Here is a 57671-nt window from a genome sequence, read left to right on the forward strand (position 1 = left end):
ATCACGAAGGCGGTGCACGACGAGGGCGGCAAGATCGCCCTGCAGATCCTGCACGCCGGCCGGTACAGCTACCAGCCCTTCAGCGTCTCCGCCTCGTCGATCAAGGCCCCGATCAACCCGTTCCGGCCCCGCAAACTCACGGGCCGGGGCGTGCGCTGGCAGATCCGCAACTTCGTCCGCTGCGCCCGGCTCGCGCAGCGGGCGAACTACGACGGCGTCGAGATCATGGGCGGCGAGGGCTACTTCATCAACCAGTTCCTGTGCGAGCGCACCAACAAGCGCACCGACGAGTGGGGCGGCACTCCCGAGAACCGCAGGCGGATGGCCGTCGAGATCGTCCGCCGCACTCGCAAGGCGGTGGGCCCCAACTTCATCATCATCTTCCGCCTGTCGATGGCCGACCTCGTCGAGGGCGGTCAGACGTGGGACGAGATCGTCGCGCTGGCACAGGAAGTGGAGGCCGCGGGCGCGACCATCATCAACACCGACATCGGCTGGCACGAATCCCGTGTTCCGACGATCGTGACGTCGGTGCCGCGGGCCGCGTTCGCCGACATCACCGGCAAGCTCGAGAAGCACGTGAGCATCCCCGTGGCCGCGTCGAACCGGATCAACATGCCGGAGGTCGCCGAGGAAATCCTGACCCGCGGTGACGCGCAGCTCATCTCGATGGCGCGCCCGATGCTCGCCGATCCCGACTGGGTGCGCAAAGCCGAAGCGGGCACCCCCGACGAGATCAACACGTGCATCGCGTGCAACCAGGCCTGCCTCGACCACGCCTTCGTCCGCAAGCACGTGTCGTGCCTGCTGAATCCCCGTGCAGGCCGGGAAACGGAACTGACACTTTCCCCCACCCGGGCCGCGAAGCGTGTCGCCGTCGTCGGCGCCGGACCCGCGGGCCTGTCGGCAGCACTGGGCCTGGCACAGCGCGGCCACTCGGTGACCCTGTTCGAGGCGGATTCGGAGATCGGCGGACAGTTCGGCATCGCCCGCAAGATCCCCGGCAAGGAGGAGTTCGCGGAGACGATCCGGTACTACAACCGCCAGCTTCCGCTCGCCGGTGTCGACGTCCGGCTCGACAGCCGCGTCACCGCGACCGAGCTGGTCGGCGAGTACGACGAGGTGATCGTCGCGACCGGGGTGACGCCGCGGGTTCCGTCCATTCCGGGTATCGACCACCCGAAGGTGCTCACGTATCCGGAGGTCGTGCGGGGCGGCAAGCCCGTCGGGCAGTCGGTCGCGGTGATCGGGGCCGGTGGGATCGGCGTCGACGTCAGCGAGTTCCTCACCCACGAGCACTCCCCGACGCTCGACCTGAAGGAGTGGAAGCAGGAGTGGGGTGTCACCGAACCCGAAGCGGCGGCGGGCGCCCTCACCACACCCATTCCCGAACCGTCGCCGCGCGAGGTGTACCTGCTGCAGCGCAAGAGCGGCCGGATCGGCGCCGGACTCGCGAAGACCACGGGCTGGGTTCACCGGGCAGCGCTGAAGAACAAGGGCGTGCAGGAACTGTCCGGGGTCAACTACGAGCGCATCGACGACGACGGCCTGCACATCACGTTCGGCGCCAAACGCGAGAGGCCCCGCACCCTCGCCGTCGACAACGTCGTGATCTGCGCAGGTCAGGAATCGGTGCGTGACCTCGTCGACGAACTGACCGTCGCCGGCGTCACCACCCACGTCATCGGCGGCGCCGACGTCGCAGCCGAACTCGACGCCAAACGCGCGATCGAGCAGGGCACCCGGCTCGCCGCGCGCATCTGACGCACTACGCTGCTGACCGTGAGCTTGCCGAACCCCACCCCCAGTGCCCGCGCCGTCGTGACGGGCGCCTCGTCCGGAATCGGCGAGGCGCTGGCCACCGACCTGGCCTCCCGGGGCCACTCCCTGATCCTCGTCGCGCGCCGCGGCGAGGTGATGGATTCACTCGCTGCGGCCCTGCGTGACAAGCACGGCGTCGAGGTCGACGTGCGCGCGTGCGATCTGTCGGATCGCGACGCGCGGGCCACCCTCGTCACCGAACTGTCCGGACGTGAGATCAGCATCCTGTGCAACAACGCGGGCATCGCCACGTTCGGCCCGGTCGCCGGACTCGATCCCGCGTACGAGCGGGCCCAGGTGGAACTCAACGCCGTTGCGGTGCACGACCTCACCCTCGCGGTGTTGCCCGGGATGCTCGAACGCAAGTCCGGCGCCATCCTCATGGTCGGCTCCGCGGCAGGCAACATGCCCATCCCCCACAACGCCACCTACGCGGCCAGCAAGGCGTTCGTCAACACCTTCTCGGAGTCGCTGCGCGGCGAACTCAAGGGAACGGGAGTGAACGTCACGCTGCTCGCACCCGGCCCGGTCCGCACCGAGGAGCCCGATCCGGCGGACGCGTCGATCGTGGACAGGCTGGTGCCCGACTTTTTGTGGATCTCCAGCGAATACACCGCCAAGGTGTCGCTCGACGGTCTGGCCGACAACAAGATGCGCGTGGTGCCCGGCATCATCAGCAAGGCGATGTCCGTTGCCGGGCAGTACAGCCCGCGCGCGGTGGTCGCCCCGATCGTCGGAACGTTCTACAAGAAGCTGGGCGGATGACCCCCGGGTGAATGTACCGGTCACCCCTGCCGAGGCGCTGAAAGGTACATTCGCCCAGCGTTTCTAGCGCCTGCGACGTTTGCCCGTCCCGAAGATGCTGCGGGAGATCTCGCGGCCGGCGGCCGACGCGGCCGAGCGGAGGAAGCTCTTCACCGCGGAGTTCCCGAGAATCTGTTCGGCCATGTTCGGACCCTCCCGCTGTACGGGCGGCGGGGGCGGCAGGTCGGGAAGCGGGGGCAGGTCGAGGCCCGGTTCCGTGGCCGGTGCCCCGGCGACCTTGGCCGTCAGCTTCTCGTACGCCGATTCGCGGTCGACGGTCTGCCGGTACTTCGCCGACAGCGGACTCGACGACGCCGCGGCGGTGATCGCGTCGTTGCCGATGGTGTCCATCAGCGAGCGGGGAGGCCGAATCCTCGTCCACGCCACCGGCGTCGGTGCACCCCGTTCCGACAGGACCGTGACGATCGCCTCACCGATGCCCAGTGAGGTGAGAGCCTTCTCGAGGTCGTAGTTCTCGGTGGTCGGGTACGTCCGTACCGTTTTCGTGAGCGCCTTCTGATCGTCGGGAGTGAAAGCGCGCAGCGCGTGCTGGATCCGCGCGCCGAGCTGCGACAGCACCGCATTCGGGACGTCCGTCGGCAACTGGGTGCAGAAGAAGACCCCCACACCCTTCGAGCGGATGAGCTTCACGGTCTGTTCCACCTGCTGCAGGAACGCCTTCGACGCGTCCGCGAAGAGCAGGTGCGCCTCGTCGAAGATGAAGACGAGTTTGGGTTTGTCGAGATCGCCTTCCTCGGGCAACGTCTGGAACAGATCGGCCAGCACCCACATCAGGAAGGTGGAGAACAATGCCGGGCGCGCGGACTGGGCGCCCAACTCGAACAACGTGATCACGCCCCTGCCGTCGATCACCCGGAGCAGGTCCTCGGTCTCGAGCTCGGGCTCCCCGAAGAACGTGTCGCCGCCGTCGGCTTCGAGATTGACGAGGGCCCTGAGGATCACACCCGCCGTGGCCGGGGACACGCCGCCGATCCCCTTCAGATCGGCCCTGCCCTCGTCGCTGGTGAGATGCGCGATGACCGATCGCAGATCCAACAGGTCGAGCAGCGCAAGCCCCTGAACGTCGGCCCAATGGAAGATCAGCCCCAGCGTGGACTCCTGAGTCTCGTTGAGCCCGAGAACCTTGGCGAGCAGGATCGGCCCGAACGCCGTGATGGTCGCGCGGACGGGAATCCCCAAGCCTTCCGTTCCCAGCGAGAGGAATTCGACCGGGGATCCCGCCGGCCGCCACTCGTCGTCACCCGTCTCGGACGCTCGGGCGGTGATCTTGTCGCCCGCCTCACCCGGCTGCGACAGGCCCGACAGGTCGCCCTTCACGTCGGCCATCACCACGGGAACCCCTGCAGCCGACAACTGCTCGGCAATACCCTGCAGCGTCTTCGTCTTTCCCGTCCCGGTGGCGCCGGCGACGAGTCCGTGCCGGTTGACCGTCGCGAGCGGGATACGCACCCGGGCCGCCGGATCCACGGCGCCGTCGAGCACCACCGTTCCCAGCTCCAGAGCCGCACCCTCCGAGGAGTATCCGGCCGCGATGTCCGCGGCGGCACCGGAGGAGGCGACGTCTGCGGGAGCACGGTTCTCCGCGGTCTCCGCGTCCCGGGCTTCCTGCTCCGCCGCCTCTGCCGCTGCCGCAGCCTCTGCCGCGATCCTGGCCGCTTCGGCGGCCGCCGCCCTCGCCGCCGCCGCCCTTTCCGCCGGGGTCGAGGTCGCGTCGCCGTCCTGCGATTGCTGGGTCATCCAAGCCCTCCTCGAATCACGCACGTCGGGAGAAAGTGTCCACCGCAAACCTTATCCCGTCACTCACGTGACTACTGTGTTCCTGGTGCAGGACAAACTTGTGTGGATCGACTGTGAAATGACCGGGCTCCGACTCGGCACCGACAAACTGATCGAGATCGCAGCTCTGGTCACGGACAGCGAGCTGAACGTGCTCGGTGAGGGTGTCGACATCGTCATCCACGCCGACGACGACGCGCTCGCGGACATGCCCGCCGTGGTGACCAAGATGCACGAGAACTCGGGGCTGACCGACGAGGTCCGGAAGTCCACGGTCACGCTCGCCGAGGCCGAGCAGCAGGTGCTCGCCTACATCCGCGAGCACGTGCCGGTCGCCGGGACGGCGCCGCTCGCAGGCAACTCGATCGCGACCGACCGCGGATTCATCGCCCGCGACATGCCGGACCTCGACACCTACCTGCACTACCGGATGATCGACGTCAGCTCCATCAAGGAACTGTCCCGGCGCTGGTACCCGCGGATCTACTTCGGTCAGCCCGAAAAGGGTCTCGCCCACCGCGCCCTGGCCGACATCAAGGAGTCGATCCGGGAACTGAAGTACTACCGGAAGACGGCGTTCGTGCCCGAGCCCGGACCGTCTACCAGCGACATCGCCGCAGTTGTCGAGGAACTCGGGCCCGCCTGAGATACCGATTGGCTTCTCGGGCACCGGACGCGCTAGTATCTTCCTCGCCGAAGTTACTGCCCCCGGGCGGTGCCTGAAGCACATGGTGAGTGTAGTTCAGTTGGTAGAGCACCAGGTTGTGATCCTGGCTGTCGCGGGTTCGAGTCCCGTCACTCACCCCACACGGAAAGCCCCCGGCCTCGGCCGGGGGCTTTCCTCTTTGCGATTGGTCTGACGCCCGCCGTCAGGCGTTGGCGTTGCCCGCCTTCCAGACATCCCACGGGATGTTCCAGTCGCCGAGGCCGTCCGTGCCCGACAGCGTGCCGCCCAGCGTGTTCTTGACGATCACGATGTCGCCGCGCTTCGTGTTGTCGTACACCCACTTCGCGTTGGACGGGCTCAGGTTCAGGCAGCCGTGGCTCGCGTTCGAGTACCCCTGCTGCCCCACCGACCACGGCGCCGAGTGGAAGAAGATGCCGCTGTAGGACATTCGCGTCGCCCAATCGACGGGCGTCTTGTATCCCTGCGGGGAGTTGACCGGCACACCGTAGGTGGACGAGTCCATGACGAGGTTCGCGAACCGGTCGCCGATGATGTACACGCCGTTGTCGGTGGGCGTGTCGTCCTTACCCATCGACGTGGGCATCGTCATGATCACTTCGCCGTTGCGCTCGAACGTCACCTGCTTGGTGTTGTCGTCCGCCGTCGCGACCAGGGCGTCGCCGATGGTGAACGCCGTGTGGACGTCCTCCTGGCCGAACAGTCCGTCACCGAGATCACGGCCGTACACGGCGACCTTGACGTCCACGGCGGTGCCGGGGGCCCAGTAGCTCTGCGGACGCCACCGCACCTCACGGTTGTTCACCCAGTAGAACGCGCCCTCGACGGGTGGATTCGTCGTGACGGTGATGCCGGCCTCCGCGGCCTTGCGGTCGGGGATGTTCTCGTCGAACTGGACCGCGATCGGCTGACCGATGCCCACCACGTCACCCTCCGACGGCATCACGTACGGCTTGGTGACGTTGCCGGGCGCGCTGGTCGTGAACGCCGACGTCGAGGTGGTGCCGCCGCCGAGTCCGTTCGCCTTCACCTCGAGCCGGTACTCCTTGTCGTAGCCCAGCGGCTCCGTGTTGACCCAGGACAACCCGTCGGGGGCGATGGCGCCGTCGACCGGCTCGCCCTCCGGGTTGAGCATGGTGACCGCCGCCAGCGTGCCGTCGGTCACCGTCACCGTCACCGGCTGTCCGGGCGAGAATCCCACCGCACCATCGACGGCCGACGCCGTCAGCTTCGGCTTGATGAGTTCGGTGACCGGATTGGAATCGATCGGCGCCTCACCTTCCGACGTGACGCTGTCGGCACCGGAGACGGTGCACCCTGCGATCGACACTGCGAATACGAGTGATGCCGCCACAATCGTCGCCGTCTTCGAGACGGATCTCACCGATTGCGCACACACGCGCCCGCCACGCCCCACACCCATGGATAACCCCACTTCACGTCCTCGCTCCGAATTCACGTTCAAGCCGGCACGTCCCTCGCCTTCGCAAGACGAATCAGCACGTCGAGACCGTGTGGTCTCCAATGATGCCAGCCACTGGAGACCGGTTCCAACCAAGCGCCGAGCCGCTCAATAACGTTCGAATATCAATCGTGACCAGCGGCGCTGTTGTTACGCGCTACCGTCCGAATCGGGTCGCCACGGGCAGTCGCCACCAGGCGATTTGCATTCCCGAGAAGCGACCCGCTAATGTTCTGTCTCGCAAGAGCGAGCGCCTATAGCTCAGTTGGTAGAGCAAGTGACTCTTAATCACTGGGTCCGGGGTTCGAGTCCCTGTGGGCGCACTTGCACGAAGGCCCCCATCCTCTCACGAGGATGGGGGCCTTTCTCGTGTCACGATCTCACCGCACCGAGTGGGCGGTCGGATGACGAACGGGCCGCCGGAACGTGAAGTCACTGCGAACTTCACATCCGACGGCCCGTCAGTGACGAGGGTCGTTCAGCGCAACGCTTTGCGGAGCACCAGGAGCCCTGCCACCGCACCCACGGCGATCAGTCCGTACTTGACCGCCGGCTCGTTCAGCTTCGCGATCAGCGTCCGCTTCGTGTTCTCCATGAGACGCTTCGGGTTGGTGCGGACCGTCAATTCGTCGAGAGTGCTCGCGAGCTGATTACGCGCGTTCTCGATCTCACGCTCGATGCTCTCGGTGTCCCTGGGCACGTGTCCTCCAACTTGTTCGACTGGTTCGATCAGCGAGAGCGACGCTACCGCGACGATCCCACACTTGCGTCAACCGTAGACGAGAACACGCGACCAGCGACTCTGTCTCCCCCGATCGCGCCGCGGCCCAGGGTCAGACCGTCCCGGTAGCCTGACTTCTCGTGACCGACAACAACAGACTCGCCCCCGGAGACACCGCACCCGCCTTCACGCTGCCCGACGCCGACGGCAACGACGTGTCGCTCGCCGACTACCGCGGCCGCAAGGTCGTCGTGTACTTCTACCCGGCGGCGAGCACGCCGGGCTGCACCAAACAGGCCTGCGACTTCCGCGACAACCTCGCCGACCTGAACGGCGCAGGCCTCGACGTGATCGGCATCTCACCCGACAAGCCGGCGAAGCTGGCCAAGTTCCGTGACAACGAGGAACTGACGTTCCCTCTGCTGTCCGATCCCGACAAGGCCACGCTCGAGGCGTGGGGCGCGTTCGGCGAGAAGAAGATGTACGGCAAGACCGTGCAGGGTGTCATCCGCTCCACGTTCCTCGTCGACGAGGACGGGAAGATCGAAGTGGCCCAGTACAACGTCCGCGCCACCGGCCACGTCGCGAAACTGCGGCGGGACCTGTCCGTCTGATCGACGCGACGGGCGGCTGCATGTTGTCGGCCGCCCGTCACCGGCGTTGTGGTGGGTCGGTAACGCAGCGGTCGGCAACTTGTGGGCGATCACATCGTTCACACCCGAAACGGCTCGAGCAGTCTCCTCGCCCAGGTGAAACCCGACGCGTCACCGGGAGGGATCTTCGGAATCCGGACGAAAGACGGATAGCCTGGGGCGGTGGAGTCTTCAGTCAGCAAGCAAGCGCCGCGCCGAGTGGACCCGGCGTTGGAGCTGCAGTCGGACCCGCAGGAACTCCTGCCCCGCAGACGTCCGACCCAGGAACGTAGTCGCCGGAAGTTCGACGCGCTGCTCACGGCATCGCGGGAGTTGCTGGTGGACGTGGGATTCGAATCGTTCACGTGCGAGGAGGTCGCCGCACGCGCGGACGTCCCGATCGGCACCCTCTACCAGTTCTTCGCGAACAAGTACGTGATCGTCTGCGAACTCAACCGGCAGGACCTCGTCGGCGTCCAGCACGAGATCGCCCAGTTCAACGGTGAGGTCCCGTCCCTCGACTGGCTGCGGTTCCTCAATTCCTTCGTCGACCACATGGCAGGCCTGTGGACATCCGACCCGTCGAGGCGCGAGGTGTGGCTGGCGATGCAGTCGACGCCCTCGACCCGCGCCACCGGCGCCATCCACGAGAAGGCGTTCGCGGAGCAGGTGTCACGGATGCTCGCGCCCCTCACCCCGCGGACGTCGCGGGAGCGGCGGACGATGATGGCCGAGGTGCTCGTCCACGTCGTGTACTCGATGCTCAACTTCTCCGTGCAGGACAATCAGAGCCACGCGGACGCCGTCGCCGAACTCAAACGGCTGATGGTGGCATACCTGCTGGTCGCCGAGAAGGAATCGCGCTCCACCTAGCCGCTACGCGCCTGTGCGCCCTTCCGGTTGCCGGAGCTACCAGAAAGGCGCACGGGCGCCGGAGGCGCCTACAGGGACTCGATGACGGCGAACGCGCCCGCCATGTCTCCGTCGTGTGTGAGGGAGATGTGAATCCGCACGTCGGTCAGATGCTTGGCGACGTCCCCGCGTAAGCGGATACTCGGCCGTCCCCACGCATCCGTCACCACCTCGATCAGGTGGTGGATCATCTCGGGCAGCACCGGCGGGCTGGCGAAGAGAGACGTGGACCAGGCCTTGATCACTGCCTCCTTCGCAGCCCACCGGGCGGCGAAATGTCTAGCCGGATCGGAGCTCCGGGTCACGGCGTCCCGACGCTCGCCCGGTGTGAAGTTGTCGAGCATTGCCGTCCCTGGCCGGTCCAGCTGCTCGGCGAACTCCGACACCGTCACGAGATCGAAGCCGATCCCCAGAACTCCCATCCGTCGTTCCTACTTGCAGCCGGGCAGACCCGAGCTGTACACGTCGTCCGCTCCGAGGCGCGCGGCCTCGGTGAGCAGGACGTCCGCCTCGAGCTGACGGGACGCTGCGGCCGGGACGCTGTCGCCGCCGAAGCGACGATCCGCCGGACGCTCGTACAGGCTGCCGCCACCGACCATTGCCTTCGCCAGACGACGCTGACCCTCGACGGTGCGCTTGCGTGCCTGCTCGAGGTACGCCTCACGCTTGTCGGCCGGGATGGCCTCGACGAACGCCTGCGAGTGCACGACCGCGACCATGCCGGACACGTGCCCGAAGCCGAGGCTGGTCAGCAGACCGGCCTTCAGCGGGAACTGCTCGCCGAAGCGGAGCGGCTCCCGAGCCCACACGAGGTGTTCGAACTCGGCCATCTTCTCGTCGACGCAGTCGAGGCTGCGGTTCGGCGGCACGATGCCCTGGTCCAGCACCTGGCAGAGACCGATCAGCTGGAATGCTGCGGCACCACCCTTGGCGTGTCCGGTGAGGCTCTTCTGCGAGACCACGAACAGCGGCGCACCTTCGCTGCGGCCGAGGGCCCCGGCGAGGCGCTCGTGCAGCTCCGCCTCGTTGGGATCGTTGGCCGCGGTGGACGTGTCGTGCTTGGAGATCACCGAGATGTCGTCGGCACTGACACCGAGCTTGCCGAGGGACTGGGCGAGCTGCGAATCCGCTCCCCCACGTCCCGCGCCGAGCGCACCGATTCCGGGAGCCGGGATCGACGTGTGGACACCGTCCGCGAACGAGCCGGCGTAGGCGACCACACCGAGGACGGGCAGGCCCATCTCCAGTGCCAGGTCACCGCGGGCCAGCAGGATCGTGCCACCACCCTGCGACTCGACGAACCCGCCGCGACGACGGTCGTTGGCCCGGGAGAATCGACGGTCGTCGATGCCCTTGGCCCGCATGTCGTCGGTCTTGGCCGTGGCGGACATGTCACCGAATCCGATGATGCCCTCCGCGCTGAGGTCGTCGAACCCGCCGGCGACCACGAGCTGGGCCTTGCCGAGCTTGATCTTGTCGACGCCCTCTTCGACGGACACCGCGGCCGTGGCGCACGCCGCAACCGGGTGGACCATGGCGCCGTAACCGCCGACGTAGGACTGGACCACGTGCGCCGCAATCACATTCGGCAGGGCTTCCTGCAGGATGTCGTTCGGCCGGTTCTCGCCGAGCAGCGTGTCGATGTACAGCGACCTCATGGAGGTCATGCCGCCCATGCCGGTGCCCTGGGTGTTGGCGACCAGCGAGGGGTGCACCCACCGCAGCAGTTCGCTGGGCGTGAATCCACCGGTGAGGAACGCGTCCACCGTGGCGACGATGTTCCACAGGCCCACGCGGTCGACGGAGTCGGCCATGTCGGCGGGGATGCCCCACTTGGTGACGTCGAATCCGGTCGGGATCTGACCACCCACGCTGCGCGTGAGCTTCATCTTGCGGGGGACGCGGATCTCGGTGCCCGCACGGCGGGTGACCTGCCAGTCACCGCTGTCCGGAACCGGCGTCGCGACCGTGTTCTCCGGGTCGGCCTCGACGAAGGCCAGTGCTTCCGCCTCGGTGCTGACCACGAAGCTCAGGTCCTTGTCGAGGAAGACCGACGTGAGGAGCGGTGCGGTGTTCTCGACCATCGCGCCGTCGTCCGCGTAGCGGCGGATGCCGCAGCGCTCGACGACTGCGTCGTGGTACTTGTCCGCGATCTCGGCCTCCGGAACCAGTTCCCCGGTCTCGGCGTCGTACCAGCCTGCGGACGGCGTGGTCTCCCACACGACGAGTCCGGTGTTCCAGGCGAGTTCGAGAACGCCTGCCGCCGAAAGCTCTTCGTCGACCTCCATCTCGAAGCGGGTACGCGAGGAACCGAACGGTCCGAGCTCACCGGCGCCGACGATGACGACGAGGTCTTCCGGAGCCGCCGTGACGCCGGCCCAAGCCGGTGCCACCGACTCGGAGACCCGCGGCGGGGCGGGCAGAGCCGCGATGGTGTCGAGCTCGTCCGCATCCGCGTCGGCCTCGGCAGCAGCGGTCGCAGCTTCCTGAGCCTGCTTCGCCAGCGCGGGCAGGTCCAGGTTCGCCTGGGCGAGCCCACCGGTCAGATCGGCCGCGAGCGGCTCGGTGGAGGCGAGGCGACGTGCCTCGGGCTCGCACCACTGCAGCAGCTCGGTGGCCATTTCCTGGGTGGACCAGGTACGGACTCCGGCACCTTCGACGGCCTCGACCAGCGGGTCGTTGCCGCCCATGAGGCCGGTTCCGCGGACCCAGCCGATGAGAGCGTGCACCAGGGTGACGCGCTCGGCCCAGTTGCGCTCGGCCTTCCAGCGGCCGACCACAGCGTCCAGCGCGGCCTTGGCCTCGCCGTACGCACCGTCGCCACCGAACAGGCCGCGGTTCGGGGAACCGGGCAGGACGACGTGCAGGTGGGTGTCGACGTCACGGTCGTAACCGATCTTCGACAGTCCGCCGATCAGACGCTCCACCGACCACAGGAGAACGCGCATCTCCATTTCGGCGCGGGCGCCGGCGTCGGCGAGGTCGCCTGCCACGCGGGGCGCGGCGAACGGGAACAGCAGCGTCGGGGTGACCGCTTCCTTGACGAGCTTCTTCGATCCACCGGCCGTCTCGTACTGGGCTTCACCGATCCACTCGATGAGCGCGTCGATGTCCGTGTAGGACGCCATGTTCGCGGGGACCACCCACAGGGCGGCACCGGCGCGAGCATTGCGGCGGTAGAGGTCGCGGTAGAAGCCGAGACGCTTGTCGTCGAGACGCGAGGTGGTCACGAAGACCGTCGCGCCGCCGGCGAGGAGCTTGCCTGCGACCGAGGCCGCGATGGAACCCTTGCTGGCACCGGTGACGACGGCGACCTGGTCTGCCCATTCCGGGGTCTCGTCGGTGACGACGACTGCCGCCTCCGCGATGCGTCCGTACTTCTCGGCCAGAGCCGTGCGACCCTCGTCGGTTGCGCGGGCCTGCCACCATGCGGCCTGCGCCGCAACGGACTTGCCTGCACCGGCGAACCCTTCGATCTCGAGAGACTCCACGCCTGCCGCGTCGATCCACAGACGAGCCAGATCCTCACGTGCGCTGGCCCAGCGGTCGTCGAGCAGCACCGCCCGCTTGGCGTCGAACGCGGGAGCGACCAGTCGCGGCCAGTCGGAACCGAGTTCCGCCGACACGAGGTCGACGAGTTCGGTGTCGGTCGGCTGCGCTGCCGTCGCCGTGTCGCCTGCGAAGCCGAGCTGCTCGAGCACGAGGCGGGCGGCCGAGGCCAGCACGCCGTCGCGGCCCGTGATGTGCTCGGTGAACTCGCCCAGCGCCGCGGCGTCGACGGTGCCACCGGCTCCGCCACCCGAGGACGGGAGGGAGACGCTGATCCCACGGCGCGAGGCCACTGCGGCCACTGCGCTGTCGATGACGGCGTCCACTGCGGCGCCGTCGGCGAGACCGCCGCCGGCCAGGCCACCGAGGTCACCACCACGGATGCTGGAACCGTCGCGGGTTCCGAGCGCCACCTCGGCGGTGACGTGGTACGCCCAGCCGTCGCCGAGTTCCCAGACCTTCTTCACGCGGTCTGCGATGGCCGCCGGCCGACGACCCGAGGGGCCGAAGACCTTGCGGAGGTGATCGTTGATCGAGTCGGACAGCACCGGGCCGAACGGCTTGTACGTACGGGCCAGGGAGTCGACCGTGCCGGCGAGCGAACCCATGTCGGCGTCCGCCGCACCGTCGATCGCGCCGAGCGAGAGCTCGGAGCCGAGGTCGACGAGCAGCTGGTTACGCCGTGAGGACACGCCGTCGCACAGCGCCTCGATCGTGTCGACGGGGCCGACCTGATCGGGACGGAGCTTGGTCCACAGGCTGATCAGGACCTTGGTGGCGTCTGCGGCCTTGAACGCGATGTCGTCGGGACGCGGTCCACCGGACGGTGCAGCGGCCGGGGCCGGAGCCGCGGCGGGTGCGGCCGATGCGGCGGGCGCCTCGGCTGCGGGTGCTGCGGGCTCGTCGTCCTCGACCGGCGCCGGATCGACGTCGGTGGAGTACACGATGGACGCTTCACGCTCGATGTTGAGGACCTCGACCGGGTAGCCGAAGCGGCCGGGCAGCTTCAGGGTCTGCGATGCGAGGTTCGCGACGGTCGGGACGGAGCCCAGACCGATCTCCACGAACCGCTCGACACCCAGTCCACCCTCGGACTCGTCGGCGAACAGCAGGTCCTGCGTCTCGATCCAGCGCACCGGGCTGGCGAACTGCCAGGCCAGGAGCTCGGTGAGGACCACGCGGGTGAGCTGAACCGGCCTCTTCGCCCAGGAGTCGAAGTCCTTCAGCACCTTGTCGAGGGGCTTCGACGGCACCAGGTCGGCGATCTCCTGCACGAACTCCTTCTTCAGGGAGAACGGCTTGGGGACCAGGTTCGGGATGTAGCGCCCGATCAGGATGGCCGGGTCGATGTCCTGCGGAAGCAGTTCCTCGAGACGTCCACGGAAGTCGTCGACGCCGCCACGCAGCACCGTCGAGTGGAACGGGACGTCGATGCCCGGGACCATGATGTACGCGCGCTTGCCACCGAAAGCCTCACGGCGGATGTCGATTTCGACCTCCAGCGCGTTGAGTCCGGCGACCGTACCGGCGATGGCGTACTGCGAGCCACGCAGGTTCAGGTTCACGATCTGCAGGAACTCACCGGTCGCCTCGGCGACACCGGCGACGAACGCCTCGACGTCGTCGTCGGCCAGACCGATCTGCGACGGGCGGATGGCAGCCATCCGGTAGTCGGAACGGCCGGCCTCGTCGCGGGGAACGAGTGCGTGCATCGCGGAGCCACGCTGGAAGACCACCTCGAGAACAGCTTCGAGAGGCAGCACACCGGCGACGGCGGCGAGAGCGTTGTACTCACCGACCGAGTGGCCTGCGAGCAGGGCGCCCTCGACGAAGGCACCGGATTCGCGGAGCTCGGCGACCTGAGCCACACCGAGCGTCGCCATCGCGACCTGGGTGAACTGGGTCAGGTGCAGGACACCGTCCGGGTGCTTGTGCTCGACACCACGGGCCTTGACGACCGTCGGGTTGTCGCGGACCACGGCGAGGATCGAGAAGCCGAGGGCCTTGCGGGTGTGCTTGTCGGCGCGGTCCCAGATCTCACGGGCGGCCTTGGAGCGGGCGCGGGCGTCGAGGCCCATGCCGGGACGCTGGATGCCCTGTCCGGGGAACGCGTAGACGGTCTTCGGGGCGGCGGTGCGACCCGTTGCGACCATCACCAGTTCACCGTCGATGCGGCAGCCGACCTCGACGATCTCGGCGCCCCGGTCCACGGCGATGCGGTCGACGCGGACGTCGATCTCGGCGCCCGGGCGAACCATGCCCAGGAAGCGTGCGGTCCAGGCGGTGAGACGACGCGGCGGCGTCTTGGTCTCGGCCGGATCCACGGCGGTGACGACCTGCTGGGCGGCGGCGGAGAGCCACATGCCGTGCACGATCGGGCTGCCGAGGCCGGCGAGCAGTGCCGCGTTGTCGGAGGTGTGGATCGGGTTGTGGTCGCCCGACACCTGGGCGAAGGAGCCCATATTGCGGGGAGCGACGATCGTGGTGTCGCGGCGACGACGACGCGGGGTGTCGACGGCCTCGTCACTCAGCGAGCCACCGGCGCGGGCCGGGTCGGACAGTTCGCCCTTGCCGGTGCGGCCGCGGATCGCGAAGCGCTCCGACAGGGTGACGACGGCAGGCGCGTCCAGGCCCTCGCCGAGCATGGCGCCGACCTCGACCTTGACCTCGACGACGCGGCCCAGGTCGGTGTCGAGAACCGAGGCGACCTCGGCCTTGACGACGAGAATGCTGGTCTCCGACGGCAGTTCGCCGACGAAATCGACGCTGTGGTCCAGGTGGACCAGGTCGAGCATGCCTTCGATGACGGACAGCGAGTCTTCGGTCTTGGCAGCACCGAGCACGGCGAACACGGCCGGCCAGCAAGCGCCGACGACCACGTCCGGGACGGCCTTGCCGCTGACGCTCAGCGTCGTGGGCAGACCCGAGCCGGTGACACCGGCGTGGTCGGCGACCAGGTCGGGCGTCCAGGCGAGGTTGAGGCGTGCGACACCGTTCTTGACGGCGGGCAGTTCCTGACCGGCCGCGACCGCGAGGAGTGCGGTCATCGACTTCTCGGCGTCGGCCTCGGTGACCACGGGAGCGCCACCGTCCGCGACGGACGCGGGGACGGTGATGGTGATCTGGACGGACTTGGCTGCCACCAGCGGGACGGTGAGGAGCACCTGCTGGTCGTCGATGACGGACAGCTCGGCACCGGTGGTCTCGTGCACCGCGAGGGTGTCGGACTCGATCGACCACTTGTCGAGGTCACCGAGCCGGCGAACCGGGTTCAGCGTCAGGCGCGAGGCCCACTGGATGTCGGGAGCCGACAGCACGGTGTCGAGGAGGCCGCGGGCAATGTCCGCGTGACGGCGTGCGGGCAGCGACAGCGGCGCGACACCGGCGGTGACCAGCTCGTCGTACGTGGCCTTCTCGAAGCGGTCCAGCAGCTCGCCGACAGGCTCGTCGACGCGCGTGATGCCGGCGACGGCGACGGTGCCGGGGATGACGCAAACCTGGTCGGCCGTGTAGCGAGGATCGTGTGCCTGCCACAGCGAGTCGGAACGCCACCAGCGGCGGACGTCACCGTCGACGACGGGCACGAAGTTGACCGGCTTGCCGGGGGTCTTGCACAGCGAGACGAAGAAGGAGACGTCCGCGGGGTGCAGAACCGTGGTGGCGTAGTCGGGGTACTGCGCCTGCAGGGCGCAGACGGCCGCCTCGGGACGCTCGAGAATCGCGTCGTCGGCGAACAGGGTGGGGATGGGGCCACGGTCGACCGGGTGCAGACGCGACTCGGTGCGCTGCAGCATCTCACCGAAGCGCGCACGCCAGGTGATGTCGAGCCACGGGCTCGCGGTGGCCTCGGTGATGGCGTCCTGGAGGTCGGTGCCGCAGTCGAATGCCTTCGCCGCGTCGATGCCGACGGCCAGCTCGAGGTAGCGGCGCAGCCACTGCTCGTACGTCATGGTCGCGACGTCGCCGAAGTACGGCTTCGCCGTGATGTTCAGTGCCTCGATGATCTCGTCGCGACGCTCGGCGACGGCGTCAGCGTCACCGGCGACCTCGTCGAGCAGACGGCCGGTGCGGGACGCTGCGTTGTCGATCTCATGGATGTCGGCGCCGAGCTGGCTGCGGCCGGAGGCCATGCCGCCCTCGGCGGTGCCTGCTCCGACCCAGTCCGGAGTACCGGGGGTGTCGACGAGGAGCTGCTTCACCTCGGCAGAGGTGGTCGCCTCGAGGGTGGCCATGGCGGCGGTGCCGACCAGGATGCCGTCCAGCGGCATGGCCGGGAAGCCGTGTGCAACGGACCAGCGGCCGGTCAGGTAGTCGGCAGCCCGCTCGGGCGTGCCGATGCCGCCACCGACGCACAGGACCAGGTTCGGCCGGGTGCGCAGCTCGGCGTAGGTGTCGAGGAGGAGGTCGTCCAGGTCTTCCCACGAGTGGTGGCCACCGGCGCGGCCGCCCTCGATGTGGGCGATGACGGGGAACGAGGGAACCTCGTTGGCGATGCGGATGACCGAGCGGATCTGCGCGACCGTGCCCGGCTTGAACGCGACGTAGCTGAAGCCGGCGTCGGTGAGGTCTCCGATGATCGAGACGGCGTCCTCGAGCTCGGGGATACCGGCGGTGACGACGACACCGTCGAACGGGGCACCCGCGGCACGGGCCTTCGGCACGAGGCGCTTGCCACCGACGTGGAGCTTCCACAGGTAGGGGTCGAGGAACATCGAGTTGAACTGCACGGCGCGGCCCGGCTCGAGCAGCCCGGTGAGCTTCTCGACGTTGTCGGCGAAGATCTGCTCGGTGACCTGGCCACCGCCGGCGAGCTCGGCCCAGTGGCCTGCGTTGGCTGCTGCGGCGACGATCTTCGGGTCGACCGTGGTCGGGGTCATGCCGGCGAGCAGGATCGGCGAACGACCGGTCAGCTTCGTGAACGCGGTCTCGACGCCGATGCGGCCGCCCGGCAGCGACACCGGCTTCGGGAGGAATTCGGTCCACGCGGCGGGAACCTCGGGGGTTGCGCCGGGGGTGAGGAGGTTGCGGTGACCGCCACGGGTCGCGGCGGCAACGATGCCGACGCCCTGGCCGCGGACACTGGCCGACGTCATGCGGGTGAGGAGGTCACCGGGTCCGAGGTCGAGGATCCACGCGGCACCGGCTTCGAGGGTGCTGTCGACGGCGGCGACCCAGTCGACGGGATCGACGAGGCAGGCGCTCGTGAGAGCGCGGGCCTTCTCCTCGTCGAGACCGCAGCGCACGGCCCACTGGCCGACGATGTCGATCGTCTCCGCGAGTGCGGGGTGGTGGAAGCCGATCTCGACCGCGAGGGGCTCGAAGACGGGCGCGAAGATGGAGCCGCCACGCTTCTTGGCGTCGCGCTCACGGGCCTCGTCGGCCTCGATCTGCTCGCACCGCTGCTGAACGCGTGCCAGCTGGGCGGGCGGGCCGGACAGTACGACGCGGCGACGGGCGTTACGGATGCCGAGGACGGCTGCGCGCTCGGGCTCGAGGCCTTCGGCGAGCTCCTCGACGATCTGACGGAGTCGTTCCGGGTCGACGTTGGAGACAGCGAGCATCGGGGTGGAGTCGGCGGCGGCGATCACTCCGCGACGACGGCCGACGAGGCCGGCAGCCGCACCGATGAGCTGAGCGAGGGCGAGGAGTTCGCCGTCCTTCTGACCCGAGGAGGCAACGGCCTCCGCGGCGAGGAGTCCCTGGGAGTGGCCGATCACCGACACGGGAGCCGTAACCGCGGGATCGAGGCCCTGAGCTGCCAGCGCACGCAGCGCTGCGATCTGGGTGAGGAAGACGCCGGGGAGAGACACCGCCGCCGAGGTGAGCGCTGCCGCGGAGGGTCCGGCCGCCTGGGCGCCGTCCTCTTCGTCGGCGAGTTCCTGCTCGAGGATCCAGGCGATGGGGTCGAATCCGACCGGGCGCACGACGAGGAGTTCCTGCGCCACGGGGGCCAGGTGGTCGGCCGCGTCGTTGACGATGGTGGTGAGTGCCGGCTCGAGTCCGTTGTCGCGGCTCAGTTCCTCCAGCGAGCTCAGCCAGGGCGCGCCCTGACCACCGAAGGCGAGCGCGTACGGCTCACCTCCGAGCAGACGATCCACGAGGGTGCCCTTGCTCGACGACCGAGTGTCGTCCCGGTCTACGCCGATGCGCCGCGAACCCTTCGAGTTTTTTCCGTTTCCTGCGGGTGTCGTGTCGTCAATCGTCACGCGTATGTCCTCTCCTGGTCCCCTCTAGGGGGAGGTGGGGATAGTGTCTGCCGCCCTCGGCATCGTGTGCCAGCTGTATCGGCTCTGATCAGCTCTTCCGGGCTGTTCAAGGTTGACACAGAATCATGAGGATTTCCTCACGTTCAAATACCGCCGGGGTGTCACAGGCGTGCATCGGAGAAATATCGCGTGATGTCTCTCACAGCCCTCCCGTGAAGTGACCGGTGAGTAGATCGCGTCCGTGCTGGACGAGGGCGGTGCGAGGACGTCCAAGAACCTGAGGAAAGCCTCATATTAATCGTTATCAATCTGTTACCACCTTGACGAAGTCCCAGGTTCATGCAGGTCCGCGCCCCCGAACCCGGGTCCGCGACCAGCGAAACCGAACCTGTCGGACCCTCGCACTAATGTTCGAATCCAGGAACAGCCGACAGCCATTCTCCGGGGGGAAGAAATGAGCACAGCCCACGTCCGCGCCCTACTCGATCATGTCGACGCGAAGCTGCCACGAGAGTCGTGGCCGCACTGGACGGAGGGCTGGCCGCACGAGATCGAAGCCGGTCTGCTCGATGCCGCGTTCTCCGCCCGCGCCACGTACGGCACGCCCACCACGGGGGTCCGCGCCGTCATCACCCGCTGGCGCGATCACCGGGCCGCACCTCTCGACGACCTCACGGCGCTCGCCGCGCACGCCGACGAACCCGAAGGCCTCCTGGCCGTCCTGAACAACCGGCAGCGAGTACCGGGGAACTACACCACCAAGGCCGAGGCCGTCGCCTCGGCGGCACGCTCGCTCACCGAGCTGGGCTGCACCACCTCGGCGGATCTCCGCGACGACGAGGCCCAGCGGAACGCGATCGTCGGGGTGCCCGGGTTCGGTGCCGCCACCTGGGAGTGCCTCGCCATGCAACTCGGCATCCGCACCGCCGAATCTCACCGCCTGGTGTGCGAGTTCCTCCGCGAGGCGCTCGATCTCGAAGCACCCCCATCGACGGCAGACGCCGAACACCTCGTCGCCTCCGCAGCAGTGCGGCTCGAGATCACGCCCGCCACCTTCACCCACGCCGTCTGGCGGCACCAGCGCGCGCAGCGGCGGGTGGCAAGTGCGAGATGAAGTACACGCGAGAAGCGCTCGAGCAGGCGGTCGCGGAATCGACGAGCGTGGCCGGCGTCATGCGCTACCTCGGCCTGAAACCCGCGGGTGGGACACACGCTCACCTGAGTCGACAGATCAAGAGGTTCGGAATCGATACGACGCACTTCACCGGGAGCGCACACACCAAGGGCAAGCCGGCTCGCAATCGCATGTCGTGGGAGGAGATTCTCGTGGAACGACCACCAGGTAGCGCACGAGTGAAACCACATCTGTTGCGCCGGGCCCTGATCGAGGCCGGGGTCGAATACAAATGTGTTCTCTGCGGCCTCGGCGACGACTGGTGCGGAAGCCCCTTGACTCTGCACGTCGACCACATTGACGGTGATCCCCTCGACTCACGTTTGCATCAGATCCGGTTCCTCTGCCCCAATTGTCACAGTCAGACACCGACGTGGGCCGGCCGAAATCGCTGGACACAGGGTGGTGAGCACACAGGCTGATCCGAGGATGGGCTCCTGTCGAGGTGTGGCGTAGTCTGTCCTCGCGCGCGAGTGGCGGAATGGCAGACGCGCCACACTTAGGATGTGGTGTCCAACGGACGTGGGGGTTCAAGTCCCCCCTCGCGCACTTCTCGGGTTTCCCTGCCGATTCGGCGGCCCTGTTTCGCTTGGATCGACGGCTCGTCGTGCGCCTCCGGCGGCTGTGACCGCCGCCATAGCGGCAACCTCTCCTAGCAGCGCATTCAGCGATTCAGGTACCGTCGTTACGTGTCCGGTAACCGTAAGCAACGCCGCCCCGCGCTGATCCTGTTGGTGGTCGTCGGGGCTGTCGGATGCCTCGCACTCGGCTGGTGGCAGTGGACACGTTTCGAAGCGGTGGGCGGGACCGGCCAAAATCTCGGCTACGCATTCCAGTGGCCCCTGTTCGCGGCGTTCCTCGTCTACGCCTATCGGCGATTCGTGCAGCTCGAGGACGCCGAACCGGCCGACCCCGCCGACGTCCCGGATGCTCCCACCGAACTGCGGGAGATCCCGGCCGACGTCTTGCCCCCTCGCCCCTCGGTGGCCGAGGACGACGACCCGGACGACCTCGAGAGCCGGCAGATTTCGCAGTACAACCAGTACCTCGCCGAGCTGTCTGCTCGCGAGACCGATAGGAGCACCACGTGAGCACGGGCCAAGACGAAACGACTGCCGGTTCGGTCGCAGACACCGCGAAGCAGAAGAAGATCGCCCCCGCGCTCCTGCGCTACCGCGTCCTCGCCTACGCCACCGGTGTGTGGCTGCTGGTCCTCACCGCAGAGATGGTGGCCAAGTACATCTTCAAGGTCGACGACCTGCCCAGCTGGATCGCCGTGGTCCACGGCTGGGTGTACTTCGTCTACCTGCTGGTGACGCTCGACCTGGCGGTCAAGGTGCGCTGGCCCGCGGGCCGGACGGTCGGAACGCTACTCGCGGGCACCATTCCGTTCCTGTCGTTCTACGTGGAGCACCAGCGGACCAAGCAGGTCCGCCGCGACTTCGGTCTCTGACCGAACCGGTCGGCTCTCTCACATGATGACCGGCTGCCCGGTGATCATCGCGATCACGTAGGTCAGCCAGCCGAGCGGTGTCTGAGGCACCATCATCGGCGACATGTGAACCTCCTCCCGTGAAACGTAGCGACTGTCAGTGCCCGGCGAGCGCCGCCAGGTCGGGGACGAGCTGAACGAGCGCCCGCCCTCGGTGCGAGGACGCGTCCTTCTCCTCGGGTGACAGCTGGGCGGCCGAGCGGGTATCTCCATCCGGCACGAAGACCGGGTCGTAACCGAATCCGCCGTCGCCGACGGGCTCACGGGCGATGCTTCCCCGCCATTCGCCGCGGACCACCGATTCCTCGCCGCCGGGCACCACGAGCGCGCACGCCGAGACGAACGCCGCTCCCCTGCGGTCGTCGGGCACGTCACCGAGCTGAGCCAAGACCAGGGCGGTGTTCGCGGGATCGTTTCCGTGCGTGCCCGACCACCGGGCGGACAGGACTCCGGGCATGCCGTTCAGCGCATCCACCTCGATTCCGGAATCGTCTGCCACACAGGGCATTCCGGTTGCGGCGGCACCGTCGCGCGCTTTCGCCAGGGCGTTCTCCTCGAACGTCGCACCCGTTTCGGGGGCCTCGGGGTACTCGGGTACGGCCTCGAGCCCGACCAGTTCGATTCCGTCGACACCGGCCGCCGCGAGCACCCGATGCAGTTCCCGGAGTTTCTTCGCGTTGCGGCTGGCCACCAGCACCCGTGTGGTTTCCGGCACCGATCTAGCCCCCGAACTTCTTCTTCGACGTCTCCGGGACCTTCGGCTCCGGAAGCGCACCGGGGTAGGGCAGTTCGAGTGCGGCCTTCTGGATCTCGAACAACTGCTCGCACCCTGCGAGCGCGGAGTCCAGCAGTTTGTCGAGCGTGCTCCGCGGGAACGTCGCGCCTTCGCCGGTGCCCTGGATCTCGACGAGGGTGCCCGTGTCGGTGGCCACGACGTTCATGTCGACCTCGGCGCGCGAGTCCTCCTCGTACGGCAGGTCGAGGCGCACACGGCCGTCGACGACGCCCACGCTCACCGCGGCGATGCCACAGGAGATCGGCTGGGGGTCGGCGAGGCGGCCGGCGGCGCGGAGGTAGGTCACCGCGTCGACGAGGGCCACATAGGCGCCGGTGATGGCGGCAGTGCGGGTTCCGCCGTCGGCCTGCAGCACGTCGCAGTCGAGGGCGATGGTGTTCTCACCGATGGCGGCGAGGTCGATGCAGGCACGGAGGGAGCGTCCGACCAGCCGGCTGATCTCCTGGGTTCGTCCACCGACCTTGCCCTTGACGGACTCTCGGCCGCTGCGGGTGTGGGTGGCGGCGGGCAGCATGGCGTATTCGGCCGTCAGCCAGCCGAGTCCGGAGCCCTGACGCCAACGGGGAACACCGTCCTCGACGCTGGCTGTGCACATCACCCTGGTGTTTCCGAATTCCACCAGCACCGATCCCGCGGGATGAGTGGTGAAGCCCCGGGTGATCTTGACCTCGCGGAGTTCGTCGTCCGCCCTACCGTCTTCTCGTGTGGTCACGGCAGAGAGCCTAGTCGCCCCCGCCCGGGGCGCGGGCACACGGCTTCAGACGGTGTAGACGCCGCCCGCGGACACCGCGTGCACGGGGCCGGAGAATTCGGCCTTGGCCTCGGCGATGACGTCTTCGCGGGACGTCCACGGCGGTATGTGGGTGAGCAGCAGTTCGGCGACACCGGCGCGGTGTGCGACCTGACCGGCCTCGGTCCCCGAGAGGTGGATCCCTTCGGGCCGGTCCGGGCTGTGCGTCCACGACGCCTCGGCGAGCAGGACGTCGGCCGCGCGGGCGAGGTCGATCACTTCGTCACACATGCCGGTGTCGCCGGTGTAGACGAGGGTGCGCCCGGCGCCGTTGGTCAGGCGGAACCCGTACGCCTCGGGCGGGTGGTTGACCCTGCGCGCGGTGATGGTGAGGTCGCCGAACGTGACCGGTTCGCCGTCGGTCCAGTGGTGCAGGTCGATCGTGTCGGAGATGTCGTCGATGTCGCCGCCGCACTCCGCGGACGCGACGCCGATCCGGCGGGCGGTGTCGGACGGGCCGTAGACGAGTGCGCGCCCCTTCGGCGGGTGCGGATGATAGCGACGCCAGACGAGCAGTCCTGGGAGGTCCAGGCAGTGGTCCGCGTGCAGGTGGCTGAGGAGGACGGAGACCTCGCCGGGATCGGCGAACCGCTGGAGCGCACCGAGGACACCGGGTCCGAAGTCGAGTACCAGCGGCGGTGTGTCCGGCGCGGTCAACAGATAACCCGATGCAGGTGAGTCTGGTCCGGAGACGCTCCCTGAACACCCCAGGACGGTAATGCGCATACCCGCCATGCTGCCACGACGACCCGTTTCGGAAAAAGCTTCCGACGGAATTGGCGCGTCGACCTCACAACCGATGGGGAACTGTGACCTGACCATGGCGATCTACCGCGGATCCGCCGCCGTTACCGTTCCCATGCCTCTTCGAGGACTTGGACCTGTGGGTCGTAGGTGCCGGTCGAGAGGTACTTCCATCCGGCGTCGGCGACCACGAACGCGATGTCGGCCCGCTGTCCCGTCTCGACGGCGTACCGCGCCACGTCGAGTGCAGCATGGAGATTGGCGCCGGTGGAGGTGCCGGCGAAGATTCCCTCGACGTCGATCAGTTCGCGGGTGCGCTGGATCGCCTCGGTGTGGCGTACCCGGAATCGCCGGGTGAGTACCGATTCGTCGTACAGTTCCGGAACGAATCCCTCTTCGATGTTGCGGAGGCCACACACCATTTCGCCGAAGCGTGGTTCCGCGGCCACGATCTCGATGCCGTCGACGTGCTCGCGGAGAAACCGGCCCGTACCCATCAGTGTCCCGGTGGTGCCGAGCCCGGCCACGAAGTGGGTGATCTCGGGAAGATCCCTCAGGATCTCCGGCCCCGTGGTCTCGTAGTGCGCCATCGCGTTGGCCGGGTTGCCGTACTGGTAGAGCAGCACCCAGTCCGGATTCTCGTCCGACAGTCGCCTCGCGACGGCGACGGCCTCGTTGGAACCACCGGCGGCGGGAGAGTCGATGATCCGGGCGCCGAACATCGTTAACAGCTGGCGGCGCTCCATCGACGTGTTCTCGGGCATCACGCAGATCAGCTGGTAGCCCTTCAGTTTGGCGGTCATCGCCAGAGAGATACCGGTGTTGCCGCTGGTCGATTCGAGTATCGTCGCACCGGGAGTGAGACGGCCGTCCCGTTCTGCTTGCTCGATCATGCGTAGCGCCGGGCGATCCTTGATCGAACCGGTGGGATTGTGATCCTCGAGTTTGGCCCACAACCGCACCGGGCTGCTGCCGTTCCAGCGTGGCGACAGCCGGGGCAGGCCGACCAGAGGTGTGTTCCCGAGAGTGTCGATGTACGAATCGAACCTTGCCACGGCAGCGATCAGCCTCCCGTGACTACACAGCGAACGGACGGACACTCACCGTCGACGTCGGGGGTCGAAACTGTGACAGCCATGATCAACTCCTGAGGGTGCGGTGGGGTGCGGCGACGGAGATCCGCCGCTGGGGACGCCCGGACCTCGGCGGCACGGCGTGTGCGCGAACCGCGAGTTCGACCACCTCCACCGGCCCTCCGTGACGACACTGTCGACAGCTCTGAACTACGCAGTACCTGGGTGCCCGAATCTCGGGTGGAGCCTACCAGCAGGCCCTACTCGCAGCGGTCGGATGCGCGGTACACGCCGGTGCATCGCACGCGCCTCACCCCGGGGGGATCACCCGAACGATTGTGGCCCCACTGCTTTCCGTGCCCGCTGCTTCCTGGCGTCCGCGGAGAGCAGCCAGGCTGCGACGACACCGCCGACGGCGCCGAACAGATGGCCCTGCCAGGACACACCGGGAGCGCTGGGGAGCACACCCCACAGCAGGCTGCCGTAGACGACGAACACCACCACACCCACGAGGATCTGGCCGAGGCTGCGGGCGAAGATTCCCCGGACCAGCAGGTAGGCGAGCCAGCCGAAGATCAGGACGGAGGCGCCGATGTGGTTGGAATAGGATCCGCCGGTCAACCAGGTGCCCAGACCTCCGACCACCCAGACGATCCCGGTGGCGGCGAGGCCGCGGGCGATGCCCGACAGCAGCACGAGGAACCCGAGGACCAGCAGCGGGACGGTGTTCGCGAACAGGTGCGCCCAGTCGTCGTGCAGGACCGGGGCGAACAGAATCCCCCACAGCCCGTCGATGGAGCGCGGCCCGACGCCGTTCTCTTCGAGTCGCTCGTCGGACGCCACGTCGACGATCTCGATGACGTACAGCAGCATCGTGAAGGTGCCGATGAGGATTGCGGACTGCAGCCACAGCGGCTTCGACTTCGACGCGGGCGCCGGCTTCGCGCCACCCCTCGGCACCGGTGAGTCGAATCGCGAGGAGTCGAACGACGACGTCATGATCCACACACCCCTGCCGTCATGCCCACAACTGCCCTTCCAGTGCTTCTTCTGCTTCCTCGACCGTACCGCCGTATGCGCCGGTCGACAGATATTTCCATCCGCCGTCGGCGACGATGAACGCGATGTTCGCCGCGCGTTCGGCCTTGACGGCCTTGCGCGCCACCCCCAGCGCGGCGTGGAGGATCGCGCCGGTCGAGATGCCCGCGAAGATGCCTTCGTTGTCGATCAGTTGCCGGGTGCGGCGGACGGCGTCGGCGGGGCCGACGGAGAACCGCGAGGTGAGGACGGATTCGTCGTACAACTCGGGGACGAAGCCCTCGTCGATGTTGCGGAGGCCGTAGACGAGTTCGCCGTAGCGGGGCTCGGCGGCCACGATCTCGATGCCGTCGACGTGTTCGCGGAGGTAGCGCCCCACACCCATCAGGGTGCCGGTGGTGCCGAGGCCCGCGACGAAGTGGGTGATCTCGGGAAGGTCGCGCAGGATCTCGGGGCCGGTGGTCTCGTAGTGCGCCAGCGCATTCGCGGGATTGCCGTACTGGTACAGCATCACCCAGTCGGGATGCTCCGCGGACAGCTCCTTGGCCACGGCCACAGCCTGATTCGAGCCACCGCGCGCGGGCGAGTCGATGATCTGCGCACCGAACATCGTCAGCAGTTGCCTGCGTTCCACGGACGTGTTCTCGGGCATCACGCAGATCAGGTGGTAGCCCTTGAGTTTCGCGGCCATCGCGAGCGAGATCCCGGTGTTCCCGCTGGTCGGTTCGAGGATCGTGGCGCCGGGTGTCAGGGTGCCGTCGTTCTCGGCCTGCTCGATCATGCGGAGGGCGGGCCGGTCCTTCACCGAACCGGTGGGGTTGCGGTCCTCGAGCTTCGCCCACAGGCGGACCGGCGCAGCACCGTTCCAGCTGGGAGACAGGCGGGGCAGCCCGACGAGGGGTGTGTCGCCGAGGGTGTCGATCAGCGAATCGAACCGCGCCACGGCCGCGATCAGCCTCCGGCGACGGCGGGCAGGATCGTCACGGAGTCCCCGTCGGCCACCTCGGTGTCGAGTCCGCCGGAGAATCGGACGTCCTCGTCGTTGACGTACACGTTGACGAAGCGATGCAGGCGGCCGTCGTTGATCAGGCGGTCCTTGATGCCGCCGTAGTTGCCGTCGAGGTCGTCGATGACGGCGGAGAGTGTGGGACCTGTTGCCTCCACCCGCTTTTCACCGCCGGTGTGGGTACGCAGGATGGTGGGGATCGAAACTGTGACAGCCATGGTCGGCTCCTCGAGATGTGGGTGTCTTACCTGCCGCGGGCCCGTCGCGAGGGACGGCACCGTCACTTGTCGGGGATGTCTGCCACGGACGTGTGGGCAAACTTGTAGCTCTGGACCACGTCGACGGGTTCCTCGGTGACGACACCGTCGACGATGCGGTAGCTGCGCAGTTCGTGGACTTCGGGGTCGCGGGTGGAGATCAGCACGTAGTGGGCGTCCGGTTCGGATGCGAAGGAGATGTCGGTCCGGCTCGGGTACGCCTCGGTGGCGGTGTGCGAGTGGTAGATCACGACCGGCACCTCGTCGGCGTCGTCCATCGCCCGCCACACCTTCAGTTGCTCACCCGAGTCGAAACGGTAGAACGTGGGCGAACGCTCGGCGTTGATCATCGGGATGTGCCGTTCGGGGCGGTCGGAGCCGTCCGGCCCGGCGATGACCCCGCACGCCTCGTCCGGGTGGTCGGCGCGCGCGTGCGCGACCATCGCCTCGACGAAGTCCGATCGAATCACCAGCACGTCATCCACCTCCGTGAGCGCCATCCTAGGTGCGCACCGGCGAGTCGGCCACCGACCGGCCGGTACCTCAGGAACGCGTACCTCAGGAACGCGTACCTCAGGAACGCGTACCTCAGGAACGCAGTGCTGAAGGGAACAGTTCGCGGTAGGTGGGAATTCCCGCGACGGGGGTGGCGCTGAGGACGGCGTCGACGATGGCCTTCTCCACCACTTCGGCGGCCGCGGTGCAGACGGCGTCGACGACGGGCAGATCGGGCGGGAACGCGTCGGGCACTCCCGCCGGATGGTGGACCGGGTGGATGCCGGTGGAGAGCGCGAAGATCGTGTCGCCGTCGAGCGGCGAATGCGCCGGCCGGATCGCGCGGGCCAGCCCGTCGTGACCGGCGACGGCGACGCGGCGTAGCGCCGCCTTGCCCAGGACGGCGTCGGTCGCGACGACCCCGATGGTCGTGTTGAGGACGGTGCTCTTGGCGATCAGTTCGCGCGCCGCCGACACCTCGGCGGCGACGGGGGGTCTGAGCCCGAAAGCGGCTGCACCCACGGTGGCGACACCCCACGGCAGTCCGGTCGCGGGATCGAACACGGTTCCGACGGGATTGGCCACCATCAGCGCGGACACCGTGATGCCCTTCGCCGGACCGTCCGTGACGACGACGCTCGCCGTTCCGACACCGCCTTTGAGCGCGCCCGCACGCGCCCCGACCCCGGCGCCCACCGAACCGGAGAGCACGGTGTGCGACGCAGAATCTGCTGCCCGGTAACCGAATTCGGCGGTGGGACGCCTGCGCCAGTCACCGACCGGCAGATCGAAGATCACGGCAGCGGGAACGATCGGGACCACCTGATCGGGCTCCCCCATGGCGATTCCGTGACCGTGCTCCTCGAGCCACCGCATGACGCCGTCGGCGGCGGCGAGTCCGTACGCGCTGCCGCCGGTCAGGACGATCGCGTGCACCTTCCGGACGCTGTGACTGGGGTCGAGGAGGTCCGTTTCCCGGGTGCCCGGTCCCCCGCCACGGACGTCGACCGCACCGGTCGCGCCGTGCGGCGCGAGGACCACGGTGCATCCGGTGGCGGCGCCGCGTCCGAGCGCGGCGTCCGCGTCGAGTTCGTGGTGGTGCCCGACGCTCAGGCCCACCACATCGACGAGCGAATCGGTGCGGCCCGGCGTCGTGGCCGTCACGGTGCGAGCGCCTGAACGAGCGAGTCCTGCATCCAGGTCAGCCAGTGGTAGATGTCGAGGTGCGGTGCGCGGGGATCGGCGGGATCGAGTTCGTCGGGCGTGTCGGCGTCGATGCCCAGGTTGGTGCCCAGTGCCAGCCGCACGTCGTTGAGACCGCTGAGCCAGGCGTCGGCCTGTTCCCGCGTGAGCAGCACCTTGCCGCCGTTCTCGGGCACCGTGTGGAGAATGACCGAGCCCGCCGCCAGTTTGGCGTCGATGATCTCCGGTTCGTGGAGTCCGCGCAGCGCACCGTTGATGTCGGCCTTCGATTCGGCGCGGATCTCGTCGTCGTCCGGCGCGTCCATGTCGGGACGGTGGAAGTCGGGCAGCAGCCGCGCGAGGACCTCCTCGTCGGGTGCCGCCGTGTTGCCGGTCCGCATCCCGGTGAGCGCCGCGAGTTCGTCCTCCGGGGCGGACGCGGCCCGCTCCTCGAGGAGACCGAGGACGGAGGCGACCAGCGATCGCAGCACCGTGGCCTCGTGCGCGTCCATCTCCGAACGCAGCTTCACACCGCCGAGCGAGTTCTTCCTGCTCCACATCCGCACGTCGTGTACCGAGTTCCTTACTGTCCGAACGGAAAGTTAGCTGCCGTCGCGCTGCATCGTGGCCCACAGGCCGGCCGCGTGCAGCTTGCGTACATCGTTTTCGACCTTGTCCCGGGAGCCGCTCGACACCACGGCCTTCCCCTCGGAATGGACCTGCATCATCAATTCCGTGGCCTTGGCTTTGCTGTACCCGAAGAGCTTCTGGAAAATGTAGGTGACGTAGTGCATCAAATTCACCGGATCGTCCCACACGACGGTGACCCAGGGACGATCATTGGCTTCATCGATCTCGGCGACCTCCGACTCTGCAGGGGTGACCTGCGGCGATGCCGGCATGGCATCCACGAATGGAGCTGTCGTCGAGCAATGAGCCATGACACCAGGGTACGACGCTCCTCCACTGGGCGACACCGCGGCTTACAGTGGCCGGGTGTCCAGAGACAGCACCGCCTTGTTCACCGACCAGTACGAGTTGACGATGCTGTCGGCCGCCCTCGCCGACGGTTCCGCCCACCGACGCTGCAGTTTCGAGGTGTTCGCCCGCCGGCTCCCCGACGGCCGCCGGTACGGAGTCGTCGGCGGCACCGCCCGTCTGGTTGCCGCGCTGTCGAACTTCCGCTTCGGCGAGCAGGAACTCGCGATCGTGTCCCGCTTCCTCGACGAGGCGACGGTCGCGTGGCTGCGTGACTATCGCTTCAGCGGGGACATCGACGGCTACCGCGAGGGCGACTTCTACTTTCCCGGTTCCCCGATCCTCTCCGTCCGTGGAACGTTCGCCGAATGCGTCCTGCTCGAGACGCTGAGCCTGTCGATCCTCAACCACGACAGCGCGATCGCGTCCGCCGCCGCCCGCATGGTCAGCGCCGCCGACGGACGCCCCATGATCGAGATGGGTTCGCGGCGCACCCACGAGGAATCCGCGGTGGCGGCCTCCCGCGCCGCCTATCTGGCGGGTTTCACGGCCACGTCGAATCTGGAGGCGGTCCGCAGGCACGGAGTGCCCGGTGCGGGTACCAGCGCGCACGCGTTCACCCTGTTGCACACCACCCCGGACGGGCCGGACGAGGCGGCGGCGTTCCGCGCGCAGGTCGCGGCACTCGGAGTCGGGACCACGCTTCTCGTCGACACGTACGACATCACCGAGGGCGTCAGGACCGCCGTCGAGGTGGCGGGCCCCGGACTCGGGGGTGTCCGGATCGACTCCGGCGATCTGGGTGTGCTGGCCCGGCAGGTCCGCAGGCAACTCGACGACCTCGGTGCGACCGGGACGAAGATCGTCGTCTCCGGCGACCTCGACGAATACGCCATCGCCGCGTTGCGCGCCGAACCGGTCGACGTCTACGGCGTCGGCACGTCCGTCGTCGTCGGCTCCGGCGCGCCGACCGCCGGAATGGTCTACAAACTCGTCGAGGTGGACGGCATCCCCGTCGAGAAGAGAAGCAGCAACAAGGCGTCGCGGGGCGGCACCAAGCGGGCGTTGCGATTCGCCCGGGACACCGGAACCCTGGTCGAGGAGGTCGTGTACTCGGCCCACTCGGACGCACCCGGCTCGGCGGGCCTCGAGGCGCGGGAACTGCTGGTCCCGCTGTTGCGGGGCGGTGAGACCGTCTGCGACACGACTACCCTGGAGGACAGCAGATCCCTCTTGGCGGCGGGCCTCGTCAGCCTGCCCTGGGAGGGCCTGAAGCTCTCCCACGGCGAGCCCGCGATCCCGGTGCGCTTCGCCGAACCCGAACCCAGGAGGGCACCATGACCGACATCGAGAACACCGACCTCCGGCGGGCGCTGCTCGTGGTCGACGTCCAGAACGACTTCTGCGAGGGCGGCTCCCTCGCCGTCGACGGCGGTTCCGCGGTCGCGGCCGCGATCAGCCGCTTCCTGGCGTCGAACGAGTACGACGCCGTCGCGGCCACGATCGACCACCACATCGACCCGGGCCACCATTTCTCCGACGAACCGGACTACGTCGACACGTGGCCGGTGCACTGCAAATCGGGAACGTCCGGCGCGGACTTCCACCCCGACCTCGACCTGAGCGGCATCGAATCGGTGTTCTCCAAAGGCGAGTTCTCGGCGGCCTACTCGGGCTTCGAAGGCAGGAACTCCGACGGCCAGAGCCTGGAGAAATGGCTGCGTGCGGCCGGAGTCACCGAGGTCGACGTGGTGGGGATCGCCACCGATCACTGCGTGGTCGCGACGGCGCTCGACGCCGTGGCCGCCGGGTTCCCGACGCGCGTCCATCTCCCCCTCACCGCCGGTGTCGCCCCCGCGACCGTCGAGGCCGCGATCACCGCGATGCGGGCCGCCGGGGTGCGCCTCGTGGGCCGCGACTCGGACACCCCCTCGGACCGCGTGACGATTTCTGACGTAGGTCCCGAGTAACCTGCTCGGGTGCCTGAAAACCTCCCCAACGTCCCCGAGCTGTTGCGCACGGCGGTGCGGTCGCTGGGCGGTGCCGAGCGGTCCAACCAGCTGACCATGGCTTCCGCCGTCGCGCATTCGATCGATACCGGGGAGCATCTGGCCGTCCAGGCCGGGACGGGCACCGGCAAGTCCCTCGCCTACCTGGTGCCGAGCGTCCGGCACGCGGTGCAGAGCGGAAAGACGGTCATCGTCTCGACAGCCACCATCGCACTGCAGCGTCAGCTGATCGACCGTGACATGCCGCGGCTCGCGGACGCGCTCGAGGGTTCGCTCGGCCGGCGACCGCACTTCGCGATCCTCAAGGGCCGCAACAACTATCTGTGCATGAACAAGATCCACACCGGGTCCGCCGAAGAGCCTCCCACGGACGAGCTGTTCGACCCGTTCGCGGTGTCGCGGCTCGGACGCGAGGTCCAGCGCCTCACCGAGTGGTCCTCGGACACCGAGACCGGCGACCGCGACGACCTGGCCCCCGGAGTCAGCGACAAGGCGTGGCGCCAGGTCAGCGTCACCGCCCGGGAATGCCTCGGCAAGTCCCGGTGCCCGGTCGGCGAGGACTGCTTCGCCGAGCGCGCCCGCGCGGAGGCCTCTCAGGTCGACGTCGTGGTCACCAACCACGCCCTGCTCGCCATCGACGCCATCACCGGAATCGCGATCCTCCCCGAACACGACGTCGTGGTCATCGACGAGGCGCACGAACTGGTCGACCGGGTCACCAACGTCGCCACCGCGGAGTTGGCGGCGTCGACGATCAGTGCCGCGGCGCGGCGCTGCGCGAAGCTCGTCGAGGAGCAGGACGCGGACCGTCTCGAGGCCGCGGGTGAGGGCTGGGCGGCACTGCTCGAGGAATTGCGGCCGGAACGGTGGGAGGCGCTGCCGCCCGGCGCCGCCCCCGCACTCGCCGCTGTCCGCGACGCCGCGTGGTCGCTGCGCACGGCCATCGGCCCGTCCCGTCCCGGCATGGCGTTGAGCGATCCCGAGGCCGCCGCCGCGCGCAACACCGCACTCGCGTCGGTCGAGGAAGTCCACGACAGCGCCGTCCGCGTTCTCAGCGCCTTCGACGAGCCGGATCCGGCCAAGCGTCACGACGTGGTGTGGCTGGCCGCCGACGACAATCGCGGTTCGATCCGCCGGGTGGTGCGGATGGCGCCGCTGTCGGTCGGCGGGCTGCTGCGTTCCCGGCTGTTCGCCGAATCGACCGTGGTCCTGACGTCGGCGACGCTGACCGTGGGCGGGTCGTTCGACGGTCTCGCGGTCAACTGGGGACTTCCTGCCGAATCGTCAGTCGTGATCGATCCGGCGATGGCCACCGGCTCCGAAGCGCCGTCCGATTCGGGCATGCTCAAATGGAACGCCCTCGACGTCGGGTCGCCGTTCGACCATGCCCGCGCCGGCATCATCTACATCGCGAAGCAGCTTCCGCCGCCGGGCCGGGACGGCCTCTCCCCCGCGTATCTCGACGAGATCGCCGAACTCGTCGAGGCGGCGGGCGGGCGCACGCTGGGATTGTTCTCGTCGATGCGGGCCGCCAAGGCCGCGTCCGAGGCCATGCGCGACCGGCTCGACACCCCGATCCTGTGCCAGGGCGACGACTCGACGGGCGCCCTCGTCCGGGCGTTCGCCGGCGACGAGCCGACATCGCTGTTCGGCACGCTGTCGCTGTGGCAGGGTGTCGACGTGCCGGGCCCGTCCCTGAGCCTCGTGATCCTCGACCGCATCCCCTTCCCCCGCCCCGACGACCCGTTGCTGGTCGCCCGGCAGAAGGCCGTCGAGTCGCGCGGCGGAAACGGGTTCCTCTCCGTCGCAGCCAATCACGCGGCGCTGCTGCTCGCCCAGGGTGTGGGACGTCTGCTGCGCAGCGTCGACGACAAGGGTGTGGTGGCCGTCCTCGATCCGCGGCTCGCCACCGCCCGCTACGCCGGGTACCTTCGGGCCTCGCTGCCTCCGTTCTGGGAGACGTCCGATCCGGAAGTCGTGCGTAAGGCACTGGGGCGGATCCGCGATTCGCGCCCCTGAACCGCGGCCGCGCACTGAGTCGGACAGCGACGGGGTGCGCACCTATGCTCGACCGATGGACCTTGCGATCTCAGTCCGCGGACTCACCAAGAAGTTCGGCGAAGTCCTCGCCCTCGACGGCCTCGATCTGGAGGTGAAGTCGGGCGAGGTGCACGGATTCCTCGGACCCAACGGCTCGGGCAAGTCCACGACCATCCGGGTGCTCCTCGGCCTCCTGCGCGCCGACGGCGGTTCGGCGTCCGTTCTCGGTTCCGATCCGTGGCAGGATTCCGTTCCTGTGCATCGGCGACTGGCCTACGTTCCGGGGGATGTGAACCTGTGGCCCAATCTGTCCGGCGGCGAGGCGATCGACCTTCTCGGGCGGCTGCGCGGCGGACTCGATCCGGTCCGTCGAGCGTCGCTGATCGAGCGGTTCGAACTCGACCCCACCCGCAAGGGCCGCACCTATTCGAAAGGCAACCGGCAGAAGGTCGCTCTCGTGGCTGCGCTCGCCGCCGACACCGAACTCCTCATCCTCGACGAGCCGACGTCGGGCCTGGACCCGTTGATGGAAGCGGTGTTTCAGGAGTGCATCACCGAATTCGCCCGCGAAGGACGCACGGTGCTGTTGTCCAGCCACATCCTCGCCGAGGTCGACGCGCTGTGCCACGCCGTCACCATCATTCGCGCGGGTAAGACCGTGCAGGCGGGAACGCTGTCCGAACTGCGCCATTTCACCCGCACCACGGTGACGGCGACCACCCGGATCAAGCCCACCCCCATCGCGAATGTCCCCGGCGTGCACAACCTGCAGAAGGGTGAGGACGCGAACACGGTGACGTTCGACGTCGATTCCGATCAGATCGATCCGGTCATGACCACGCTGACGGGGCTGGGCATCATCTCGATCACCGCCAACCCGCCGACGCTCGAGGACCTGTTCCTCCGCGAGTACCGCGACGAGGTCGAGGCACTCGGGATCGGACGGCCGCAGTGAGTCGACTGAGCGGAACGGGTGTGCTCGCCGAACTGGCGGTGCGCACCGACCGGGTCCGGATTCCGGTGTGGACGGTCGCGGTGGCGGGCCTCACCGTCCTGATCGCGTCGAGTTACTCGACCATCTACCCGACCGCCGAATCACGGCAGGCCCGTGCCGAACTCATCTCGTCGCCGGCAGCCACGGCACTCGCCGGGCCGGGGTACGGGCTGGACGACTACACGCTCGGTGCGATGGTGGCCAACGAGATCGCCGGCATGACGATGGTGGCCGTCGCGATCATGTCGGTGCTGCTGGTGACGCGGCATCTGCGGACGGAGGAGGAGACCGGACGCACGGAACTGGTACGCGCCGGCGTCGTCGGGCGGTATGCGGGAATCACGGCGGGACTGATCTCCGCGGCGCTCGCAAACCTGTTCGTTGCGCTTCTGCTCGTCATCGGGTTGCTCGGTGTGGGTCTGCCTCCGGCGGGTTCGCTGAACATGTCCGCGGGTGTGCTGGTGGTGGGTCTGGTGTTCACCTCGTTGTCGGCGCTGGCGTCCCAGTTCACCGAACACGCCCGCACGGCAAGCGGTGTCGGGATCACCGCGATCATCGTCGGGTATCTGCTGCGGGCAGTGGGCGACGTGCAGCAGGGACACAGCGGGAGCCTGCTGACGTGGGTGTCGCCGATCGGCTGGTCGCAGGCCACCCGCGCCTATGTCGACGAACGCTGGTGGCCGTTGCTGATCGGAATCGTCGCAGCGGCGCTGACCGTCGGGTGCGCATATGCCGCCATCGGTCGCCGGGACGTCGGGGCGGGGCTCCTTCCGCCGCGGGGCGGGCGCGCCGAGGCGTCCCCCCGCCTGACCGGTATCACCGCGCTGGCGGCGCGTCAGCAGCGCGGTCAGATCCTCGCCTGGGGTGTCGGTGTGTTCGCGCTGTCGCTGCCCATCGGTTCACTCGGCAAGCAGATCAGCGATTTCATCGACCAGGATCCCGATCTCGCGCAGCTGCTGCCGGGTGGCGCCGCGGCGGCGGCCGACGGTGCATTCGCCCTGTATCTGGTGTTCCTGGTGGTGATGGCGGCGATGTACGCCGTCGGCGCCGTCGTATCCATCCGTTCCGAGGAATCGTCCGGTCGCGCCGAGGAGGCACTGGCCACCCCCGTGTCGCGGGCGTCGTGGCTCGGTGGACAGCTGGCCGTGATCGCCGCCGCGGCGGTCGCGATCGCGGTGGCGGCGGGGGTCGGCATGGGGATCACCGCGGCGTTCACGCTGTCCGATGCCGGGGCGCTCGGCCGGTTGATCGGCGCGGCCCTGAACTCCGTGCCTGCCGTGCTCGTGATCGTCGGTGCGTGCGCGGCCGTCTACGGCCTGAGTCCGCGCGCGTTGCCGGCGTTGTGGATATTTCTGGGCTACGTTCTCGTCGCCGGAATGTTCGGGGAAGTGCTCCCCGACTGGTTCGGGGTGCTCTCCCCCTTCCACTACACGCCGGCCCTGCCTGCCGAGAGTTTCTCGGCTACTCCCCTCGCGGTTCTGCTGCTACTCGCGGCGGCCCTGTTCCTCGCGGCGGTCACCGGATTCCAGCGCCGGGACGTCGGCCGGTGACGGCTCGGTAGCGCCGGTCAGGGGTTCGGCGCCGTCACCAGGCCCAGCTCGGACGGGGCGACGAGCAACCGGTGGTGCGGAAGGACCCGCACCGTGTATCCGACCGACCCGGACAGCGGCAGGGCCAGGTCGGCGACGAACAGCTCCCCCGACTCCTCCGATGCGAAGTGGGTCATCGGGACCGTGACGATGTCGGTGAGTTCCTCGTCCGGTCCGGCCTTTCCGATCACGGCCTGCACGGTGACGTCCGAGACGGACAGTTCGCCGAGGCGGATGCGGGCGCGCAGCACCAGGTTGGCGCCGATCTCGGGAGTGTCGGGTAGTCCGGCGCCGTCGACCTGCAGGACCGCCACCGCCGGCCAGGCGGCCTCGACGCGACGACGGAACGCGGCGAGTTCGCGGGCCCCGGCGTAGTTCTCTTCCGCCACCGTCCGGGCCGCTTCGGCGGCGGGCGCGTAGTACTGGACGGCGTAGTCGCGCACCATCCGCGACGCGAGCACCTTGGGTCCGAGATTCTGCAGTGTGTGACGAACCATCTCCACCCAGCGCACCGGCAGGCCGTCCGCACGGTCGTAGAACCTCGGCAGAACGGCGCGTTCGAGCAGTTCGTACAGTGCGCTGGCCTCGAGATCGTCACGCCGCGTCTCATCGACGACGCCGTCCGCGGTCGGGATGGCCCAGCCGTTCTCGCCGTCGAACATCTCGTCCCACCAGCCGTCGCGGATCGACAGGTTCAGTCCGCCGTTGAGGGCGGACTTCATCCCCGACGTGCCGCACGCCTCGAGCGGGCGCAGCGGGTTGTTGAGCCACACGTCGCAACCCCAGTAGAGGTACCGCGCCATCGACATGTCGTAGTCGGGCAGGAAGGTGATGCGGTGCCGGACGTCGGCGGCGTCGGCGAACCGCACGACCTGCTGGATGAGGGCCTTCCCGCCGTCATCCGCGGGGTGGCTCTTCCCGGCGACCACCAGCTGCACAGGCCGCTTCTCGTCGAGGAGCAGGGCCCGGAGCCGCTCGGGGTCGCGGAGCATCAGCGTCAGTCGCTTGTAGGTGGGCACTCGCCGGGCGAAGCCGACGGTGAGCACGTTCGGGTCGAACACCTCGTCCGTCCAGCCGAGTTCGGCGGACGTCGCACCGCGTTCGATCCAGGATGCGCGTACCCGGCGGCGCACCTCCTCGACCAGTTTCCCGCGCAACGCGTTGCGGGTCGACCACAGTTCCTCGGCGGACAGGTCCTGCAGCCGCTCCCAGCCGCGGGCCTCCTCCACCAGTTCGGGGCCCAGGATGCGGGTTGCGAGATCGATCCATTCGGGTGCGGCCCAGGTGGGCGCGTGGACACCGTTGGTCACCGACCCGATCGGTACCTCTTCGGCGTCGAATCCCTGCCACAGCGGCTGGAACATCTCGCGGCTGACGATGCCGTGCAGCTTGGACACGCCGTTGGCCCGTTGCCCGAGACGCAGGCCCATGTGGGCCATGTTGAACACCGACGGATCCGATTCGCGGCCGAGTCCGAGGATCCGGTCGATCGTCAGCCCCGGTAGCAGCGAGGATTCGTTCGCACCGTTGTCGCCGCCGAAGTAGTGCCGCACGAGGTCGGCCGGGAACCGGTCGATTCCCGCGGGCACCGGGGTGTGGGTGGTGAAGACCGTGCCGGCCCGGACCGTGGCGAGCGCTTCGTCGAAGTCGAGCCCGCCGGTGGTGACCAGTTCACGGATCCGCTCGATGCCGAGGAAACCCGCATGCCCCTCGTTCATGTGGAAGACGGCGGGGTCGGGCAGGCCGTAGGCGTGGGTGTAGGCGCGCACGGCCCGGACACCGCCGATGCCGGCGAGGATCTCCTGTTTGATGCGGTGGTCCTGGTCGCCGCCGTACAGACGGTCGGTGACGCCCCGCATCTCGGCGTCGTTCTCCGCGATGTCGGAGTCGAGCAGCAGCAGCGGGACGCGTCCCACCTGGGCGATCCACACGCGGGCGCGCAAAACCCGGCCCCCGGGGATCGCGACGTGGACGAGGACGGGCGCCCCACCCGACGACTGCGGCCCGGACTCGGTGAGCAGACGCAGCGGCAGGCCCTGCGGGTCGTGCGGCGGGTAGTGCTCGGCCTGCCAGCCGTCCGCGGTCAGCGACTGCCGGAAGTAACCCGAGCGGTACAACAGGCCGACACCGATCAGCGGCAGGCCCAGATCGGACGCCGCCTTCAGGTGGTCACCTGCGAGAATTCCGAGTCCACCGGAGTAGTTGGGCAGCACCTCGCTGACCCCGAACTCCATTGAGAAATACGCGATCCCACCGTCGAGCGACACTCCCTTGGCCTGCTGGTTCTGATACCAGCGGGGCCGGGACAGGTAGTCGTCGAGGTCGGCGGCCGCGGCGTCGAGCCGGGCCAGGAACGCGACGTCCTCGGCCAGTTCGTCGAGGCGGGCGGGATCGACCTCACCGAGCATGCGGACCGGGTCGAACTGCACCTGCCGCCAGAGTTCCGCGTCCAGCAATCCGAACAGTTCCTGCGTCGCCGGATGCCACGACCAGCGAAGATTGGTGGACAGCGGACCGAGGGCAGCGAGCCGCTCCGGAAGGTGGGCTCGGACAGTGAACCGACGCAAGGCTTTCACCTCGCGAACGATAACGCACTACGGGCGTCGTTGCTCCGTGTCGGGGCGGGTAGACGTCAGAACTCCAATACGGACAGGAACCGGTCGACTCCATTACGGTTGAACGGGCGGCCCAGCCCACGAGCCGCCGGCAACTTCCGGCTATGGAACGGAGCCCAGCGTGACAGGTCGACTCGGTATCGACGACGTGGAACCGAACATCGGGTGCGGTCGGTATCCCGCCAAGGCCGTTGTGGGTGAGGTGTTTCCCGTCCGGGCAACCGTGTGGCGTGAAGGTCACGACGCCGTGGCCGCCACGCTCGCGGTGCGGGGACCGCGCAGTGCCGCGTCGGGTGGCTCGGCGACCTTCCGCATTCCGATGACCGGCGGTCCGGTGCCCGACACCGTCGACGGTTCCTTCACCCCGACCGGCGAGGGCGTCTGGACGTTCCGGATCGAGGCCTGGAGCGATCCGGTCACCACGTGGAAGCACGCGGTCGAGGCCAAGCTGGCGGTGGGACAGGGGCCGGCCGAACTGGCCAACGACCTCGAGATCGGTGCGCGGTTGTTCGAGCGTGCCGCGAAGGGCGTCCCCCGCGCGGACCGCTCGCGGCTGGCCGGGGTCGCGGCGTCGCTGCGTTCCGACCGTCACCTCTCCGAACGTGTGGCCCCGGCGTTCGGGTCGGACGTCACCGAACTGCTGCGCGCACATCCCCTGCGGGATCTCGTCACGAAGAGCGAACCGCACACCGTGCTCGTCGATCGCACGCGTGCCCTGTTCGGGTCGTGGTACGAGTTCTTCCCGCGGTCCACCGGCGGCTGGGACGAGAACGGCAAGCCCCGGCACGGCACGTTCGCCACGTCCGTGGCCGCACTTCCGCGCATCGCGTCGATGGGATTCGACGTGGTGTACCTCCCACCGATCCATCCGGTAGGCAAGATCAACCGGAAGGGCCCCAACAACACGCTGACCCCCGGCCCCGACGACGTCGGTTCGCCGTGGGCGATCGGCTCGGACGAGGGCGGCCACGACGCGATCCATCCGCAGCTCGGGACCATGCGCGATTTCAAGGCGTTCATCGCTGCCGCCCGGAAGCTGCACATGGAGGTGGCGATCGACCTGGCCCTGCAGGCCGCGCCGGACCATCCGTGGGCGAAGAAGCACCCCGAATGGTTCACAGTGCTCCCCGACGGCACCATCGCCTACGCCGAGAACCCGCCGAAGAAATACCAGGACATCTACCCGGTCAACTTCGACGACGACCGCGACGGCATCTACGCGGAGGTCCTGCGGGTCGTCCGGCACTGGGTTGCGGCGGGCGTCAAGATCTTCCGGGTCGACAACCCGCACACCAAGCCGCCGGACTTCTGGGAGTGGCTGATCGCCGAGGTCAAGAAGTCGGATCCGGACGTCCTGTTCCTGTCCGAGGCGTTCACCCGTCCCGCACGGTTGTACGGTCTCGCCCGCCGCGGCTTCACCCAGTCCTACACGTATTTCACGTGGCGGACGGCCAAGTGGGAGCTGACGGAGTTCGGCAAGGAGATCGCCGCCAAGGCCGACGAGGCGCGCCCGAACCTCTTCGTCAACACCCCGGACATCCTGCACGAGAGCCTGCAGACCGGCGGCCCGGGAATGTTCGCCCTGCGCGCCGCCCTGGCGGCCACACTGTCCCCCTCGTGGGGGGTGTACTCGGGATACGAACTGTACGAACACGTTCCGGTGCGACCGGGCAGTGAGGAGTACCTCGACTCGGAGAAGTATCAGCTGCGTCCCCGCGACTTCGAGGGCGCCGCCGCGCGCGGCGAGTCCCTCGAACCGTGGATCACGGCGCTCAACCGGATCCGCAGGCAGCATCCGGCGCTGCAGCAGTTGCGCAACATCCATTTCCACCACGTCGACAACGACGCCCTGATCGCCTATTCCAAGTTCGACGCCACCACCGGGGATGCGGTGCTGACGGTGATCAACCTCAACCCGTACGGCGCCGAGCAGGGCAACGTGTGGCTGGACATGCCCGCGCTGGGCCGCGACTGGCACGACCACCTGACCGTGCTCGACGAGGTCACCGGGGAGCAGTATCACTGGGGGCAGACCAACTTCGTGCGCCTGGAACCCTGGCGTTCGGTGGCCCATATCCTGGCATTACCGTCGATCCCCTATCCGGCCAGAACGAAGCTGGCCTACCGCGGAGGTACATAGTGACCGTCGAACCGCCTGTCGCCATCGCACCGGACGCCGCCGACCTCGACCTGCTGTCCCGGGGCGAGCACCACAACCCGCACTCGATCCTGGGCGCACACCCGCACCCCGACGGCACGGTGATCCGCGCACTGCGCCCCCACGCCGAGGCCGTCGACGCCGTCGTCGGGGGGACGAGCTTCTCGCTGGAGCACCTCGCGCACGGTGTGTGGGGGGCACTCGTCCCGTACCGGGATCTGATGGACTACCGGCTGTCCACGACGTGGCCGGGTGGCCACAACGACGTCTCCGCCGACGGGTACCGATTCCTGCCCACGCTGGGGGAACTCGACCTGCACCTGTTCGGTGAGGGCAGGCACGAGCGGCTGTGGGAGATCCTCGGCGCGCACCGCCGCCGCTACGACACCCCCGACGGCACCGTCACCGGCACCTCGTTCGCCGTGTGGGCTCCCAATGCCCGCGGAGTGAGTGTGATCGGCGATTTCGACGGGTGGAGTGGGCGGAACTACCCGATGCGGGTACTCGGCTCCACCGGGGTGTGGGAGTTGTTCGTTCCCGGTATCGAGGTCGGCGACCTGTACAAGTTCCGGGTCCACGGGCCTGACGGCAGTGTGCGCGACAAGGCCGACCCCATGGCCTTCGCGACCGAGGTCCCGCCCGCCACCGCGTCCCGGGTGTCGGTGAGCACGTACGAATGGAACGACGCCGAATGGCTGGCGCAGCGCGCGGCCACCGAGCCGGCGCAGTCCCCGATGAGCGTGTACGAGGTCCACCTCGCTTCGTGGCGGCCCGGGCTGAACTACCGCGAGATGGCCGAACAACTCGCTACCCACCTCATCGAGACGGGATTCACCCACGTCGAACTGCTGCCGGTCGCCGAGCACCCGTTCGGCGGTTCGTGGGGGTACCAGGTCACGTCGTACTACGCGCCCACCTCACGATTCGGCTCCCCCGACGACTTCCGGTGGTTCGTCGACCATCTGCACGCCGCCGGCATCGGGGTCATCGTCGACTGGGTTCCCGCGCACTTCCCCAAGGACGAGTGGGCGCTGGCACGTTTCGACGGCACACCGCTCTACGAGCACAGCGACCCCCAGCGCGGCGAGCAACTCGACTGGGGAACATATGTGTTCGATTTCGGGCGCCGCGAGGTGCGCAACTTCCTCGTCGCGAACGCGCTGTACTGGCTCGACGAGTTCCACGTGGACGGTCTGCGCGTCGACGCGGTCGCGTCGATGCTGTACCTCGACTATTCGCGGCCGGAGGGCGGTTGGACGCCGAACATCCACGGCGGCAGGGAGAACCTCGAGGCCGTCGCCTTCCTGCAGGAGACCAACGCCACGGTCCACAAGCAGCACCGCGGGGTCGTCACCATCGCCGAGGAGTCGACGGCGTGGCCGGGTGTCACCCGCGCGACCAACGTCGGTGGTCTCGGTTTCAACATGAAATGGAACATGGGGTGGATGCACGACACCCTCGGTTTCATGGCGCACGATCCCGTCCACCGCAGCTATCACCATCACGAGATCACGTTCTCCCTGATGTACGCGTGGAGCGAGAACTATCTGCTGCCCATCAGTCACGACGAGGTGGTGCACGGCAAGGGCACGCTGTGGACGCGGATGCCCGGCGACGACTACGCGAAGGCCGCCGGTGTTCGTGCCCTGCTGGCGTACATGTGGTCGCACCCCGGCAAGCAACTGCTGTTCATGGGTCAGGAATTCGGACAGACCGCGGAATGGTCCGAGGAGCGCGGACTCGACTGGTACCAGCTGGACGACCCGTACACCGGTGGCTTCCACCGCGGTCTGCTCCGGCTCGTCCACGACCTCAACGCCACCTACCGCGAACACCCGGCGTTGTGGACTCTCGACACCTCGCCGGGCGGGTTCTCCTGGATCGACGCCAACGACACCGCGAACAACGTCCTGAGCTTCCTGCGCTACGGCACCGACGGGTCGATCCTGGCCTGCCTGTTCAATTTCTCGGGTTCCCCGCACGCGAATTATCGTGTGGGCTTGCCAGAACGGGGCGAATGGCGTGAAATTCTCAACACCGACGCCGAGATCTACGCGGGATCGGGTTGGGGAAATCTCGGTGCGGTGACGGCAACTTCGCAGCCGTGGCACGGCCGTCCCGCCTCTGCCGAGGTGGCACTGCCCGCGAACGGCGCGATCTGGATGAGTCTGGAGCGTTGATGAAGGCACGGCCTTGCTGACCCGACGTCGGCAGTGGGCTGCGAGCATGGGCGTTCTGGCCGTGACTGCGGTCGTCCTGTCCGGGTGCACGCGTTCGGTGGACGGTGAGGCCGCGTCCATTTACGACGATCCGTTCAAGGTGGCGGGACTCGATGCCACGTCGGGTCCGAGCGGTGCCCGCAAGGGCGTGCCCGACGCCGACCTCCCCGTCACCGGCACCGACGGCGGTGACATCGACACGATGGCCGCCAACGCGGTCAGCGACATCGAGGACTACTGGCGCACCGAGTTCCCCGCGCTGTTCCAGCGCAACTTCGAGCCGGTCGAGGAACTGATCTCCTGGGATCCGCGCGACTCCGACGGCCCGCGCTTCTGCGGGGACCGCACCGAGGAACTCCTCAACGCCGGCTACTGCAGCACCGACCACACGATCGGCTGGGACCGGGCGCTGCTGCTGCCCGAGGTGGTGGAGAAGTTCGGTGTCGTCGCGGCCGTCTTCGTTCTGGCGCACGAGTACGGGCACGCCGTGCAGACGAAGGCGGGAATCGCCGACGAGAACGTGGGCGGTGGCATCGTGCGGGAACAGCAGGCCGACTGCTTCGCGGGGGCGTTCATGCGGTACATCGCGGAGGACAAGGCGACCCACTTCACGCTGAACACGTCGGACGGGCTGAACAAGGTACTGGCGTCCGCGGTCGCCATCGGGGACACCGACCCGAACGATCCCGACAACGTGCACGGCTCGGCGTTCGAACGTGTCACCGCCACCCAGATCGGTTTCACGGACGGTCCGGCGCCGTGCACGCGCATCGACGAGAAGGAGATCGACTCGCGTCGCGCAGATCTGCCTCAGCGGTTCGACGACGAGAGCGACGACGGCGAACTCCCCGTCACCGAGGAGTCGCTCGAGGCGTTCTTCACGTCCTTCCAGCAGATCTTCGATCTCAGCGATCCCCCCACGCTGCAACTCGACGGCGCCGACCTCGACTGCCCCGACGCCGACGCGACCGAACCGGTGTCGTACTGCCCGGCCACCAACACGATCGGGGTCAGTGTCGACGCCCTCGCCGAACGCGGCACACCGGGCCGCCCGGGCAGGCGGGAACTGTTCCAGACCAAACTCACCGGCGACTACAACGCGTACGTCCTGCTCGCGTCGCGGTACACCCTGGCGTTGCAGCGGGACCGGGGCAACGATCTGCACTCACCCCAGACCGCGCTGCGAGCCGCCTGCCTGTCCGGTGTCGTCACCAGCGCGTTGAGCCCGGACAGTCCCGCTTCCCTGGAGGCGGGCAGCGTGTGGTTGTCCCCGGGCGACCTCGACGAGGCCGTGTCGGGGCTGCTCACCGACGGACTCGCGGCCAGTGACGTCAACGGGGAGACCGTGCCGAGCGGATTCTCCCGGGTGGACGCGTTCCGCACCGGAGTGCTCGGCGGTGAGCAGGCCTGCGAGGGCCGGTACCGCTGACCGTCCCACCACGTGACGTCCCCCGACCGCTGCGTCAGATTTCCCGGTAGCCGAGCGCCGCGGAGATCCGCCCGGCGGCCCGGCACACGACCGGAACGAGTCCGCGCATGCGCTCGTCGGGCATGTACGGGCTCGTGGCCGACACGCTGATCGCACCGACGATCGCGCACGACGCGTCCCGCACCGGCGCCGCCACGCAGCGGATTCCGGGTTCGTTGTCCTCGAGGTCCATCGCCGCGCCCCTCCGCGCGTAGTCCTGCATGCGCGCGAGGAAGTCCGCCGATCCGCGGGAGCCCGGCGGCCGCTGTCCCTGCGCGGCGTCGCTCTCGTACAGCGCATCCCAGCGCTCGGCCGAATCCAGCAGCAGAGCCTTTCCGACCCCGGCGCGGGATTGTTCTCCCGTTGGGATTTCAAAACCGTCCTCGCGTCCGGGGCCGTGGACATCATCCAGCCCGATCCGTCACACTGCGGCGGAATCACCGAGGCCCGGAAGACCGCGCACATGGCCGAGACGTACGACGTGGCACTCGCGCTGCACTGCCCCCTCGGGCCGATCGCCCTGGCCACGTGCCTGCAGATCGACGCGGGCTGCTACAACGCGACGATCCAGGAACAGAGCCTCGGCATCCACTACAACACGTCGAACGATCTCCTCGACTATCTCGTCGACCCGTCCGTGTTCACCTACGCGGACGGTCAGGTCCGGATCCCCACCGGTCCGGGATTGGGCATCGAGGTGAACGAGGAGTACGTCATCGAGCGGGCCGCCGAAGGACATCGCTGGCGAAACCCGGTTTGGCGCCACAGCGACGGATCCTTCGCGGAGTGGTGAGGGCAATGGTGCAGACCCAGAAGATCGGCAAGTCCACTACGGTGGCCGCGCAGGCGTCGAAGGCGCGCGTTCTCATCGCGGTGATGCTGTTCGTGACCGTCGTCATCAACTACATGGACCGGGCGAACCTGTCGATCGCGATGCCCGCGATCGCGGACGAAATGGACCTCACCAAGGCGCAGCAGGGACTTCTCCTGTCGGCGTTCGGCTGGACCTATGCGGCGCTGCAGATTCCCGGTGGACGGCTCGTCGACAGGATTCCCCCGAGACTGCTCTACCCCGGCTGCCTCATCCTGTGGTCGGTCGCGACCGCGTTCATGGGGGTCATCGGTGGCTTCGTGGCGCTCATCGCGTTGCGCCTGCTGGTCGGTGTGTTCGAGGCGCCCGCGTATCCGATCAACAACCGGGTCGCGACGGCCTGGTACCCCAAGCGGGAACGTGCGACGGTGATCGGCTTCTACACGTCCGGGCAGTTCATCGGACTGGCCCTGCTCACGCCGTTCCTGTCCTGGCTGCAGTCCGTGCTGTCGTGGCACTGGGTCTTCATCGTGACCGGAACGATCGGGGCGGTCTGGGGTGCCGTGTGGTACGCGTCCTACCGCGAGCCACGCGATTCGCGGGCGAACGACGCCGAGATCGACCTGATCCGCGACGGCGGCGGACTCGTCGACCTCCTGGACGAGCAGCAGCCCGAACGTCCGGCCGTGACCCGGAACGATGTCGCCACCGTCCTCGGCCGGCGCAAGCTGTGGGGAATCTACCTGGGGCAGTTCTGCCTCACGTCGACGCTGTGGTTCTTCCTCACCTGGTTCCCCACGTACCTCGTCGAGTACCGGGACATGGATTACATCAAGTCCGGATTCCTCGCCTCGCTGCCGTTCGTCGCGGCACTCGTGGGTGTGCTGTTCTCCGGAGTCATCTCCGACTTCCTGCTACGCAAGGGGGTGTCTCTCGGAGTTGCGATGATCGGCGCCAACTTCACCGACTCGACGGCGATGGTGATCGTGTTCCTGTCCATCGCGTTCTTCGGCAACGGGCTCGCGTCGATCACGTGGTCGCTGGTCTCGGCGCTCGCGCCGGAACGCCTGCTCGGGCTCACCGGTGGAATGTTCAACTTCATCGGCAACCTGTCGTCGATCGCGACACCCATCGTGATCGGGTTGCTCGTCACCGACGACAGCTTCGCGCCGGGATTCGTCTACATGACCGTGGTGACCGCGGTCGGGATCGCGTCGTACGTCTTCCTGGTCGGACGGGTGGAGCGCGTTCGAAGCTGACCATCAGACGAGAAAACCGGGGTGAGTGCCGTCGGCACTCACCCCGGTTTTCTCGTCAGTACAGTGCGGCGGCGAGTTTCCGGCGCGCGGTCATGACGACCGGTTCGGCCGGGTCGAACAGTTCGAACAGTTCCAGCAGACGTGTCCGTACCCGCGTCTTGTCGTCGCCGGCGCTGCGGGCGACGACCCCGATGAGCCGGGCGAACGCCGCGTCCGGGGCCTGGGAATAGACCTCGACGTCCGCAGCCTGCAGCTGGGCGTCGATGTTGTTCGGGGCGGCGTCCGCCGCGGCGACGGCGCCGGGATCGACGGACTGCACGCGGGCGAGGAAACGCACCTGGCGGATCGCGCCTTGCGCCTCGGCGTTGGCCGGTTCCTCGTCGAGGATCTTCTGGAACTCGGCTTCGGCTGCCGACAGGTCGCCTTCGTCGAGCGCGGCCTCGGCGGCGACGAAGCGCGGGTCTTCCGGCTCGGGCTCGTCGGCGTTCCCGTCCGCGGCCGGCGGTCCGGACAGCTTTCCGGCGGTTGCCTGCTGGACGGCGGCGAGCCACTGGCGCAGTTGCGGTTCGGGCTGAGCGCCCTGGAAGTCGGCGAGCGGCTGTCCGCCGGCGATGGCGACGACGGTCGGGACGGACTGGACGCCGAAGGCCTGCGCGATGCGCGGGTTGGCATCGACGTCGACCTTGGCGAGCACCCAGGTGCCGCCGGCCTCGTGTGCCAGCTTTTCGAGTAGGGGTGAGAGTTGTTTGCACGGCTCGCACCAGGTGGCCCACAGGTCGACGACCACCGGGACCTGCTGGGACCGGACGAGCACCTCCGCCTCGAACGTCGCCTCGGTGACGTCGATGACGGGGGCGAGTCCGGTACTCCCGGGTGCGGCCGGAGCGGCGCCGTCCCCGGAGGGTGCGGGCGCCGGCGGGGGCGGAGCGGCCGCACGCTCCTTGAGGGCGGAGAGATCGACTGCTCCGCTCATGGCTGCGGCCACTGCTGAGGAACGCGCTGACGGACGAGAACCTGGTCGAGTCACGTCCACCAGTTTGTCACGATTTGAGCGCGCACCGGAATGCGGGCCGTGCCTACCGCGGAGTGGATCAGACGAACGACGGTTCACTCTTCACTGCGCTCGACCGGGACAGTTCGCCCATCCGGCCGGTGCGGGCCGCCCAGACCTCGAATACGACGGTGCCGAACGGCGGGACGCTGGCGACGAGCGCCCAGAAGGTGGTGACCAGATTCCAGCTCAGCTTGCGGGCGGTCCACAGCGAGATGAGCAGGTACAGGACGAAGACGCCGCCGTGGATGGGGCCGAAGATCTTCACGCCGATCTCGTTGCCGTCGGCGGGCAGGTACTTGAAGGCCATGCCGATGAGGAGGCCGAGCCAGGTGAAGGCCTCCAGAATTGCGACAAATCGGAAGCGCTTGGCCGTGGTGCTGAGATCGAAGACGTTCGCCATGCCGACCATTGTGCCCGACCATCTACGACAGTCCGTAGTGGTGTGAGATACACCACTACGGACTGTCGTCGTGTCACGCCTTGGGGACGCGCACGATCAGGGCGTCACCCTGGCCGCCACCACCGCACAGCGCCGCAGCGCCCACACCCCCGCCGCGACGACGCAGCTCCAACGCCAGATGCAATGCGATCCGCGCCCCCGACATCCCCAGCGGGTGCCCCATCGCGATCGCCCCGCCGTTGACGTTCACGATCTCCGGATCCAACCCCAGCTCCCGCGTCGATGCGATCCCCACCGCAGCGAAGGCCTCGTTGATCTCCACCAGATCCAGCTCCTTGGGGTCGATCCCCTCCTTGGCGCACGCCTTCGCGATGGCCCGCGCCGGCTGCGACTGCAACGTCGAATCCGGACCCGCCACCACCCCGTGCGCGCCGATCTCGGCGATCCACGACACCCCGAGTTCCTGCGCCTTCGCCTTGCTCATCACCACGACAGCGGCCGCACCGTCGGAGATCTGCGACGCCGACCCTGCGGTGACCGTGCCGTCCTTGCTGAACGCCGGCCGCAGCCTGGCCAGGGATTCCACCGTCGTATCGCCGCGCACGCCCTCGTCGGAGCCGACCAGCACCGGATCACCCTTGCGCTGCGGCACCGGCACCGGCACCACCTCGTCGTCGAACACCCCGTCCTTCCAGGCCCGGGCCGCCTTCTGATGCGACGCTGCCGCGAACGCGTCCTGCTCCTCGCGGCTGATCCGCTGCCCGTCCTCCGCGTTCTTCGCCTCGGTCAGACTCCCCATCGCCTGATCGGTGAAGATGTCGTACAACCCGTCGAAGGCCATGTGGTCGCGCATCGTGACGTCGCCGTACTTGAAACCCTCCCGCGACTTCTCCAGCAGGTGCGGGGCGCGCGACATCGACTCCTGACCCCCGGCGACGACGACGTCGAACTCGCCGGCCCGGATCAGCTGATCCGCCAGTGCGATCGCGTCGATCCCCGACAGACACACCTTGTTGATGGTCAGGGCCGGCACATCCATCCCGATCCCCGCGGCCACCGCAGCCTGCCGCGCCGGGATCTGACCCGCCCCCGCCGTCAGCACCTGACCCATGATCACGTACTCGACCTGCTCGGGAGCGACGCCCGCCTTCTCCAACGCACCACGAATCGCCACGCCGCCCAGATCCGAACCCGACACATCCTTCAACGAACCCAGCAACCGGCCCATCGGGGTCCGGGCTCCGGCGACGATCACAGAACTGGTCACGATTTCCTCCGCGTGAGACGAATAGACAGGTGCGGGGCGACGGAAGTCACATCCCGACGAGAACTACCGAAACGGTAGCGCTAACGTCGGGAGCATGACACAGTCCTCCCCCACCCAGACCACGTCACCGCTGTCCTCGGACCTGGTGACCGCCATCGACCACGTCGGCATCGCGGTTCCCGACCTCGACGCCGCCATCGCGTGGTACTCCGAACACCTCGGCATGGTGTCGACGCACGAAGAGGTGAACGAGGAGCAGGGCGTACGCGAAGCGATGCTGAGCGTGGTCGGCTCCCCCGAGGGCAGCACCGCGCTGCAGCTTCTCGCACCGTTGAACGAGAACTCGACCATCGCCAAGTTCATCGATCGCAGCGGCCCCGGTCTCCAGCAGCTCGCGTACCGCGTCACGGACATCGACGCCATCTCCGCCCAGTTGCGCGAGCGCGGTGTACGGCTGCTGTACGACGCACCGCGCCGCGGCACCGCCGATTCGCGCATCAATTTCGTCCACCCGAAGGATGCGGGCGGAGTTCTCGTGGAGCTCGTCGAGCCGTCGGCGACCCACTAGAGCTGTGGCCGGCCGCCGGGTACCAGGCGCAGAGACAAGTTCTACTTTGCCCAGGTAGATTGGCGGCCATGGTAAACGAGCAGGACCGTGGTTCGATCCCCCTTCCCTTTTCCACCGTGCGCAAGGGATTCGACCGGGACGAGGTACGCAACTACTTCGAGCGATTCGACGCCGAGCTCCGCGTCACTGCCGCCGACCGCGACGCCGCGGCGGCGCAGGCGCGGGATCTCGCAAAGCAGCTCGACGATGCGCGGGACGAGATCGACGATCTGCGCAAGGATGTCGACCGCCTGTCCGTTCCGCCGACCACCGCGGAGGGAATGAGCGACCGCATCTCGCGCATGCTCAGGCTCGCGTCGGACGAGGCGTCCGAGGTGCGCGCGAAGGCCGAGGCCGACGCCGCCGAGATGATCTCCGTCGCCGAGCAGGAGGGCGCGCAGCTCCGCGGCCAGTACGAGTCGCTGGTCGCGGAACTCGAAGACCGCCGGAGCGCTCTCGAGATTCAGCACGAGCAGACGATGGCGAAGGCCCGCACGGAGGCGGCGAAGATCGTCGAGGCCGCTCAGTCCGAGCGCGACCGCCTGGCTGCCGAGGCCGAACTGCGTCGGTCGCAGGTGCAGGAAGACTTCGACCTCGCGATGTCCGAGCGCCGCCAGAAGACGATCACGGCGGTCAACGAGCTCGAGTCCACCAGCAAGGCCGAGGCGCAGCGTCGTCTCGCGGACGCCACACACGAGGCGGAGCGCAGGCTGCAGGCGGCCACCGACCAGTCGGAGCGCAAGATCGCCCACGCCAAGGAACTGGCGGAAGAACTTCGCGTACTCCGCGGCCGGATCCTGGCGCAGCTCTTGGGGATTCGGGGACAGCTCGATTCCGTTCCCGCAATGTTGGCGTCGGTCAACCGGGAGAGCGAACTATTGGACGCGCAGCCCGACACCGCGGCATCGAGCTCGGAGAAGCGCTCCACCGAGAACACGAACAGCAAGTCGGCAACGGCCGGTGGCGCGGACCGGAAGTCCGCGCAGAACGAGTCCGGGAAGAACTCCGCGGACGAGACGGACAACTCCGACGAGGACACTGCAGTGCTGTCCGCCGTCGAGAAGAACCCGGCGAACCGGACGGCGGATCAGCGGACCGTGAAGACGGGAAGCTAGGACCACCTGCGTGTGAGGCCCCGGGTGCTGCGTCCCGACCAGCACCCGGTGTGCCAGTGCCGCCGGTCCTCGGCTCCGCCGTATTCGGCCGGCCAGGTGACCAGGTGGGCGACGCCCGGCCGGATGTCGTGATCGCAGCCGGGGCACCGGTACGACTTGGTGGCCCGGGCCCCGGGGATCGTGCGCACGATAAAGCTCTCGTCGGCGAAGCCCGCGGGCCCGGATTCCTGACGCATCATTGCACTACCGAACAGCGAGCCCTCGGACGTGTCCGGGGGCGCGTTGCGGCGTGTGTTCTTCCGCTGCGGTTTACGACGGGGCACGGGTTCAGCCCAGGCCTCAGAAGAGCCGGAACTCGGTGCTCTCGGTGCCGCGCAGCGCTTCGTAGTCGAGCACCAGGCACCGGATTCCGCGGTCGGTGGCAAGGGTTTTGGCCTGCGGCTTGATCTGCTGGGCGGCGAAGACACCGCTCACCGGCGCCAGCAGCGGATCCCGGTTGAGCAGTTCGAGGTACCGGGTGAGTTGCTCGACACCGTCGATGTCTCCGCGGCGCTTGATCTCCACGGCGACGGAAGCCCCGTCGGCGTTCCGGCACAGCAGGTCGACGGGACCGATGGCCGTCATGTACTCGCGCCGGACGAGCGTGTAACCGCTGCCGAGCGTTTCGACGTGTTCGGCGAGCAGCTCCTGCAGGTGCGCCTCGACACCGTCCTTGACGAGCCCCGGATCGACACCGAGTTCGTGACGGGAGTCGTGCTCGATCTCCTCGATGGTGATCCGCAGTTCCTCACCGGCCTTGTTGGTCACCACCCACAGCGCTTCGGCGTCTTCCACGGTGTCTTCGACGAGCCAGCAGGGCGGGCTCATCCAGTTCAGCGGCTTGTAGGCGCGGTCGTCGGCGTGGATGCTCACGGAACCGTCGGCCTTGATCAACAACAGGCGACGAGCGGTGGGCAGATGTGCCGTCAAACGGCCTACGTAGTCGACTCGGCATCTGGCAATCACTAGGCGCACCCGCCCACCCTAAGGGATCGCGCCGACTAGTCTCGAATGACTATGCGCAGCCCCCGTCGATCCGTCGCCCCGCTGGGGTCGTGGTTGCTCGGGTCACCGGACGAGAGTCCCCGCAGGCGGCGGATCCGTGTCCAGCTGCTGCTGACCGCCCCGCTGGTGTTCACCAACCTGGTCGGCGCGGTGATCACCTGCCTGCTCGTCAGTGTCGTGGTCCCCGGCCCGAGTGTGTGGTCGAGCGAGTTCGTGATCGCCAACTTCGTCGCGGTGCCCGTGTTCGTGCTGTGCGCGGTCCTGGTCGGCGTGACGTGGGGCACCAAGCGACTGGTGTCGGATCTCCGGTGGGCGACGGAGGACGACGTGCCCACCGACCACGACCGGTCGGCGGCGTTTCGCGCACCGTGGCGTCTGACGCGTGTCCAGGCGGCGTTGTGGGGCATTGGGCTGGTGTTCTTCACGACGCTGTACGGCATCATCGATCCCCAGACCATTCCGAAGGTCGCGTTCACGATTGCGTTGGCCGGGATCACGGTCTCCGCGTTCTGCTACCTGCTGACGGAGTTCGCCCTCCGCCCCATCGCCGCCCGGGCACTGGGATCGGACGGACCGCGACCCCGCCGAACCCTCGGCATCACCGGCCGCACCGCACTGGCGTGGATCCTCGGGACCGGTGTTCCCGTGCTCGGTCTGATGCTCATCGCGATCTTCAGCTTCATCCGGCCGGCGAGTCCGACCAGCCTCGCGGTGTCGATCCTCGCGCTGGGGGGTGTGATCCTGCTCTTCGGCCTGCTGCTGGTCGTGATCAGTGTCCGTGCCACCGAGGCACCCATCCGCTCGGTGTCGCTGGGCATGGCGAAGGTGGCGGAGGGCGATCTCGACGCCGAGGTCGTCGTGTACGACGGCACCGAACTCGGCGCGCTGCAGACCGGGTTCAACCGGATGGCCGAGGGACTCCGCGAACGCGAGCGGATCCGCGACCTGTTCGGTCGCCACGTCGGGCAGGAGGTGGCGTCCCAGGCCTTACGCCACAACCCCGAACTCGGCGGGGAGGAACGTGACGTCGCGGTCCTGTTCGTCGACATCATCGGGTCCACCACGATCGCGGCCACCCGGTCGCCCGCGGAGGTCGTGGACCTGCTCAACCGCTTCTTCAACGTGGTCGTCGACGAGGTCGATCGGCGAGACGGGTTCGTCAACAAGTTCGAAGGTGACGCAGCGCTGGCCATCTTCGGGGCACCCGTGGCGCTCGACGACCATGCAGGCGCCGCGCTGTCCGCCGCTCGGGCCCTCCGCGAACGGCTCACCGCCGAGGTACCGGAGTGCGATGCGGGAATCGGGGTGGCGGCTGGTCGCGCCGTGGCCGGAAACATCGGCGCCCACGAACGTTTCGAGTACACGGTGATCGGCGATCCGGTCAACGAGGCGGCGCGGTTGTCCGAGCTCGCCAAGAACGTGTCCGGACACGTCGTCGCGTCCGAGCGGGCGATCGACGCGGCATCCGACGACGAGCGCAGGCGGTGGCGACTCACCGACACCGTCACCCTGCGCGGCCGTGTCGAACCGACCACGCTGGCCGTTCCCGCCGAACTACTCCCCGCCGGTTCCGCCGTCGACGATGAGGGCGCCGACTCCGTCGAGTAGCCGGGCCAGCCCGAATTCGAAGGCGTGGGCGGGCGCGTACGCGGCGTCGTGGTGTTCCCCTGCGGAGGCCCCGACCCGGGCGGCCAGCGGGAACCGGTCGGGGTCGAAGACCTTTTCGAAGTGCGGGGCGACGCGCTGCCACCATTCACTGTCCGCCTCCCCCTGGGCGGCGAGCGCGGCCGCATCCACCGCGGCGCGCGCCGCGCCCGCGACGAAACTGTCGAGGAGCGTGACGACGGAGTCCATGTCGAGGTCCGACAGTCCCAGCCCCTCGACCGCACGTAGTTCCCGCTCGTACTTGGCCATCCCGCCGGGCCCGAGAACCGGCCGGCTCAGCGCGACGACGCCGAGCATCCACGGGTGGGCGCACAGCAGTTGGAAGTAGTCGTGAGCGGCGGCCGCGAGACGCTCGCGCCACCCCGCATCGGTGTCGTCGGCCGGCTCGAGTGTGGACAGCGCGCGATCGAGCATCACCTCCACCAGTTCCGTCTTTCCGGGAACGTGCGTGTACAGCGACATCGCGCCGGCGCCGAGTTCGGCTGCCAGCCGGCGCATCGAGACGGCGTCCAGCCCTTCCGCATCCGCGACGGAGATGGCGGCCTCGACGATCCGGTCGAGCGTCAGGCTCGGCTTCCCGTTGCGGGGGCGCGAGATCGGCGTACTGCCGCCACCCCACAGCAGCTCCATGGTGCGGGCGGGGTCGCCCTCCGGTGTCGCGCTTCTACCCATGCCGAGATCTTCCCACGGCGCCCGGGAACAATTCCGTCCGCCGCCTCGTTGACGTACGGCGTACTGTAAACCAGGCGAAAGGCGCAGTAGTGACAGCAGGGCCCATCCTCGCCGCCTGTGCGGCCACCTTCGTGCCGTCCGATCCTCCGCGCGACTCCCGCCTGGCGTTCTGGCGTGATTCCCCGGACGGGCCGCTGCCACCGAGTATCGATTCCCACACCCGGATGGCAATCGGAAGCACCGTGGAACGCGTTCCGACGCAGAGCGTCTCGCTCGCCGACGCGCTGCCGATGCTCCTGGCACTGCGACCCGGCGAGACAACGCATCGATCGGTCGCGTTCTGGGCCGCCTGCACCCGGACCGCTCTCGGATACGTCGAGGCGGGCAAGGTCCTTCCCGCGGTCACGCCGGGTGGCCGCGACAGCTGGCGGCTGGGCGTTCTCGACGACGAGGACGAGTCGCATCTGCGGTTGCTGGCCACCGCGCTCCCGCCGGAAGCGCGCGCGATTCCGCTCGGGGATCCCCCCGCCGCCGGAGTCCGCCTGCCCGCTGCCGCGGACGTGCTGCGCGACTTCCTCACCGCTGCCGTCGATACGATCCCGCGACTCGTGTCGCCGGCCGAGGACGGGCCCTACCTGGGGTGGAACGCCGAGGCCTCCCCCGAACTCCGGGCCTGGGCGGACGCGCTGGCACCCGATGCGATCGCGTTGTCGTTGCGGATCGACCCCGTCGATCCCGGCAAGGGCGACCTCTCGGACAGCGAGTTCGACGCCACGGTCCAGGTGCACGGTGTCGCGCGCCCCGGGGTGGTGTGCGACGCCGTCGACCTGTGGCGGCATCCGACGCTCGCCGAGTCCGCGTTCGCCTCCGACCCCCGGATCGCCGTCCTCGACGCCCTCCGCCGCGCCGCCCAGGATTGGGCTCCGCTCGAAGACCTGCTGCGAGCCGAGGCGCCGCACCGCATCCGACTCGAGGACGACGACCTGGCCTCCCTCGCCGGGGACGCCGGCCGGCGGCTGCGCGAACGAGGAGTCGAGATCCATTGGCCGCGCGAACTGGTCGCGCGCACCTCGACCCGCATGATCCTCGGCGAACCCGGGTCCCGCGAGGGCGCAGCCGCTTTCGGCGGCGACCGCGCCTTCGACTTCGACTGGCGCATCGCGGTGGGGGACGACGTTCTGACCCGTGAAGAAATGGAAGAGTTGGTGTCGGCGGAGCGCGCGGTCGTGAAACTCCGCAACCGATACGTCGTCGCGGACTCGACATTGATACGAAAGACCCTCCAGCGGCGGACCGGAACGATGACGTCGATCGAGGCCCTGCGGGCGTCGCTGACCGGCCGGGCCCGGCGCGGAGAGGAGGACGTCCGCGTCGACTCCCACGGCGCGGCCGCGGCGGTGGCGCGTGAGCTGTCCGACCAGGATCCGGAGGCCGTGCCGGCCCCGGCAGCCCTGCGCGCGCAGTTGCGGGACTACCAGCTGACCGGGTTCCGCTGGCTGGCCGGGCTCACGTCACGAGGCCTGGGCGCCTGTCTCGCCGACGACATGGGCCTGGGAAAGACGTTGACTCTCATCGCACTTCACCTGCACCGTCAGCAGACGCCGGAAACGGCTGGACCCACCTTGGTGGTCTGTCCCGCGTCACTGCTGGGGAACTGGCGACGGGAGATCGAACGCTTCGCACCGGGAACCGGTGTCCTCGTCCACCACGGTCCGAAGCGGCGTCCGCCCGGTGAGACGGTCACACCCGGCGGCGACATCGTCGTCCTCACCACGTACGCGACGATGCGGCTCGATGGCGACGTACTCGCCCGGACTGTGTGGGGTCTGGTCGTCGCGGACGAGGCGCAGCACCTGAAGAACCGCGCGGCATCCGTCACCCGGGCCCTGCGGACGATTCCGGGCCTGGCCCGCGTCGCCCTCACCGGGACACCGGTGGAGAACAGACTCAGCGACCTCTGGTCGATCCTCGACGGCGTCACACCGGGCCTCCTCGGTCCGTACGCGCAGTTCCGCCGCCGCTACGACGGCTCGGCCGCTGAGGACGGAATCGACCGCGCGGCGGAGTTGGCGGCGTTGATCTCGCCGTTCGTCCTCCGGCGCAAGAAGTCCGATCCGGGGATCGCCCCCGAGCTTCCGCCGAAGACGGAGATCGATCTGGATGTCACGCTCACCCCGGAACAGGCCGGAATGTACGAGGCCCTCGTCCGCGAGGCGATGGAGCAGATCGAGACGAGCGACGGCATCGGGCGGCGCGGCAGCATCGTGTCGCTGCTGACCGGCCTCAAGCAGATCTGCAATCACCCCGCCCAGTACCTCGGCGAGGAGCACGCCGCGCTCACCGGCCGCTCCCACAAGATCGGTCTGCTCGACGAACTGGTGGACACCAACCTGTCGGAGGGCGGGCGTTCGCTGGTGTTCACCCACTTCACCGCGATGGGACGGCTGCTGCGGCGGCACCTGACGACGCGCGGGGTGGGCTGCGAATTCCTGCACGGTGGCACTTCCGTCGCCGCCCGGGAGGAGCTGGTCCAACGCTTCCAGAACGGCGACATCCCCGTCCTGATCCTGTCCCTCAAGGCCGCCGGTACCGGGTTGAACCTCACCCGGGCCGATCATGTCGTCCACTTCGATCGCTGGTGGAACCCGGCGGTCGAGGACCAGGCCACTGACCGCGCCTACCGCATCGGGCAGACCCACCCGGTCGTCGTCCACCGGCTCGTCACCGCGGGAACCATCGAGGAACGCATCGCCGGCATGCTCGCCTCCAAGCGGCAGCTCGCCAACTCTGTCCTGTCACACGGCGCCGACGCCTTCACCGAACTGACCGACCGCGAACTCACCCGGCTGGTGGCTCTGAGCCCCGACTACGACTTCGGAGGTGACCTGTGACCGACGCCGTCACGCTTCCCCGATTCCCGGCGCAGAAGGGCCGACGCACCCGCGGCAAGACCTGGTGGGCGCAGCGGTGGGTCGACGACGTCGAGCACGCCGCGCTCGACTCGGACACGCTGAAACGCGGACGCGCCTACGCCCGTGGCGGAGTGGTCGGTCCGCTCACGTTCGCGGCCG

47 protein-coding genes, 3 tRNA genes and 2 pseudogenes (2 of these 52 running past the window's edge) are annotated in these 57671 nt (G+C 68.4%); 28 read left to right on the forward strand and 24 right to left on the reverse strand.

Annotated features, from left to right (window positions below):
- Both ACNJ7E_RS23865 and cmrA read left to right on the forward strand, forming a co-directional pair.
- On the forward strand, positions 1-1764 hold the 3' portion of the coding sequence (locus ACNJ7E_RS23865) for an FAD-dependent oxidoreductase (protein ID WP_418341111.1). Its footprint begins 261 nt before the window's first position; 1764 of the gene's 2025 nt are visible here — the last part of the coding sequence; the start codon falls outside the window, past its left edge; the stop codon is at positions 1762-1764.
- Positions 1765-1782: 18 nt separating this feature from the next.
- Positions 1783-2586, forward strand: coding sequence for a mycolate reductase (cmrA, locus tag ACNJ7E_RS23870; RefSeq protein ID WP_418341112.1), 804 nt, complete (start codon positions 1783-1785; stop codon positions 2584-2586).
- Between the two features lie 63 nt (positions 2587-2649).
- Here cmrA and ACNJ7E_RS23875 read toward each other — a convergent pair whose 3' ends face one another.
- Complete coding sequence (locus ACNJ7E_RS23875) at positions 2650-4383, reverse strand: helicase HerA-like domain-containing protein (protein WP_418341113.1); 1734 nt, start codon at positions 4381-4383, stop codon at positions 2650-2652.
- Between the two features lie 85 nt (positions 4384-4468).
- On the opposite strand from ACNJ7E_RS23875, the gene orn reads away from it, so the two are divergent.
- Positions 4469-5068: an oligoribonuclease gene (gene orn / locus ACNJ7E_RS23880; RefSeq protein WP_280784747.1), complete on the forward strand. Its 600-nt coding sequence runs from the start codon at positions 4469-4471 to the stop codon at positions 5066-5068.
- Positions 5069-5153: 85 nt separating this feature from the next.
- Positions 5154-5229: transfer RNA gene (locus ACNJ7E_RS23885), tRNA-His, on the forward strand.
- A gap of 62 nt (positions 5230-5291) precedes the next feature.
- Here the strand turns inward: ACNJ7E_RS23885 and ACNJ7E_RS23890 are convergent.
- Complete coding sequence (locus tag ACNJ7E_RS23890; protein WP_418341114.1) at positions 5292-6530, reverse strand: L,D-transpeptidase; 1239 nt, start codon at positions 6528-6530, stop codon at positions 5292-5294.
- Between the two features lie 289 nt (positions 6531-6819).
- Here ACNJ7E_RS23890 and ACNJ7E_RS23895 point away from each other — a divergent pair.
- Positions 6820-6892 (forward strand) — tRNA-Lys (locus tag ACNJ7E_RS23895).
- Between the two features lie 155 nt (positions 6893-7047).
- Here ACNJ7E_RS23895 and ACNJ7E_RS23900 read toward each other — a convergent pair.
- The gene (locus ACNJ7E_RS23900; protein ID WP_005248277.1) at positions 7048-7269 is read right to left on the reverse strand and encodes a DUF3618 domain-containing protein; all 222 of its coding nucleotides are present in this window, start codon (positions 7267-7269) and stop codon (positions 7048-7050) included.
- Between the two features lie 161 nt (positions 7270-7430).
- Here ACNJ7E_RS23900 and bcp point away from each other — a divergent pair, with 161 nt between their 5' ends.
- On the forward strand, positions 7431-7904 hold the full coding sequence (bcp, locus tag ACNJ7E_RS23905) for a thioredoxin-dependent thiol peroxidase (RefSeq protein ID WP_007296587.1): 474 nt from the start codon (positions 7431-7433) through the stop codon (positions 7902-7904).
- Between the two features lie 201 nt (positions 7905-8105).
- Positions 8106-8795 (forward strand): TetR family transcriptional regulator, encoded by a 690-nt coding sequence (locus ACNJ7E_RS23910; RefSeq protein WP_011594442.1) that lies wholly within the window; start codon positions 8106-8108, stop codon positions 8793-8795.
- Between the two features lie 68 nt (positions 8796-8863).
- On the opposite strand, the gene acpS is transcribed toward ACNJ7E_RS23910, so the two are convergent.
- Both acpS and ACNJ7E_RS23920 read right to left on the reverse strand, forming a co-directional pair.
- Positions 8864-9256 (reverse strand): holo-ACP synthase AcpS, encoded by a 393-nt coding sequence (gene acpS, locus ACNJ7E_RS23915; protein WP_037236411.1) that lies wholly within the window; start codon positions 9254-9256, stop codon positions 8864-8866.
- A gap of 9 nt (positions 9257-9265) precedes the next feature.
- Positions 9266-18589, reverse strand: coding sequence for a fatty acid synthase subunit beta domain-containing protein (locus ACNJ7E_RS23920; protein WP_418341115.1), 9324 nt, complete (start codon positions 18587-18589; stop codon positions 9266-9268).
- 454 nt (positions 18590-19043) lie between these two features.
- Here ACNJ7E_RS23920 and ACNJ7E_RS23925 point away from each other — a divergent pair, with 454 nt between their 5' ends.
- The 5 genes from ACNJ7E_RS23925 to ACNJ7E_RS23945 all read left to right on the forward strand — a co-directional run bounded on the left by ACNJ7E_RS23925 (position 19044) and on the right by ACNJ7E_RS23945 (position 21216).
- Positions 19044-19703, forward strand: a complete 660-nt coding sequence (locus tag ACNJ7E_RS23925; RefSeq protein WP_418341116.1) for a DUF8548 family protein — start codon at positions 19044-19046, stop codon at positions 19701-19703.
- Complete coding sequence (locus ACNJ7E_RS23930; protein ID WP_061699027.1) at positions 19700-20185, forward strand: HNH endonuclease signature motif containing protein; 486 nt, start codon at positions 19700-19702, stop codon at positions 20183-20185. The genes ACNJ7E_RS23925 and ACNJ7E_RS23930 overlap by 4 nt, the downstream gene beginning before the upstream one ends.
- 45 nt (positions 20186-20230) lie before the next feature.
- Positions 20231-20312, forward strand: a tRNA-Leu gene (locus ACNJ7E_RS23935).
- A gap of 140 nt (positions 20313-20452) precedes the next feature.
- Positions 20453-20854 (forward strand): hypothetical protein, encoded by a 402-nt coding sequence (locus ACNJ7E_RS23940; protein WP_005248296.1) that lies wholly within the window; start codon positions 20453-20455, stop codon positions 20852-20854.
- Positions 20851-21216: a DUF3817 domain-containing protein gene (locus ACNJ7E_RS23945; RefSeq protein ID WP_418341117.1), complete on the forward strand. Its 366-nt coding sequence runs from the start codon at positions 20851-20853 to the stop codon at positions 21214-21216. The genes ACNJ7E_RS23940 and ACNJ7E_RS23945 overlap by 4 nt, the downstream gene beginning before the upstream one ends.
- A 136-nt stretch (positions 21217-21352) precedes the next feature.
- Here the strand turns inward: ACNJ7E_RS23945 and rdgB are convergent, their stop codons facing one another.
- The 8 genes from rdgB to ACNJ7E_RS23985 all read right to left on the reverse strand — a co-directional run bounded on the left by rdgB (position 21353) and on the right by ACNJ7E_RS23985 (position 27402).
- A complete protein-coding gene (gene rdgB, locus ACNJ7E_RS23950; RefSeq protein WP_283333547.1) occupies positions 21353-21970 on the reverse strand; it encodes an RdgB/HAM1 family non-canonical purine NTP pyrophosphatase in 618 nt (205 codons plus the stop codon).
- Positions 21971-21974: 4 nt separating this feature from the next.
- Entirely contained in the window at positions 21975-22763 is a 789-nt protein-coding gene (rph, locus tag ACNJ7E_RS23955; RefSeq protein WP_007296580.1) for a ribonuclease PH, read from the reverse strand.
- Between the two features lie 45 nt (positions 22764-22808).
- Positions 22809-23567 carry a cyclic nucleotide-degrading phosphodiesterase gene (locus tag ACNJ7E_RS23960; RefSeq protein WP_283333546.1) on the reverse strand — a complete coding sequence of 253 codons (759 nt, stop codon included), beginning with the start codon at positions 23565-23567 and terminating at the stop codon, positions 22809-22811.
- A gap of 122 nt (positions 23568-23689) precedes the next feature.
- Positions 23690-24640: a PLP-dependent cysteine synthase family protein gene (locus ACNJ7E_RS23965; RefSeq protein ID WP_418341118.1), complete on the reverse strand. Its 951-nt coding sequence runs from the start codon at positions 24638-24640 to the stop codon at positions 23690-23692.
- A 342-nt stretch (positions 24641-24982) separates the two neighbouring features.
- The gene (locus ACNJ7E_RS23970) at positions 24983-25657 is read right to left on the reverse strand and encodes a rhomboid family intramembrane serine protease (RefSeq protein ID WP_011594448.1); all 675 of its coding nucleotides are present in this window, start codon (positions 25655-25657) and stop codon (positions 24983-24985) included.
- A gap of 19 nt (positions 25658-25676) precedes the next feature.
- A complete protein-coding gene (locus tag ACNJ7E_RS23975) occupies positions 25677-26639 on the reverse strand; it encodes a PLP-dependent cysteine synthase family protein (RefSeq protein WP_005262003.1) in 963 nt (320 codons plus the stop codon).
- 8 nt (positions 26640-26647) lie between these two features.
- The gene (locus ACNJ7E_RS23980; RefSeq protein WP_009474135.1) at positions 26648-26920 is read right to left on the reverse strand and encodes a MoaD family protein; all 273 of its coding nucleotides are present in this window, start codon (positions 26918-26920) and stop codon (positions 26648-26650) included.
- 62 nt (positions 26921-26982) lie between these two features.
- A complete protein-coding gene (locus ACNJ7E_RS23985) occupies positions 26983-27402 on the reverse strand; it encodes a M67 family metallopeptidase (protein WP_418341119.1) in 420 nt (139 codons plus the stop codon).
- On the opposite strand from ACNJ7E_RS23985, the gene ACNJ7E_RS23990 reads away from it, so the two are divergent.
- Positions 27391-27615, forward strand: a complete 225-nt coding sequence (locus ACNJ7E_RS23990; protein ID WP_418341120.1) for a pentapeptide repeat-containing protein — start codon at positions 27391-27393, stop codon at positions 27613-27615. The genes ACNJ7E_RS23985 and ACNJ7E_RS23990 overlap by 12 nt on opposite strands.
- Here the strand turns inward: ACNJ7E_RS23990 and ACNJ7E_RS23995 are convergent.
- Genes ACNJ7E_RS23995 through clpS form a run of 3 tightly spaced genes read right to left on the reverse strand, consistent with a single transcriptional unit; the run spans position 27548 to position 29577 of the window.
- Positions 27548-28618, reverse strand: coding sequence for a P1 family peptidase (locus ACNJ7E_RS23995; protein ID WP_418341121.1), 1071 nt, complete (start codon positions 28616-28618; stop codon positions 27548-27550). The two genes, ACNJ7E_RS23990 and ACNJ7E_RS23995, sit on opposite strands and share 68 nt — an antisense overlap.
- Positions 28615-29202 carry an oxidative stress transcriptional regulator AosR gene (gene aosR, locus ACNJ7E_RS24000; RefSeq protein WP_283333542.1) on the reverse strand — a complete coding sequence of 196 codons (588 nt, stop codon included), beginning with the start codon at positions 29200-29202 and terminating at the stop codon, positions 28615-28617. The genes ACNJ7E_RS23995 and aosR overlap by 4 nt, the downstream gene beginning before the upstream one ends.
- Before the next feature lie 36 nt (positions 29203-29238).
- Complete coding sequence (clpS, locus tag ACNJ7E_RS24005) at positions 29239-29577, reverse strand: ATP-dependent Clp protease adapter ClpS (protein ID WP_039950843.1); 339 nt, start codon at positions 29575-29577, stop codon at positions 29239-29241.
- Here clpS and ACNJ7E_RS24010 point away from each other — a divergent pair.
- Genes ACNJ7E_RS24010 through ACNJ7E_RS24030 form a run of 5 tightly spaced genes read left to right on the forward strand, consistent with a single transcriptional unit; the run spans position 29576 to position 36207 of the window.
- Entirely contained in the window at positions 29576-30955 is a 1380-nt protein-coding gene (locus tag ACNJ7E_RS24010) for a nicotinate phosphoribosyltransferase (RefSeq protein WP_418341122.1), read from the forward strand. The genes clpS and ACNJ7E_RS24010 overlap by 2 nt on opposite strands.
- Complete coding sequence (locus ACNJ7E_RS24015) at positions 30952-31584, forward strand: isochorismatase family protein (RefSeq protein ID WP_418341123.1); 633 nt, start codon at positions 30952-30954, stop codon at positions 31582-31584. Before ACNJ7E_RS24010 ends, ACNJ7E_RS24015 begins: the two co-directional genes overlap by 4 nt.
- 9 nt (positions 31585-31593) lie before the next feature.
- Positions 31594-33642, forward strand: a complete 2049-nt coding sequence (locus ACNJ7E_RS24020) for an ATP-dependent DNA helicase (protein WP_418341124.1) — start codon at positions 31594-31596, stop codon at positions 33640-33642.
- A 55-nt stretch (positions 33643-33697) separates the two neighbouring features.
- Positions 33698-34618, forward strand: coding sequence for an ABC transporter ATP-binding protein (locus ACNJ7E_RS24025; RefSeq protein ID WP_280784726.1), 921 nt, complete (start codon positions 33698-33700; stop codon positions 34616-34618).
- Positions 34615-36207 carry an ABC transporter permease gene (locus tag ACNJ7E_RS24030; protein ID WP_418341125.1) on the forward strand — a complete coding sequence of 531 codons (1593 nt, stop codon included), beginning with the start codon at positions 34615-34617 and terminating at the stop codon, positions 36205-36207. The genes ACNJ7E_RS24025 and ACNJ7E_RS24030 overlap by 4 nt, the downstream gene beginning before the upstream one ends.
- Positions 36208-36224: 17 nt before the next feature.
- Here ACNJ7E_RS24030 and glgP read toward each other — a convergent pair whose 3' ends face one another.
- Positions 36225-38822 (reverse strand): alpha-glucan family phosphorylase, encoded by a 2598-nt coding sequence (gene glgP / locus ACNJ7E_RS24035; RefSeq protein WP_280784728.1) that lies wholly within the window; start codon positions 38820-38822, stop codon positions 36225-36227.
- Positions 38823-38982: 160 nt separating this feature from the next.
- Here glgP and ACNJ7E_RS24040 point away from each other — a divergent pair, with 160 nt between their 5' ends.
- From ACNJ7E_RS24040 to ACNJ7E_RS24050, 3 genes are read left to right on the forward strand one after another with little or no spacing between them, the layout of a single operon-like run.
- A complete protein-coding gene (locus tag ACNJ7E_RS24040; protein WP_280784729.1) occupies positions 38983-41001 on the forward strand; it encodes an alpha-1,4-glucan--maltose-1-phosphate maltosyltransferase in 2019 nt (672 codons plus the stop codon).
- A complete protein-coding gene (glgB, locus tag ACNJ7E_RS24045; RefSeq protein ID WP_280784730.1) occupies positions 41001-43199 on the forward strand; it encodes a 1,4-alpha-glucan branching protein GlgB in 2199 nt (732 codons plus the stop codon). Before ACNJ7E_RS24040 ends, glgB begins: the two co-directional genes overlap by 1 nt.
- Positions 43200-43245: 46 nt before the next feature.
- A complete protein-coding gene (locus ACNJ7E_RS24050) occupies positions 43246-44667 on the forward strand; it encodes a neutral zinc metallopeptidase (protein ID WP_418341126.1) in 1422 nt (473 codons plus the stop codon).
- A 34-nt stretch (positions 44668-44701) separates the two neighbouring features.
- Here ACNJ7E_RS24050 and ACNJ7E_RS24055 read toward each other — a convergent pair.
- Positions 44702-45058 (reverse strand): annotated as a pseudogene (locus tag ACNJ7E_RS24055) (IclR family transcriptional regulator domain-containing protein); the annotation flags it as partial.
- On the opposite strand from ACNJ7E_RS24055, the pseudogene ACNJ7E_RS24060 reads away from it, so the two are divergent.
- Both ACNJ7E_RS24060 and ACNJ7E_RS24065 read left to right on the forward strand, forming a co-directional pair.
- Positions 45050-45499, forward strand: a pseudogene (locus tag ACNJ7E_RS24060) (enolase C-terminal domain-like protein); the annotation flags it as partial. The pseudogenes ACNJ7E_RS24055 and ACNJ7E_RS24060 overlap by 9 nt on opposite strands.
- A gap of 5 nt (positions 45500-45504) precedes the next feature.
- Positions 45505-46776: an MFS transporter gene (locus ACNJ7E_RS24065; RefSeq protein WP_418341127.1), complete on the forward strand. Its 1272-nt coding sequence runs from the start codon at positions 45505-45507 to the stop codon at positions 46774-46776.
- A 55-nt stretch (positions 46777-46831) separates the two neighbouring features.
- Here the strand turns inward: ACNJ7E_RS24065 and ACNJ7E_RS24070 are convergent, their stop codons facing one another.
- The 3 genes from ACNJ7E_RS24070 to ACNJ7E_RS24080 form a co-directional block, all read right to left on the reverse strand.
- On the reverse strand, positions 46832-47749 hold the full coding sequence (locus ACNJ7E_RS24070; protein ID WP_280784737.1) for a tetratricopeptide repeat protein: 918 nt from the start codon (positions 47747-47749) through the stop codon (positions 46832-46834).
- 118 nt (positions 47750-47867) lie between these two features.
- Entirely contained in the window at positions 47868-48239 is a 372-nt protein-coding gene (locus tag ACNJ7E_RS24075) for a DUF3817 domain-containing protein (protein WP_280784738.1), read from the reverse strand.
- 64 nt (positions 48240-48303) lie between these two features.
- Positions 48304-49497 carry an acetyl-CoA C-acetyltransferase gene (locus ACNJ7E_RS24080; RefSeq protein ID WP_283333528.1) on the reverse strand — a complete coding sequence of 398 codons (1194 nt, stop codon included), beginning with the start codon at positions 49495-49497 and terminating at the stop codon, positions 48304-48306.
- Between the two features lie 94 nt (positions 49498-49591).
- On the opposite strand from ACNJ7E_RS24080, the gene mce reads away from it, so the two are divergent.
- The gene (gene mce / locus ACNJ7E_RS24085) at positions 49592-50065 is read left to right on the forward strand and encodes a methylmalonyl-CoA epimerase (RefSeq protein ID WP_005248354.1); all 474 of its coding nucleotides are present in this window, start codon (positions 49592-49594) and stop codon (positions 50063-50065) included.
- Between the two features lie 68 nt (positions 50066-50133).
- On the forward strand, positions 50134-51219 hold the full coding sequence (locus ACNJ7E_RS24090) for a coiled-coil domain-containing protein (RefSeq protein WP_317567538.1): 1086 nt from the start codon (positions 50134-50136) through the stop codon (positions 51217-51219).
- On the opposite strand, the gene ACNJ7E_RS24095 is transcribed toward ACNJ7E_RS24090, so the two are convergent.
- On the reverse strand, positions 51216-51542 hold the full coding sequence (locus tag ACNJ7E_RS24095; protein WP_418341128.1) for an ATP/GTP-binding protein: 327 nt from the start codon (positions 51540-51542) through the stop codon (positions 51216-51218). The genes ACNJ7E_RS24090 and ACNJ7E_RS24095 overlap by 4 nt on opposite strands.
- Positions 51543-51558: 16 nt before the next feature.
- Entirely contained in the window at positions 51559-52233 is a 675-nt protein-coding gene (nucS, locus tag ACNJ7E_RS24100) for an endonuclease NucS (RefSeq protein WP_105417176.1), read from the reverse strand.
- A 36-nt stretch (positions 52234-52269) separates the two neighbouring features.
- Here nucS and ACNJ7E_RS24105 point away from each other — a divergent pair, with 36 nt between their 5' ends.
- A complete protein-coding gene (locus ACNJ7E_RS24105) occupies positions 52270-53871 on the forward strand; it encodes an adenylate/guanylate cyclase domain-containing protein (RefSeq protein ID WP_418341129.1) in 1602 nt (533 codons plus the stop codon).
- Here ACNJ7E_RS24105 and ACNJ7E_RS24110 read toward each other — a convergent pair.
- Positions 53818-54600 carry a TetR/AcrR family transcriptional regulator gene (locus tag ACNJ7E_RS24110; RefSeq protein ID WP_418341130.1) on the reverse strand — a complete coding sequence of 261 codons (783 nt, stop codon included), beginning with the start codon at positions 54598-54600 and terminating at the stop codon, positions 53818-53820. The two genes, ACNJ7E_RS24105 and ACNJ7E_RS24110, sit on opposite strands and share 54 nt — an antisense overlap.
- Before the next feature lie 89 nt (positions 54601-54689).
- On the opposite strand from ACNJ7E_RS24110, the gene ACNJ7E_RS24115 reads away from it, so the two are divergent.
- Positions 54690-57491 carry a DEAD/DEAH box helicase gene (locus ACNJ7E_RS24115; protein ID WP_418341131.1) on the forward strand — a complete coding sequence of 934 codons (2802 nt, stop codon included), beginning with the start codon at positions 54690-54692 and terminating at the stop codon, positions 57489-57491.
- Positions 57488-57671 carry the start of an SWIM zinc finger family protein gene (locus ACNJ7E_RS24120; RefSeq protein WP_418341132.1) on the forward strand. 590 nt of this gene lie beyond the right edge of the window, so the window shows 184 of its 774 coding nt (coding positions 1-184); the start codon lies at positions 57488-57490; its stop codon lies beyond the right edge, outside the window. Before ACNJ7E_RS24115 ends, ACNJ7E_RS24120 begins: the two co-directional genes overlap by 4 nt.

The sequence above is a fragment of the Rhodococcus mengyinensis genome, from assembly GCF_048381435.1.
In the GTDB taxonomy this organism is placed as follows: Bacteria; Actinomycetota; Actinomycetes; order Mycobacteriales; family Mycobacteriaceae; genus Rhodococcus_F; species Rhodococcus_F opacus_D.

Bases quoted from the DNA above. Each gene is read 5' to 3' on its own strand.
- ACNJ7E_RS23875 (WP_418341113.1), bottom strand. From the start codon at position 4,383: ATGACCCAGCAATCGCAGGACGGCGACGCGACCTCGACCCCGGCGGAA.
- ACNJ7E_RS23890 (WP_418341114.1), bottom strand. From the start codon at position 6,530: ATGGGTGTGGGGCGTGGCGGGCGCGTGTGTGCGCAATCGGTGAGATCC.
- acpS (WP_037236411.1), bottom strand. From the start codon at position 9,256: ATGGGAGTTCTGGGGATCGGCTTCGATCTCGTGACGGTGTCGGAGTTC.
- ACNJ7E_RS23925 (WP_418341116.1), top strand. From the start codon at position 19,044: ATGAGCACAGCCCACGTCCGCGCCCTACTCGATCATGTCGACGCGAAG.
- ACNJ7E_RS23930 (WP_061699027.1), top strand. From the start codon at position 19,700: ATGAAGTACACGCGAGAAGCGCTCGAGCAGGCGGTCGCGGAATCGACG.
- ACNJ7E_RS23960 (WP_283333546.1), bottom strand. From the start codon at position 23,567: ATGCGCATTACCGTCCTGGGGTGTTCAGGGAGCGTCTCCGGACCAGAC.
- ACNJ7E_RS23970 (WP_011594448.1), bottom strand. From the start codon at position 25,657: ATGACGTCGTCGTTCGACTCCTCGCGATTCGACTCACCGGTGCCGAGG.
- ACNJ7E_RS23980 (WP_009474135.1), bottom strand. From the start codon at position 26,920: ATGGCTGTCACAGTTTCGATCCCCACCATCCTGCGTACCCACACCGGC.
- ACNJ7E_RS23985 (WP_418341119.1), bottom strand. From the start codon at position 27,402: ATGGTCGCGCACGCGCGCGCCGACCACCCGGACGAGGCGTGCGGGGTC.
- ACNJ7E_RS24010 (WP_418341122.1), top strand. From the start codon at position 29,576: ATGACACCAGGGTACGACGCTCCTCCACTGGGCGACACCGCGGCTTAC.
- clpS (WP_039950843.1), bottom strand. From the start codon at position 29,577: ATGGCTCATTGCTCGACGACAGCTCCATTCGTGGATGCCATGCCGGCA.
- ACNJ7E_RS24015 (WP_418341123.1), top strand. From the start codon at position 30,952: ATGACCGACATCGAGAACACCGACCTCCGGCGGGCGCTGCTCGTGGTC.
- ACNJ7E_RS24025 (WP_280784726.1), top strand. From the start codon at position 33,698: ATGGACCTTGCGATCTCAGTCCGCGGACTCACCAAGAAGTTCGGCGAA.
- ACNJ7E_RS24050 (WP_418341126.1), top strand. From the start codon at position 43,246: ATGGGCGTTCTGGCCGTGACTGCGGTCGTCCTGTCCGGGTGCACGCGT.
- ACNJ7E_RS24065 (WP_418341127.1), top strand. From the start codon at position 45,505: ATGGTGCAGACCCAGAAGATCGGCAAGTCCACTACGGTGGCCGCGCAG.
- ACNJ7E_RS24070 (WP_280784737.1), bottom strand. From the start codon at position 47,749: ATGAGCGGAGCAGTCGATCTCTCCGCCCTCAAGGAGCGTGCGGCCGCT.
- ACNJ7E_RS24075 (WP_280784738.1), bottom strand. From the start codon at position 48,239: ATGGTCGGCATGGCGAACGTCTTCGATCTCAGCACCACGGCCAAGCGC.
- mce (WP_005248354.1), top strand. From the start codon at position 49,592: ATGACACAGTCCTCCCCCACCCAGACCACGTCACCGCTGTCCTCGGAC.
- ACNJ7E_RS24090 (WP_317567538.1), top strand. From the start codon at position 50,134: ATGGTAAACGAGCAGGACCGTGGTTCGATCCCCCTTCCCTTTTCCACC.
- ACNJ7E_RS24105 (WP_418341129.1), top strand. From the start codon at position 52,270: ATGACTATGCGCAGCCCCCGTCGATCCGTCGCCCCGCTGGGGTCGTGG.
- ACNJ7E_RS24110 (WP_418341130.1), bottom strand. From the start codon at position 54,600: ATGGGTAGAAGCGCGACACCGGAGGGCGACCCCGCCCGCACCATGGAG.